Annotated in this window: 54 protein-coding genes (2 of these 54 cut by a window edge); 29 read left to right on the forward strand and 25 right to left on the reverse strand. The window is 41.9% G+C overall.

The features are described 5' to 3' along the window. Positions 1–974, reverse strand: partial view of a sensor histidine kinase gene (locus P1X15_RS17955; RefSeq protein ID WP_277339516.1) — the 5' portion only. 934 nt of this gene lie to the left of the window's left edge; the window shows 974 of its 1,908 coding nt (coding positions 1–974); it begins with the start codon at positions 972–974; its stop codon lies off the left edge, out of view. Positions 975–1,188: 214 nt separating this feature from the next. Between P1X15_RS17955 and P1X15_RS17960 the strand changes: the two genes are divergently transcribed. The 4 genes from P1X15_RS17960 (at position 1,189) to P1X15_RS17975 (ending at position 4,618) form a co-directional block, all read left to right on the forward strand. Next, entirely contained in the window at positions 1,189–1,515 is a 327-nt protein-coding gene (locus P1X15_RS17960) for a hypothetical protein (protein ID WP_277339517.1), read from the forward strand. Between the two features lie 399 nt (positions 1,516–1,914). Beyond that, complete coding sequence (locus tag P1X15_RS17965; RefSeq protein ID WP_277339518.1) at positions 1,915–2,907, forward strand: Gfo/Idh/MocA family protein; 993 nt, start codon at positions 1,915–1,917, stop codon at positions 2,905–2,907. A gap of 17 nt (positions 2,908–2,924) precedes the next feature. Continuing rightward, the gene (locus P1X15_RS17970; protein ID WP_277339519.1) at positions 2,925–3,803 is read left to right on the forward strand and encodes a LytTR family DNA-binding domain-containing protein; all 879 of its coding nucleotides are present in this window, start codon (positions 2,925–2,927) and stop codon (positions 3,801–3,803) included. A gap of 104 nt (positions 3,804–3,907) precedes the next feature. Beyond that, the gene (locus P1X15_RS17975) at positions 3,908–4,618 is read left to right on the forward strand and encodes a hypothetical protein (protein ID WP_277339520.1); all 711 of its coding nucleotides are present in this window, start codon (positions 3,908–3,910) and stop codon (positions 4,616–4,618) included. Here the strand turns inward: P1X15_RS17975 and P1X15_RS17980 are convergent. The 5 genes from P1X15_RS17980 to kdpB form a co-directional block, all read right to left on the reverse strand. Beyond that, a complete protein-coding gene (locus tag P1X15_RS17980; protein ID WP_277339521.1) occupies positions 4,615–6,312 on the reverse strand; it encodes an ATP-binding protein in 1,698 nt (565 codons plus the stop codon). The genes P1X15_RS17975 and P1X15_RS17980 overlap by 4 nt on opposite strands. Positions 6,313–6,316: 4 nt before the next feature. Next, positions 6,317–7,441 (reverse strand): sensor protein KdpD, encoded by a 1,125-nt coding sequence (locus P1X15_RS17985; protein ID WP_277339522.1) that lies wholly within the window; start codon positions 7,439–7,441, stop codon positions 6,317–6,319. A 12-nt stretch (positions 7,442–7,453) separates the two neighbouring features. After that, positions 7,454–8,530, reverse strand: a complete 1,077-nt coding sequence (locus P1X15_RS17990; RefSeq protein WP_277339523.1) for a porin — start codon at positions 8,528–8,530, stop codon at positions 7,454–7,456. Between the two features lie 77 nt (positions 8,531–8,607). Next, on the reverse strand, positions 8,608–9,168 hold the full coding sequence (locus P1X15_RS17995) for a K(+)-transporting ATPase subunit C (RefSeq protein WP_277339524.1): 561 nt from the start codon (positions 9,166–9,168) through the stop codon (positions 8,608–8,610). A 30-nt stretch (positions 9,169–9,198) separates the two neighbouring features. Next, positions 9,199–11,253, reverse strand: coding sequence for a potassium-transporting ATPase subunit KdpB (gene kdpB / locus P1X15_RS18000; protein WP_277339525.1), 2,055 nt, complete (start codon positions 11,251–11,253; stop codon positions 9,199–9,201). A gap of 32 nt (positions 11,254–11,285) precedes the next feature. Here kdpB and P1X15_RS18005 point away from each other — a divergent pair, with 32 nt between their 5' ends. Further along, positions 11,286–11,585, forward strand: coding sequence for a hypothetical protein (locus tag P1X15_RS18005; protein ID WP_277339526.1), 300 nt, complete (start codon positions 11,286–11,288; stop codon positions 11,583–11,585). Beyond that, positions 11,585–11,941 (forward strand): DUF6516 family protein, encoded by a 357-nt coding sequence (locus tag P1X15_RS18010; RefSeq protein WP_277339527.1) that lies wholly within the window; start codon positions 11,585–11,587, stop codon positions 11,939–11,941. Before P1X15_RS18005 ends, P1X15_RS18010 begins: the two co-directional genes overlap by 1 nt. On the opposite strand, the gene kdpA is transcribed toward P1X15_RS18010, so the two are convergent. The 8 genes from kdpA to P1X15_RS18045 form a co-directional block, all read right to left on the reverse strand. Beyond that, on the reverse strand, positions 11,931–13,622 hold the full coding sequence (kdpA, locus tag P1X15_RS18015; protein ID WP_277339528.1) for a potassium-transporting ATPase subunit KdpA: 1,692 nt from the start codon (positions 13,620–13,622) through the stop codon (positions 11,931–11,933). The two genes, P1X15_RS18010 and kdpA, sit on opposite strands and share 11 nt — an antisense overlap. A gap of 15 nt (positions 13,623–13,637) precedes the next feature. Continuing rightward, positions 13,638–13,718, reverse strand: coding sequence for a K(+)-transporting ATPase subunit F (kdpF, locus tag P1X15_RS32610; protein WP_084651003.1), 81 nt, complete (start codon positions 13,716–13,718; stop codon positions 13,638–13,640). Positions 13,719–13,986: 268 nt separating this feature from the next. Continuing rightward, positions 13,987–15,318: a sigma-54 dependent transcriptional regulator gene (locus P1X15_RS18020; protein ID WP_277339529.1), complete on the reverse strand. Its 1,332-nt coding sequence runs from the start codon at positions 15,316–15,318 to the stop codon at positions 13,987–13,989. Between the two features lie 306 nt (positions 15,319–15,624). Further along, positions 15,625–16,497, reverse strand: coding sequence for a UTP--glucose-1-phosphate uridylyltransferase GalU (gene galU, locus P1X15_RS18025; protein ID WP_277339530.1), 873 nt, complete (start codon positions 16,495–16,497; stop codon positions 15,625–15,627). A 15-nt stretch (positions 16,498–16,512) separates the two neighbouring features. After that, positions 16,513–16,923, reverse strand: coding sequence for a putative toxin-antitoxin system toxin component, PIN family (locus tag P1X15_RS18030; RefSeq protein WP_277339531.1), 411 nt, complete (start codon positions 16,921–16,923; stop codon positions 16,513–16,515). Further along, a complete protein-coding gene (locus tag P1X15_RS18035) occupies positions 16,920–17,150 on the reverse strand; it encodes a hypothetical protein (protein WP_277339532.1) in 231 nt (76 codons plus the stop codon). Before P1X15_RS18035 ends, P1X15_RS18030 begins: the two co-directional genes overlap by 4 nt. Before the next feature lie 44 nt (positions 17,151–17,194). Continuing rightward, on the reverse strand, positions 17,195–18,688 hold the full coding sequence (locus P1X15_RS18040; RefSeq protein ID WP_277339533.1) for a M28 family peptidase: 1,494 nt from the start codon (positions 18,686–18,688) through the stop codon (positions 17,195–17,197). Between the two features lie 12 nt (positions 18,689–18,700). Beyond that, entirely contained in the window at positions 18,701–19,636 is a 936-nt protein-coding gene (locus tag P1X15_RS18045; RefSeq protein ID WP_277339534.1) for a homoserine kinase, read from the reverse strand. A 95-nt stretch (positions 19,637–19,731) separates the two neighbouring features. Between P1X15_RS18045 and P1X15_RS18050 the strand changes: the two genes are divergently transcribed. The 5 genes from P1X15_RS18050 to P1X15_RS18070 all read left to right on the forward strand — a co-directional run bounded on the left by P1X15_RS18050 (position 19,732) and on the right by P1X15_RS18070 (position 23,326). Continuing rightward, positions 19,732–20,157, forward strand: coding sequence for an AHH domain-containing protein (locus tag P1X15_RS18050; RefSeq protein ID WP_277339535.1), 426 nt, complete (start codon positions 19,732–19,734; stop codon positions 20,155–20,157). 10 nt (positions 20,158–20,167) lie between these two features. Further along, positions 20,168–20,914, forward strand: coding sequence for a hypothetical protein (locus tag P1X15_RS18055; protein WP_277339536.1), 747 nt, complete (start codon positions 20,168–20,170; stop codon positions 20,912–20,914). 322 nt (positions 20,915–21,236) lie between these two features. Then, positions 21,237–21,647: a hypothetical protein gene (locus tag P1X15_RS18060; RefSeq protein WP_277339537.1), complete on the forward strand. Its 411-nt coding sequence runs from the start codon at positions 21,237–21,239 to the stop codon at positions 21,645–21,647. Between the two features lie 21 nt (positions 21,648–21,668). Further along, complete coding sequence (locus P1X15_RS18065; protein ID WP_277339538.1) at positions 21,669–22,121, forward strand: hypothetical protein; 453 nt, start codon at positions 21,669–21,671, stop codon at positions 22,119–22,121. Positions 22,122–22,216: 95 nt separating this feature from the next. Beyond that, on the forward strand, positions 22,217–23,326 hold the full coding sequence (locus tag P1X15_RS18070; RefSeq protein WP_277339539.1) for a two-component regulator propeller domain-containing protein: 1,110 nt from the start codon (positions 22,217–22,219) through the stop codon (positions 23,324–23,326). A gap of 416 nt (positions 23,327–23,742) precedes the next feature. Here P1X15_RS18070 and P1X15_RS18075 read toward each other — a convergent pair whose 3' ends face one another. Then, on the reverse strand, positions 23,743–24,651 hold the full coding sequence (locus P1X15_RS18075) for an alpha/beta hydrolase (protein ID WP_277339540.1): 909 nt from the start codon (positions 24,649–24,651) through the stop codon (positions 23,743–23,745). A 138-nt stretch (positions 24,652–24,789) separates the two neighbouring features. Here P1X15_RS18075 and folK point away from each other — a divergent pair, with 138 nt between their 5' ends. Together folK and P1X15_RS18085 are read left to right on the forward strand one after the other, a co-directional pair. Further along, entirely contained in the window at positions 24,790–25,278 is a 489-nt protein-coding gene (gene folK, locus P1X15_RS18080) for a 2-amino-4-hydroxy-6-hydroxymethyldihydropteridine diphosphokinase (RefSeq protein ID WP_277339541.1), read from the forward strand. Between the two features lie 120 nt (positions 25,279–25,398). Next, positions 25,399–26,772: an NAD(P)/FAD-dependent oxidoreductase gene (locus P1X15_RS18085; RefSeq protein ID WP_277339542.1), complete on the forward strand. Its 1,374-nt coding sequence runs from the start codon at positions 25,399–25,401 to the stop codon at positions 26,770–26,772. Here P1X15_RS18085 and P1X15_RS18090 read toward each other — a convergent pair. Then, on the reverse strand, positions 26,769–28,310 hold the full coding sequence (locus tag P1X15_RS18090) for a YifB family Mg chelatase-like AAA ATPase (protein ID WP_277339543.1): 1,542 nt from the start codon (positions 28,308–28,310) through the stop codon (positions 26,769–26,771). The two genes, P1X15_RS18085 and P1X15_RS18090, sit on opposite strands and share 4 nt — an antisense overlap. A 212-nt stretch (positions 28,311–28,522) precedes the next feature. Between P1X15_RS18090 and P1X15_RS18095 the strand changes: the two genes are divergently transcribed. From P1X15_RS18095 to P1X15_RS18110, 4 genes are all read left to right on the forward strand, one after another. Next, positions 28,523–28,996 carry a DUF4293 domain-containing protein gene (locus tag P1X15_RS18095; RefSeq protein WP_277339544.1) on the forward strand — a complete coding sequence of 158 codons (474 nt, stop codon included), beginning with the start codon at positions 28,523–28,525 and terminating at the stop codon, positions 28,994–28,996. Between the two features lie 334 nt (positions 28,997–29,330). Continuing rightward, positions 29,331–31,571 (forward strand): DNA helicase RecQ, encoded by a 2,241-nt coding sequence (gene recQ, locus P1X15_RS18100; RefSeq protein ID WP_277339545.1) that lies wholly within the window; start codon positions 29,331–29,333, stop codon positions 31,569–31,571. 91 nt (positions 31,572–31,662) lie between these two features. Next, positions 31,663–32,952 carry a phosphoribosylamine--glycine ligase gene (purD, locus tag P1X15_RS18105; RefSeq protein ID WP_277339546.1) on the forward strand — a complete coding sequence of 430 codons (1,290 nt, stop codon included), beginning with the start codon at positions 31,663–31,665 and terminating at the stop codon, positions 32,950–32,952. 61 nt (positions 32,953–33,013) lie between these two features. Continuing rightward, positions 33,014–34,456, forward strand: coding sequence for a regulatory iron-sulfur-containing complex subunit RicT (locus P1X15_RS18110; RefSeq protein ID WP_277339547.1), 1,443 nt, complete (start codon positions 33,014–33,016; stop codon positions 34,454–34,456). Between the two features lie 57 nt (positions 34,457–34,513). On the opposite strand, the gene P1X15_RS18115 is transcribed toward P1X15_RS18110, so the two are convergent. The 3 genes from P1X15_RS18115 to P1X15_RS18125 form a co-directional block, all read right to left on the reverse strand. Continuing rightward, positions 34,514–35,683, reverse strand: a complete 1,170-nt coding sequence (locus P1X15_RS18115) for a serine hydrolase (protein WP_277339548.1) — start codon at positions 35,681–35,683, stop codon at positions 34,514–34,516. An 18-nt stretch (positions 35,684–35,701) separates the two neighbouring features. Further along, positions 35,702–36,301 carry a hypothetical protein gene (locus P1X15_RS18120; RefSeq protein WP_277339549.1) on the reverse strand — a complete coding sequence of 200 codons (600 nt, stop codon included), beginning with the start codon at positions 36,299–36,301 and terminating at the stop codon, positions 35,702–35,704. An 80-nt stretch (positions 36,302–36,381) separates the two neighbouring features. Continuing rightward, complete coding sequence (locus P1X15_RS18125) at positions 36,382–37,578, reverse strand: AraC family transcriptional regulator (protein WP_277339550.1); 1,197 nt, start codon at positions 37,576–37,578, stop codon at positions 36,382–36,384. Positions 37,579–37,693: 115 nt separating this feature from the next. Here P1X15_RS18125 and P1X15_RS18130 point away from each other — a divergent pair, with 115 nt between their 5' ends. Further along, positions 37,694–38,116: a hypothetical protein gene (locus tag P1X15_RS18130; protein ID WP_277339551.1), complete on the forward strand. Its 423-nt coding sequence runs from the start codon at positions 37,694–37,696 to the stop codon at positions 38,114–38,116. A gap of 21 nt (positions 38,117–38,137) precedes the next feature. On the opposite strand, the gene P1X15_RS18135 is transcribed toward P1X15_RS18130, so the two are convergent. Next, complete coding sequence (locus P1X15_RS18135; protein ID WP_277339552.1) at positions 38,138–38,377, reverse strand: helix-turn-helix domain-containing protein; 240 nt, start codon at positions 38,375–38,377, stop codon at positions 38,138–38,140. A 525-nt stretch (positions 38,378–38,902) separates the two neighbouring features. Between P1X15_RS18135 and P1X15_RS18140 the strand changes: the two genes are divergently transcribed. The 5 genes from P1X15_RS18140 (at position 38,903) to P1X15_RS18160 (ending at position 44,963) form a co-directional block, all read left to right on the forward strand. Further along, the gene (locus tag P1X15_RS18140) at positions 38,903–40,324 is read left to right on the forward strand and encodes a glycosyltransferase (RefSeq protein WP_277339553.1); all 1,422 of its coding nucleotides are present in this window, start codon (positions 38,903–38,905) and stop codon (positions 40,322–40,324) included. 41 nt (positions 40,325–40,365) lie between these two features. Next, positions 40,366–42,036: a vitamin K epoxide reductase family protein gene (locus P1X15_RS18145; RefSeq protein ID WP_277339554.1), complete on the forward strand. Its 1,671-nt coding sequence runs from the start codon at positions 40,366–40,368 to the stop codon at positions 42,034–42,036. A gap of 50 nt (positions 42,037–42,086) precedes the next feature. Beyond that, complete coding sequence (locus tag P1X15_RS18150; RefSeq protein WP_277339555.1) at positions 42,087–42,311, forward strand: hypothetical protein; 225 nt, start codon at positions 42,087–42,089, stop codon at positions 42,309–42,311. A 69-nt stretch (positions 42,312–42,380) separates the two neighbouring features. Further along, positions 42,381–43,868, forward strand: a complete 1,488-nt coding sequence (locus P1X15_RS18155; RefSeq protein WP_277339556.1) for a TlpA disulfide reductase family protein — start codon at positions 42,381–42,383, stop codon at positions 43,866–43,868. A gap of 186 nt (positions 43,869–44,054) precedes the next feature. Then, positions 44,055–44,963 (forward strand): glycosyltransferase family 2 protein, encoded by a 909-nt coding sequence (locus tag P1X15_RS18160; protein ID WP_277339676.1) that lies wholly within the window; start codon positions 44,055–44,057, stop codon positions 44,961–44,963. Between the two features lie 50 nt (positions 44,964–45,013). Here P1X15_RS18160 and P1X15_RS32615 read toward each other — a convergent pair whose 3' ends face one another. Continuing rightward, the gene (locus P1X15_RS32615; protein WP_409049693.1) at positions 45,014–45,322 is read right to left on the reverse strand and encodes a DUF5615 family PIN-like protein; all 309 of its coding nucleotides are present in this window, start codon (positions 45,320–45,322) and stop codon (positions 45,014–45,016) included. After that, a complete protein-coding gene (locus tag P1X15_RS18165; RefSeq protein WP_277339557.1) occupies positions 45,319–45,552 on the reverse strand; it encodes a DUF433 domain-containing protein in 234 nt (77 codons plus the stop codon). The genes P1X15_RS32615 and P1X15_RS18165 overlap by 4 nt, the downstream gene beginning before the upstream one ends. Before the next feature lie 47 nt (positions 45,553–45,599). Here P1X15_RS18165 and P1X15_RS18170 point away from each other — a divergent pair, with 47 nt between their 5' ends. The 6 genes from P1X15_RS18170 (at position 45,600) to P1X15_RS18195 (ending at position 53,794) form a co-directional block, all read left to right on the forward strand. Further along, entirely contained in the window at positions 45,600–47,873 is a 2,274-nt protein-coding gene (locus tag P1X15_RS18170; protein WP_277339558.1) for a peptidase domain-containing ABC transporter, read from the forward strand. Positions 47,874–47,891: 18 nt separating this feature from the next. Further along, positions 47,892–49,256, forward strand: coding sequence for an HlyD family secretion protein (locus P1X15_RS18175; protein ID WP_277339559.1), 1,365 nt, complete (start codon positions 47,892–47,894; stop codon positions 49,254–49,256). Positions 49,257–49,418: 162 nt separating this feature from the next. Continuing rightward, complete coding sequence (locus tag P1X15_RS18180; protein ID WP_277339560.1) at positions 49,419–50,999, forward strand: TlpA disulfide reductase family protein; 1,581 nt, start codon at positions 49,419–49,421, stop codon at positions 50,997–50,999. A 253-nt stretch (positions 51,000–51,252) separates the two neighbouring features. Beyond that, a complete protein-coding gene (locus P1X15_RS18185) occupies positions 51,253–51,840 on the forward strand; it encodes a NifU family protein (protein ID WP_037328529.1) in 588 nt (195 codons plus the stop codon). Between the two features lie 119 nt (positions 51,841–51,959). After that, on the forward strand, positions 51,960–52,745 hold the full coding sequence (locus tag P1X15_RS18190; protein WP_277339561.1) for an N-acetylmuramoyl-L-alanine amidase: 786 nt from the start codon (positions 51,960–51,962) through the stop codon (positions 52,743–52,745). Positions 52,746–52,831: 86 nt separating this feature from the next. After that, positions 52,832–53,794, forward strand: coding sequence for an MlaD family protein (locus P1X15_RS18195; protein WP_277339562.1), 963 nt, complete (start codon positions 52,832–52,834; stop codon positions 53,792–53,794). Positions 53,795–53,870: 76 nt separating this feature from the next. Here P1X15_RS18195 and P1X15_RS18200 read toward each other — a convergent pair whose 3' ends face one another. The 3 genes from P1X15_RS18200 to P1X15_RS18210 all read right to left on the reverse strand — a co-directional run. Then, a complete protein-coding gene (locus P1X15_RS18200) occupies positions 53,871–54,530 on the reverse strand; it encodes a DedA family protein (RefSeq protein WP_028668519.1) in 660 nt (219 codons plus the stop codon). A 71-nt stretch (positions 54,531–54,601) separates the two neighbouring features. After that, on the reverse strand, positions 54,602–55,393 hold the full coding sequence (locus P1X15_RS18205) for a phosphosulfolactate synthase (protein ID WP_277339563.1): 792 nt from the start codon (positions 55,391–55,393) through the stop codon (positions 54,602–54,604). Between the two features lie 200 nt (positions 55,394–55,593). Next, on the reverse strand, positions 55,594–57,671 hold the 3' portion of the coding sequence (locus P1X15_RS18210; protein ID WP_277339564.1) for a thiamine pyrophosphate-dependent enzyme. It continues 331 nt past the right edge of the window; only the last 2,078 of its 2,409 coding nucleotides appear in the window; its start codon lies off the right edge, out of view — the gene reads right to left on this strand; the stop codon is at positions 55,594–55,596.

Below are 57,671 nucleotides of genomic sequence, written 5' to 3' on the forward strand. Positions count from 1 at the left end.
TTTTCTTGGGCTGCCCCCAAGGTTTGATAGGCATAGGGTTTGAGAGAGGCGTAGTTGTGTTGATTGGCTAGGTCAAGGGCTTTTTGGGCATAATGACGCGCTTTCCCGTAGTCGTTAAGGATCAAAAAAGCTTCTCCGAGGCTGTTGGTCACCGAGGCCACACCGCGTAAATGCTGGATTTCGGAAAAAAGCGCGTATGCTTTGCTCAAGTACGGCAAAGCCTTGCCTGCATGTCCTTTTTTGTTGTAATAGTCACCGATTTCTTCGTAAGTTCCTGCTAGAGAATGTTTGTTGTTGAGGGTACGTGCTACTTCAAGCTCTTTCTCAAACATATCCATTACGAGTTCGTCCTTTCCCCATTGTTGGTAGAGGCTATTGAGCATGCTATAAAGTCCCAAAAAATATTTTTTCTTGAGAGGCTCGTCGTCCATAGGGGTATTACGGAGCTGTTCTAGGGCAAGTTGGAAGTATGTTTCGGCTTTAGGGTAATTGGACGAATGAAAAAAACTCAAACCTAAATTTTGTTTAATCATCCATGATTTGGAGCAAGAAGGGCCTATCGACTGACAAATTTTGAGGGCTTCCATGGTCACTTCTAGCGATTTGCCATAGTCATGATTGCGACGGTATTTGATTTCGCGCCTTAGCAAGGCCGATATCATCATTTCTTTATCGTTTTGTTGAGAGGCAAGTTGGTAGAGTTGGTCATTGTAATTCATACTTGTGTCGAGGTCTCGATAGTCTCCTTCTAGATAAAGAGAACTAAGCAGATTCAACACTTTCATTTTTTGGTCAGAAGAGGCCTTATCAATCGTATTTTTAGAAGAAATAGCAAAAAGAAGCTCTTTTGCCACGGTCTTCAGACTGTCTTTGTAGGCACGATTGTGATTGCGCGTATGGTCGAGTCGTGGTATTTGAGCTAGTGTTTGACACAAAATCAAGCAAAAACTTCCTATTAAAAACCAGTTTTTCATACAAAAAAATCAAAAAGAGTAGGGTAAATGTACTGATTTTGTGCGATTTGAGCCTTCTAATTTAAGCTAAAATTACTTAACGGAAATAATTACGGTTGCTTTTATGGTATATTTTATCAAACTCCCACGTGTGTTGTTCTGAAGAGCAGCAAGTTTCGGGTTTTATGATTTAAGGGTGACCTAGATATTTGTGACTCACAAAGTAAAGGAAGTTATGCAAATCAAAAATTGTTTGTTGAGCGATACCCACGAAATCTTATCACTTTATGAGGCGGCAAGAAGTCTTCAAATGCAAAGAAAAATGGTAGTGTGGCCCTTTTTTGACAAGGCGTTTATTGAGAACGAAATAAACCAGCAACGCCAGTGGAAGATGGTGGTAGACGACATCATTGCCTGTAATTGGGTTATCTCATTTGAAGACAAAGAAATTTGGGGCGACAAAGAGCAAGGCGACTCAATTTATATTCACCGGATTTGTACCAATCCTAATTTTCGTGGAAACAGGTGTGTAGATAAAATAGTGGAATGGGCAAAAAAATAGGCAGTACAGTACGGAAAGTCGTTTGTACGATTAGATACTTTAGGAAACAACACCAAACTTATTAAGCATTATACCTCAGCAGGATTTGAATTTTTGGGAATGTTTCAATTGACTGATACCGCCAATCTTCCATTGCACTATCAAAATGAGCCAAACTGCTGTTTGTTTGAAATAAAAGTGTCTGATATTTAGGATAAATTGTACACTCGTGACTGATTCTGTATGGAGGTAAAGAAGTTCTCTTTAACCTTTTATAGAGTCATTAGGTGTACCACTTGGACAAAGGTAAATGAGTCTTTTACCACATAATACGCACCTTAGTGATTAATTCTGTCGATTATTTGGTATTTGTGCTTGGCTAAGTGTTTCTTTGTCAAAACTCAAAACCATAAAATTTACATGATACGCTGGGGAATCATTGGGCCGGGGCGCATTGCGCACAAATTTGCCCAAGACTTAATGCAAGTAGAAGGAGCCAAGCTTACGGCGGTAGCTTCACGCGATTTGGGAAGGGCGCAGTTGTTTGCCCGCGAGTACGGTGCTAGCTATACGTATGGGAGTTACGACGAAATCGTCAATTGTCCTGAGTTAGATGCCGTTTATATCGCTTCGCCGCACGTGGGTCATTTCGACCATACGCTTTTGTGCCTCAATGCCCGTATTCCGGTACTGTGCGAAAAACCCTTTGCTATGAATACCGCCCAAGTCAGCGAGATGATTCATGTGGCGCGTAGCCAAAATACCTTTTTGATGGAGGCACTTTGGACGCGTTTTTTGCCGACCACCCTCAAAACCCTCGAAATCATCCAATCAGGGGCGATTGGGAAAGTATTGGGGGTAAAAGCGGATTTTGGTTTTAAAGCTCCTTATGATGTTGACAAACGTACTTTCAACAAAAATCTGGGCGGCGGAGCTTTGCTTGATATTGGAATTTATCCTTTGTTTTTTTCCTATTTAGTACTGGGCAAACCTTCTAAAATCAAAGCGCAAGCTATTTTTGGAGAAACCAACGTGGACGAATCCACGGGCATGGTACTGACGTACGATGATGAGAAATTTGCCTTTTTAGACTGCACTTTCATGGCCCAAACCCCCTGCGAAGCTTTTGTGTTGGGAGAAAAAGGAAATATCAAAATTCATACACGCTGGCATGAAAGTAAGGCTATCACGGTTGAGTACAACGACGACACTACCGAAACCTTCACCTTTGAGCGTCCTACGTGGGGGTACCAATATGAGATAGAAGAAGTCAATGCGTGTTTGGCGGCTGGCAAGCTCGAAAGCGACGGCTGGTCGCTGACCGATAGTATGAATCTGATCTCCTTGCTCGATGCCGTACGCCAAGAAATTGGCCTTGTCTACAAAGATTTTGACAAAAAAGAGGAAGCATAAATAAGCAACCTTGACACATGCAGGGAATATCACGGCAAAAAGATTGGATAGCTCGTCTGGTTTGCATTCCTGCGGCAGCCTTTGTTGCCTCACATGTGGTATTTACAAAACTATGGCCTTGGAATATCGATTATCGATTTCCTTGGCCTTATTTTTTTACGGTGGGCACGGTCATGTTTTGCTGCTGGGAGGTCAATTGGCGGTTGTTTGAGTGGATGGATCGTCAATTACCCTTTTATGTAAACCCACTTCGCCGGATAACACGCCAAATCACCCTGAATGCCCTGGCTACGATGCTGACGTTTTTGGTTGTATTTCCTCTTGCCCAGCGAGTCTATCGTCAACAATGGCCGACTGTTTCGATTTTAATGACAGGAATGGTAGTTTGTGCTACGATTGCGACTCTTTTAAATGGAGCCTATATCGTTTTTTATTTGATGAAAACCATTTATTGGGAAAAACAAAGGGAAGAATCACCTGCTCAACTAGATTCAACTCAGAAACCATTGTCTTCTACTTTGATAAAGGTAAAACTCAATAAAGCACAACTGCTCTTGGAACCGAATGAGATTGCGTATTTTTATTCGACAGCGGGCGTAGTGTTGATGGTTAAGAGAGATGGAAGTAAGGTCACGACCGATTATGATTCATTAAATGAAATTGTACCTGACATCCCTGCCGATTATTTCTTTCCGCTTAGTCGTCAAATTGTAGCAGGTAGAGGTGCTATTAGGGCGTTGAAAAACGTCGAAAATCGTAAAATGTTGGTATCGCTCATACCAGCCCTGCACCAAACCCAAACCGTAGAGGAAGTAGTCGTAAGCCGCTACCGTAGTGCAGAGCTTCGGAAATGGCTCGAAAAAGCCCCCGCCCCTGACCATTCATCCTTTGAGTAGGTACTATTGGGCGGTATGCAGGCTAGGATTGTGGCTAAAAATTGTCAAAATCGATTTGTTTTGAAGAGCGGCTAAGTTGTCGCTTTTCACTTTATTAAAATACGATGAAGACTTTTTCTGCTTTTTTATTAAGCCCTATTCCTTCTTGGCTTTCTATTACGTTTGGCTTACTAGTGCTGCTGTTGGTAGGGGTAATGTTTCTTATTTTTCGTAAAGTATCTCCTAAAACTGCTTGGTGGTTTTTTGGGGGAAGTGTAGGATGGTTATTAGTGCTGTATTTACTAGCCCAAAATGGGTTTTTCTTGCATTTTACGACCATACCACCACGTTTTTTGGTAGCGATTCTTCCGCCTTTGGGTGGGATAGGATGGGTATTTGTAGATGCTGCTGGAAAACGTTGGATAGACATTCTACCATTGAAACCGTTGACATGGATTCATAGTATTCGGATAGTAGTAGAATGGCTGCTTTGGGAGCTCTATCTAGCGCATCAAATCCCCCAAATTATGACGTTTGAGGGTCGAAATTGGGATATTTTGGCTGGTATCACTGCCCCCGTGATGGTATGGATGATATTTGAAAGACGTAAATGGTCGCACAGAGTTTTGTTTTGGTGGAATATAGTTTCTTTAGGTTTACTGTTCAATATTATCCTTACGGCGATATTGTCATCCCCTTTGCCAATTCAACAATGGGGCTTTGAACAACCCAATGTGGGTATTCTCAAGCCTACATTTATTTGGTTGCCAGGTTTTGTGGTACCTGTCGTTTTGTTCTCGCATTTAGTAGCAATTCGACAACTTATGAAAGGCTAGGCGACGGGCAGTTGAAACCAAAAACGGCTTCCGCTTCCCAGTTCGCTTTCAACTCCGATACTTCCTCTTTGTGTTTCGATAAATTCTTTCGAGATAGCCAATCCTAGTCCTGTACCTGTTTTGGGTTGCCCTTGGGTAGGTACTTGAAAATATCGGTCAAAGATGCGTTGCTGATATTTTTCTTCAATGCCTTTGCCTTCGTCTTTTACCGAAATCTCTACCTTGTGCAAAGCTTCGTGCAGTCGTGCTTGGATTTGAATGGTAGAATGGTCGGGACTGTGACGTAGGGCATTGGAGAGGAAGTTCATCAGCACCCAAACGGTCTTATCAAGGTCTGCTTGTACCGCAGGGAGGGGAGGCGTAAGGTCAACTTGGAAGTGAATTTGTTTTTGTTCGGCCAAAAAACGAACGGCTTCTACGGCCATATTTATCATTTCTTGGGGTTGCACTGTTTTGAAATTGAGCTGAATGTTGCCGGTTTCTACCTGCGATAAGTCAAGCAGCTCGCCAGTGATTTTGAGTAATCTTTGGCTGTCTTCCAAAATTTGCGTCAACAGATGTTTTTGTTCGTCGTTGAGATTACCGATGCGTTGGTCTTGCAGAAGCCGTAAACTCATTTTGATGCTAGAAATGGGGGTTTTGAGCTCGTGCGAGATAGTCGCAATAAAGTTGGTTTTGGCTTGGTCGAGTTCGTGAAAAGGGGTAATATTTTTGAGAATTATGACTTTCCCGATGCGTTGGTCACCGTTTTTTACTTCCAATATTTCTTTGGTAAAATAGCTTTCGCGCTCATTGGCAAATATCTTAAGTGGTTTTGGCGAAGATTCATCATTGAGCAGCGTGCGGAGCAAATCATTTTTGAGAGCCAAGTCAGGAGCATAGCGACCAGGCACTTGGGAAGCATCTAAGCCAAGCATTTCGGAGCTTACCGAATTGATAAAAAGCAAGTGGTTGGTTTCGTCTAATCCGATGATAGCGTCGTTCATTTGATTAATAATCGTCTCGGTGCGACGTTTCTCAAAGAGCACTCTAGCCAAGCTACTATGTTCATATTCATCGAGTTTTTGAGCCATTTGATTGAAAGCCTTCGCCATTTCGCCCAATTCATCGGAGCGATTGGTTCCAAGACGCGACTCATAATTTCGCAGACTAATCTCTCGTAGCCCATCGGTGATTTGTTGGATAGGTTCAGAGATTGTTTTAGGAAAATTGATAATAAACGAAAACGCTACCAATGCGCATATCGTAGCGATGAGCACCATGTAAGAATATACACTATCGGCGGTCTTTTTGACTTGCTCATTTTTACGAATGATGGCTTGCATATTGATATCCGTGATTTGGCTTAGCTGTCGATGGATAAGTTGAAGACGGCTAGTGTCGCGGGTTTGTTTGAAGGCATTGAAATGCGCGCGCATTTCTTGGGTGATAGCGGCTTCCCCCACCTCCGTGAGATTTTGTTCTTGTTGACGGAGATTGTTTTCAAAAATGCGAAAATCTTCTTCGTTCCAGTTGTTGTTGTCAACAATATCGCGCATATGATGGGCGTATTCCAAAGAGATGTAGTTATCTTTCAGAATTCCTTGCGCTTCTTGCGAAAGTTTTTTGAGATACCATGCACTTAGGCCGCCCAATAGCAATATTACGGCAAACAAAAACGTAAGGGCTAAACGAAGTTTGGTTTTAAGTTTCATCGTATCAACTGATTACTACAAGGTCGATGTCGGTGTCTGATACTTTTTGTAAGAGCTTATAAAAGAGTGAGGTACGCGTCACTATCCTCCAAAAACTTCCGTGAGGCTTGCCTATACATACGGTAGTAATGTGGTGTTTTTGGGCGGTTTCAAAAATATTTTGTGCTACCTCGTTGCTTTTGACCCTTATTACTTCTGCGCCTAGCTCAGTGGCTAGTTTAAAGTTATTGATCAGGTGGCGTTGGGCGGCAAGGCCGATTTTGTCAGTATCTTCATGGGAAGTTTGTACATATAATACGTACCATTTTCCTTGATAATAACTTGCCAAACGCGCCGTTTTTCGCAAAATCTTTTTGGCGATTTCGTGGTTAGAACTGATACAAGCCAAAAAACGTTCGGGGCGCATACTGACATTTCTCGGCACCTCCGTTTCTACTTTTCGTTCTACCTGCGAAGCTACTTCTTTCAGCGCCAACTCGCGAAGTTGTAGGATTTTTTCGGCTTGAAAGAAATTTTTTAGGGCGGTTGCTACTTTCGATTTTTCATAGATTTTTCCTTCTTTGAGGCGAGTCACCAGCTCATCGGCAGTAAGGTCTATATTGACGACTTCATCGGCTTGTTGCAAAATACTATCCGGAATCGTTTCCTTAACTTCTATGCCCGTAATCTGAAATATTTCATGATTGAGGCTTTCGAGATGCTGAATATTGACCGCCGAAATCACGCTGATGCCTGCCGAGAGAAGGTCGAGTACATCTTGCCAGCGTTTTTCGTTTTTTGAGCCATGAATGTTGGTATGAGCTAGTTCGTCCACAATCACAACCTCTGGATGCAGATTGATGATTGTTTGTAAATCCATTTCAGAAAGCTCTTTGCCTCGATAAAAAACCGTTCGGAGGGCAATCATCGGCAAGCCTTCTATGAGAGCATGCGTTTCGGCACGACCGTGGGTTTCGATAAAACCAATCTTAATATCGACTCCATTGCGAAGCAAAGTATGGGCTTCTTGGAGCATTCGGTAAGTTTTGCCTACACCCGCACTCATACCGATATAGACTTTTAGTTTCCCTTGTTTCGACTTTTTGATTAAGTCAAGGAAATATTGGGCGTTTTGTTCGGGAGTAGGCATAAAGGTAGAAAATTAGAATGAAAGCGCGAGAGACGTAGTCAGGATGAAATCAGAAGGAGTATTTTTGCCTGCTTTCTCAAAAATGGCATCTTGGCTATCCAAACGTCGAGCTTCTACGCGCCACCAACAATTGGACAAAATAGTATAATCTATATTGACAGAATAGGCCAAAACTTGAAAACCATTCGGAGTGTTGGTAGAGATGACCAATCCTGTTTTGTCGGTATATTTTTCTAAACGGCCTGCCATGCTTATTTTGGGGGTCAATTGATATTTTAGAATCCCTGCCCAGCTGCTCCATGCGTCGTATTGGGAGGAGCCAACTTGACGTTGATCAATGCCGTAGTCAAAGTCGGCGGTAAGCCCCCATTTATCTGTAAGCTGAAAAATACCATAAAGATTATGAAAAAAACGATTGCGATTGGATGCGTCGGGCCGACCGCCCAAAAAAGTACTAGAATTTAAAGTCACTTTACTGCTAGGCTTGAAAGTGACCTGAGTGCCTATTGCCAATCGTGTATTGCCATCAGGACGACGGATTTGCTGCCAGCCATTCAGTACCAATCCTGATAAAAACCAGCGGCCGTTGTCGGAGGTATAGCCGATTTTGGCACCTGTTTCATAGTAGGGCGTATTGTCGGCCATGAGGCTACGAGTGAGAGTCCAGCAGTCTTTTGAAATCGCGCTTTCAAAACCAATGTGCGAGCTAAAAACCCCGGCATCTATCCATAGGTTTTTTGTTTTTGAAAGCTTGAAACCCACATTTGCTTCATAAATATGTCTTAAAGTAGCAGGTTCGGCGGCCAAATTTGCATTGGCGTATGTCCCTGCCATGAGTGCTAAGTTTCCGCGTACTTGCTCGGTACTATAAGATGCTTTTATAAAACCCAGATTGATATTGAATTCATTATGCCGATTGTGACTATATACAAACGAGGGGCGCTCATTAGTAGAAGGCTGATTGAAATCATAGCTGTAATAGGCTTCTATGTAGCCAATGACGGAGATTCGGGAAGTTGAATCGGTAGTCTGGGCAACTGAAGGTGAAATCAACAGAGCCATTATGACTGTTTTTAATAACTGATTCATGTAAACCTGATTTTTGAAATGGGGTACTTTTTAATGTTACTCTAAAGATTTTACTTGCTGATTGAAAGCCGTGTATGTTAGAGTTTATCTAGGGCAATGTTCAATGCCAATGTATTAATTTTTGTGGGGCCAAACAATCCCCAAAGTGGAGGCTCAGTGTGGGCTTTCACCAAGGCTTTGATTTTAGCTTCGGGTAGATTGCGTATTTTAGCAATTCGGGCTATTTGAATGTTGGCGGCTTGGGGAGATAGGTCTGGGTCTAGGCCACTACCGGAGGCGGTGATAAGTTCGGAAGGAATTTCTGACTGCTTTACGGCAGGATTGTGTACTAGAAATGTATCAATTCGGGCCTGAACTTGAGCCAGATATTCGGGATTCGAAGGGGCTTTGTTGGAGCCTCCTGAGCCAGCGGCGTTGTATTCTACTGCAGATGGGCGCGACCAAAAATATTTGTCTTCCGAAAATTTTTGACCCACTTTAGCAAAACCGACGATTTTTCCGTTGACAGAGACGGTCTCACCACGGCCTTTTGCGGGGGTAAACTGGGCAACCCCCCAAACAAGAAGAGGATAAATGACCACTAGAAGCACAAAGGTCGCAAGGGTCATCCAGAGGGCGGATACGAGGTATGTTTTCATTGGGAAATAATTAGAATGTATAAGTTGTGTTTATAACCAGACTCCTACGAGCAAATCAATCAGCTTGATGCCAAGAAAAGGAACAATAAGCCCACCTACCCCATAAAGGAGGAGATTGCGGCGTAGCAAGGCACTCGCACCGATAGGCTTATAGGCTACTCCTCTGAGTGCCAGAGGAATCAACAAAGGAATAATGATGGCATTGAAAATCACCGCCGACAAAATGGCACTTTGAGGGCTGCTAAGCTGCATGATATTGAGGGATTGCAAGGCCGGAATCGAAGTCACAAAGAGGGCAGGTACAATGGCAAAGTACTTGGCTACGTCGTTGGCGATAGAGAAGGTGGTAAGCGTACCACGGGTCATGAGGAGCTGTTTGCCGATTTCGACAATTTCAATCAGCTTGGTAGGGTCGTTGTCCAAATCTACCATGTTTCCGGCTTCTTTGGCCGCTTGCGTGCCACTGTTCATGGCTACACCTACGTCCGCTTGGGCAAGGGCAGGGGCATCGTTGGTGCCATCACCCATCATGGCCACAAGTTTGCCGTTGGCTTGTTCAGCTTTAATGTAGTTCATTTTGTCTTCGGGTTTGGCTTCTGCAATGAAATCATCTACCCCTGATACCGTGGCTATGTACTTGGCAGTGAGAGGGTTGTCGCCCGTTACCATCACGGTTTTGACGCCCATTTTCCGAAGCCTTTCAAAACGTTCTTGAATACCTGGTTTGATTACGTCTTGCAATTCAATCACGCCCAGTACTTTATCATTTTCCGAAACTACCAGTGGCGTGCCGCCATTGGTGGCAATTTCGCGCACTTTATCACTTGTATCTTTGGGAAAGGCGTTGCTAGCGCGCTCCACCATCATCCGAATCGCGTCTTGTGCCCCTTTACGGATTTTGATGTTTTTGGGTAAATTGACTCCCGAAGAGCGTGTTTCTGCCGTAAACTTTATCATTTCGGCATGGGCAGGCATGGTGGGTAGTTTGGTGCCTTTTTGTAGACCTAATTCAATGATAGACTTACCCTCGGGAGTTTCGTCGGCCAAAGAAGAATACATGGCTGCCAAGGTAAATTGCTCTTCAGTTACTCCTGCGGTAGGCCAAAAATGCGTCGCTTTGCGATTGCCTATGGTGATGGTACCTGTCTTATCGAGCAGGAGGGTATCAATGTCGCCCGCCGTTTCGACGGCTTTCCCTGATTTAGTGATGACATTGGCGCGTAAGGCTCTATCCATGCCTGCAATACCGATGGCCGAAAGAAGTCCACCAATCGTAGTAGGAATAAGACAAACAAAAAGGGCGATAAAAGCAGAAATCGCAATAGGCGTATTGGCATAATCAGCAAAAGGCTTGAGCGTGACGCACACGATTACAAAGATGAGCGTAAAGCCTGCCAACAAAATAGTGAGCGCAATTTCGTTGGGGGTTTTTTGGCGAGAAGCACCTTCCACTAAAGCGATCATTTTATCTAAAAAACTCTCGCCCGGCTGCGTAGTGACCTTGACTTTGATATGGTCAGAAAGAACTTTGGTACCACCTGTTACGGAAGATTTGTCGCCACCCGCTTCCCGAATCACGGGAGCAGATTCGCCGGTGATAGCCGACTCGTCGATGGTAGCCAATCCTTCGATGATTTCGCCATCGGAAGGGATAATGTCGCCTGCTTCACAGATAAAGATATCGCCTTTTTCGAGCTGAGACGAAGGCATGATTTGCAGCTCATTTACCCTCAATTGGCCTACAGCTCTGATTACCTTGGCGGGGGTGTCTTCGCGGGTTTTGCGAAGGCTATCAGCTTGGGCTTTGCCCCGAGCTTCGGCCAAAGCTTCGGCAAAATTGGCAAAGAGAAGAGTAAGTAAAAGAACCATAAAAATGGCGATATTGTACCCAAGGCTTCCTTGGGAAGTATCACCTCCAAAAGCGACTTGAAGGCACACAAAAAACATCACTACTGTGCCTATTTCGACCGTAAACATGACAGGGTTACGAAACATAGTAGCAGGATTTAGTTTGATAAACGACTCTATCATAGCCGTTTTGGTCATGTCCCACTGAAAGAGAGAAACCGATTGAGAACGTTTCATATTTTTTGTAATTTTGGAAAAACTTAAAAATTATGTCTCTTCAACAAACAGAAGCACTGGCTGCTACTATCCATGAGTTAGGGTATGACTCAGTTGAATCCTTTGCTTTGGTAAAAGCAAGAGAAGCACTTCAAGCAGAAATAAAACTCTATCAGCATGAAGTAGCTGAGTATGAAAGTAAGTATGGAATGGATTTTCAGACATTTCAAACTAATTTTGATATAATCTCAACCTTTGGGCTATTTGAAAAAGAAGATGACAGAATGGAGTGGAACGCGTGTTTAAAGGGAATCGAACTAGTGGAAAATAAGTTGAAAACGCTGAGCGAATAATGCCTTTACCAAATCTTAGTTCTTTTGAAAATATCATTACCGAATCCATTTTAATCAAAGAGTTAATCACTCCGCGGGTTGAGATTTTAAAATATAAAATTGAGCTAGTGAATGGGAGTATTTTATATGCCAAGGAAGTCAAAATAATTCCTGAAAATAAGATAGACTATGCTTATCAATGGCAACAACGAGACTCTAAGCTGCTTATTCGTTGGGACAATGCACACGACTATCCCAATTTGGATACTTCTCCTTTTCACAAACATGTAGGTGATGAAAGAAATGTATTATCTTCTTCTCCAATGACCATCGACAAAGTTTTGACTTATATTAATACTCACCTGGCTATAGTGTAAAAAACTCCGCCAAAGGCCCTAACGCAAGCGCTGGAAAAAATGACAAGGCTGCAATGATGAAAATCACCGCAAAAACCATAAAACCAAAAGTGGTAGTATCGGTTTTGAGCGTTCCTTCCGATTCGGGAATGTATTTTTTGTTAGCCAATATTCCTGCAATCGCCACGGGACCAATGATAGGCAAGTAGCGACTCAAAATCAGCACGATACCACAGGTGATATTCCAAAAAGGGTTGTTGTCGGCAAGGCCTTCAAATCCCGAACCATTGTTGGCCGAAGAAGAAGTGTATTCGTAGAGCATTTCCGAAAAGCCGTGGAAACTAGGGTTGTTGAGCCAACCTACGCTCGTATCTTTGGTAAATACGTAACTTGCCAATGCCGTAAAACACAAAATCAAGAATGTATGCAGCAGGGCTACCAACGTAGCAATTTTCATTTCTTTGGCTTCTATTTTTTTACCCAAAAATTCGGGTGTACGTCCTACCATCAGCCCTGAAATGAATACCGCAATGATGATAAATACATAAAAGTTCAGAAAACCTACCCCTACACCCCCGTAAAGGGCATTGATCATCATATCAATCATCTGCATCGCACCCGATAGGGGAGTCATGCTGTCGTGCATAGCATTGACGGAGCCATTGGAAGTAGTGGTGGTCGTAATGCCCCAAAACGCAGAAGCCGCTGCCCCAAAACGAATTTCTTTGCCTTCCATACTTCCAAGATTCTGATGAATTCCCATTTTAGTAAGGGCAGGATTGCCTTGCATTTCAAAATAAACCGACGTACTAAGAAGTAGTAAAAAACCACACGTCATGACGCCAAAAATCATCCAAGCGAGTTTTTTTCGATTGAGATAGAAGCCCAAGGCAAACACAAAAGCAATCGGAATAAGGATGATGAGGATGTTTTCGACGATATTGGTAAGATAGTTGGGATTTTCGAGAGGGTGGGCCGAATTGACCCCAAAATACCCACCACCGTTGGTTCCGGCTTGTTTGATAGCAATCATCGCTGCCGCAGGCCCGCGTGATACTTGTACCGAATCGCCTTGCAGCGTGGTGATAGAAGCCTTGCCTTCCCAGTTCATTGGAGTACCGTTGAGTACCAAAATAGTGGCTGATACAAGCGAAATAGGCAATAAAATTCGGGTGCAGGATTTTAAGAAGTAATCATAAAAATTACCAAGCTGAGTGGTTTGGTGCTCTTTCATGGCTTTAAAAACAATGGCTCCGGCTGCCATGCCTGTAGCGGCTGTCACAAATTGCATAAACATCAGCCCACTCAATTGGGATAGATACGTAACTCCGGTTTCGCCCGAATAATGTTGTAAGTTGCAGTTGACCAAAAATGAAATCGCTGTGTTGAAAGCCAAATCAGCACTCATAGAAGGGTTGCCGTCGGGGTTGAGGGGAAGCCATCCTTGATTCATCAAAATGAACATCATCCACAAAAACCAAATCAAATTGATGGTAAGAAGCGCAGTGAGGTGCTCTTGCCAAGTCATCTCCTTTTTGGGGTTGATGCGGCAAATTTTGTAGATTATTTTTTCGAGTGGCGACATGAAATCAAGCCAAGTAGATTGGCCTGAATATACCTTCGCTATGTATTTCCCTAAGGGAACTGCCAAAAGTACAGTAATGACGAAGATAAAAGCGATGCCTAAGATTTCTTCTAACATGATAGTGGTACAGATTTAAAACTTTTCGGGTTTGAGTAAGACATAAACCAAATAGCCTAAAACGGCCAGAGCGAGCACAAATAGGATAAGAAACATAGTTTTAGATTTTTTCAAAAAAGCGAATCGAACCAAAAAACAAGGCAAAACACCCAACACCTGTGAGCAAAAGAGAGAGGAGCATAATCATAATGAATACTGTTTTGGTGAATTGCTGATGAGAGATGCCAAAGCTATGCCACCAAAAAGAAAGAAAATGAAAGTACTTGTAAGACAAGATGTTGTGTGGGCTGAAGACCCGGAAGGTCATAAAAAAAGCCTTCCATTTTGGAAGACTAGGTTTTCATTTTGAAAAATTGACCAAAAATCACAATCCGTACTCCTCGATTTTACGATAAAGTGTCGTAAGACCAATACCTAGCAAACGGGCGGTTTCGGTTTTGTTGTGTTGAGTGTGAGCGAGCATCCATTGAATATGCCTTTTTTCTACTTCCGCCAAAGTAGCCACTCCTTGAATCGCATCCTCAAAACCAAATTGTAGTTCAAAGGGAAGTTCTTGCGGGGTTAGTTCGTTATTGTTGGCTAAGATGACGGCTCGTTCGATGATATTTTTGAGTTCGCGGATATTTCCTTTCCATTGATTTTGGCGGAGTTTATCCACAAAGCCTGTTGATAACTTAGGCATAGGGCGATTCATTTTGGCTGCATATATTTGAGCAAAATGTTGAGCTATCGCAGGAATGTCGTCGGGGCGTTGGCGAAGAGAGGGAAGGTTGATTTCAAAAACAGATAGTCGATAGTACAAATCTAAGCGAAAAAGACCTTTTTCGGCTTCGGCTTTGAGGTTGCGATTGGTGGCTGCTACAAAGCGTACATTGACTTGGGTGGGTTTGGTATCGCCTACTTTGTAAAAAGAATTGGTTTCCAGAACCCGCAAAAGTTTGGCTTGGAGTTCGAGCGTCATTTCGCCAATCTCATCCAAAAACAAAGTACCCCCGTGGGCTTCTTCCAACAATCCCTTTTTGTCTTTAAGCGCACCCGTAAAAGCACCAGCACGGTGGCCAAACAATTCGCTTTCTAAAATCTCACGGCTAAAAGCACTACAATTAAGAGCCACAAAAGATTTTTCGCGTCTTGGACTTTCTTGGTGAATCGCTTGAGCAAAAACTTCTTTGCCCGTGCCTGTTTCGCCCAACAACAAAACTGTAGTATCCGTAACCGCCACTTTTTGGGCCAAGTGGAGGGCTTCTTTGATTACTTGAGAAGAGCCAATGACACTTCCAAACCCAAACTTCTGGCTTACTTTTTCTTCAAGGCGCTTTACTTTTTGCTGGAGTTCGGCTTTTTCTACCGCACGCGCTACGAGTGGTACAATTCGGTCGTTGTCGTCGCCTTTAGTAAGGTAGTCAAAAGCCCCATTTTTGACTGCTTGTACGCCATCGGCGATAGTGCCATAGGCTGTCAGCAGGATGATTTCTAGGAGAGGAAACTGAGTTTTGATTTGTTGGGTAAGGGCTACACCGTGCGCGTCAGGTAGTTTTACGTCACACACTACCACTTGAATATCTTGCTTTTCTAAAATCTGAAAGGCCGAACGGGCGTCGCCAGCCTCATTGACGTGGTATCCTTCCAGTTCCAAGATGCGCTTTAGCAACCCGCGTAACTTAATTTCATCATCAATGAGGAGAAGGTTTGCCATGGAGCGTTTGTTATCGTGGGTAACTAAGCAAGATTAATTGATACACTAAGTGTTGTCTTCTAACCCTAGCCTTTAGACTAATAAGGATATAACGAGGGCTTTAGCCCTGATTTTTCGAGGATAAGGTCAAAAATCAGGGCTAAAGCCTGTTGGTTCTTGTCCCCCCTCTAAAGTCAAACCGCCGAAGCGGCATGGGGTTTGATAATGGTGGGGGTATGGTATCACAAAATCCTAATTAATTATGTCATTAAGTTTTTGATATTCAACACAGTTAACATTGCTTAGTTCGGATAACGATTAACATTATTATACGTCATATTCTGCCAATGTCTCTTTCAAAAACTTCAAGAAAGGAGCAGAAAACTCTTTGCGTTTGAGCGCAAACTTCACGGTGGTTTTCAAAAAATCAAGTTTATTGCCAATATCATGACGCTCTCCTTCGATACGGTGAGCGTAGATACTTTCGCGGCGGAGCAAGATTTGGAATGAATCTGTTAGCTGAATTTCGCCACCTTTTCCTTTGCCAGTTTGCTCAATAGCCGTAAAAATTTCGGGCGATAAAATATAGCGACCAGCGATTGCCAAATTAGAGGGCGCAGATTCGATTGAAGGCTTTTCGATGAGCGCATCTAGTTGCATGATTGTGTCGCTCAAAGCAGTACCCCCTACGATTCCGTAGCGATTTACTTTCTCACGTGGTACGGTTTCTACCGCAATCACCGTACTTTGGTATTGCTCATAGGTATCGATGAGTTGTTGAGTCACCGGAATCACCGAATCCATGATAGTGTCTCCTAGAAGTACAGCAAATGGCTCATTACCAACGTGTTGTTTGGCATAGTAAATAGCATCACCAAGACCATTGGTTTCGCGTTGCCGAACATAATGGATGTTGGCCATGTCTGACAAGCGGCGCATTTCATTCCAGAGAAGTTCGTCGTGTTTTTCTTCCAGCTTAGCTTCTAGCTCCACATTGCGGTCAAAATGGTCTTCAATGGCACGTTTGCCACGGCCAGTAATAATCAAAATATCTTCGATGCCCGAATCCACCGCTTCTTGCACTACGTACTGAATAGTGGGCGTGTCGATGATAGGGAGCATCTCTTTAGGTTGAGATTTGGTAGCAGGCAAGAAACGAGTACCTAGACCTGCTGCGGGTATAACGGCTTTACGAATCATGTGGGGAAAAGGGCACTAAGCCCAATTTATTATTGTCTTAAATTCTTTTGGTTTTACAACTTTAAGATTTGGGAAACTGATTTCTTTAAAAATATTAAAATGACGGTCATAACTAACTAAACAATATGCATTTGTGGATATTGCTAAATCTGAAAACTTATTGTCATCAGGGTCCTCACTAATGAGATTCCAACGAAATGCAGGTTCTGCTAAAATCACATTAGGAGCTGCTGTTAAGATATTTACTACCAGATTTGCGGTCTCTACTGAGTAAAATTCAGCTAGTTTTTCATGATATTCATTTAAAATTTCAGTGCTAACAACCCATTCAAAAACTTCCATTTTGAAGGCATCATAAATAAACCTTTCGAAATTGCTTTTTTTGAGTGTGGCGCATAGCATATTGGTATCAATAACTACTCTCATTTTATAGTAGCAGTCCTTTGGTTTTGATTACGCAGTTTATCAAAGTCTTGGTCAGTAATGTTTTTCTCTTTGACTACTTTTTCAATTTCATCATCCAACTCCTCTGTCAAAAATCTAACTAGAGCTCGTTTAATTTTGAGCGTTTGCTCTTCAGTCATAGGTCGCGAAAACATCCTAAGGAGGCTGATTTGAATTTCATTCAGGGGAATATTTTCAACAGTTTTCATAAGTGCAAATTGTATTTTAAGCAAAAATAACAAAATTCACTTGTTTATTTTCCATACAATGCTTTGGCAGCGGGCTCATATTTGTCGCCTGCTACCCAATAAGGCGTAATGGGCTTATTGGCAATAAGGCGGGCCGCATAGGCGAAAGATTGACAAAACTTGAGCAAATAATCGAAATCTACCGACTCTGGATTGTCAGCGGCTTGGTGATAATATTGGGCAATTTCGCCGTCGAAGCTTTTGAAACCTGGCGCAAAATCAGGAGCTGGAATGCCCTTGGCTGCTAAATTGACATTGTCGGAGCGGTCAAAAAGGTTTTGTTCGGGAGCAGGGTCGGCAAAAACACCAAGTCCGAAAGCTTTACAAGCAGCTTCGATTTCGGTATTGCAGTTGGTACGATTGAGTCCAATCACCGATACTATCGAACGGTCGCCTACGCCTGCGCCATCGCTGTTGAGATTGAATACGCATTGTTTGAGAGGTACAAGCGGGTGCTCTGAATAGTATTTACTTCCCAAAAGACCAACCTCCTCGGCGGTATATCCTATCAAAAGAATTGAGCGTTTAGTAGGTTTTAGCGTGAGGGTTTTGGCGGCGGTAAGCATAGCTACCGTACCGAAGGCATTGTCGCGCGCACCGTTGAAAATACTATCGGCAGCGGTGTAGGTATTGCCACCCTTTTTACCCATGCCCACGTGATCGAAGTGAGCACTTACCACAATGTACTCATTTTTGAGTACGGGATCGGTACCTTCTATCAATCCTACCACATTGTAAGACATTACATTTTGCTGGGCGCGACCACTAGTGCGGAAAGTGGCCGAAGTCGCCCCATTTTTAAACAAATCCACGTACTTTTTTTGTTGGCCATTGACCCAAATGTGAGGCGTACCGCTAGCAGCAGTGCCTAAGCTCAGTTTTTCGTTGCCAAAATAGCGCGACGCAAAACCCCACGGAATTTGGGCTGTAAACAATTCAATCAACAATGCCGCTCCTTTTTCAGTGGCGAGCTTGCGTTTTTCGTTGGAGGCCGCAAATATCTCTTGGGGTGTTTTGGATTCGGGCGTGCCTACTTGTGCTACTACGATTTTGCCTTTGACGTCTTTGGTGTAGTCGGCTGCTTGGCCGTATCCTACAAATACTACATCGGCGCTAAAATCGACAGCATCACTACCCAAAATCACAAATTCTTTTCCTACGTTTAAGGTATCACCGTTGGCAATCAATACTCCTTCTTTTGCCATTTTCTGAAGTACAAACGGCACCGGCTGCAAATAATCAGCTTGTCCTGTCACTGGCTTGACACCTAAAAAGCGAAACTGCTCGGCTAGATAACGTGCCGCTACCAGATTGCCCTGCTCGCCCGTACGACGGCCTTGCAGCTCGTCGGAGGCCAGAAAACGCATGTTTAGTTCAACTTCGGCTTTTTGAATCTGTGATTCAGGGAGCTTTTTGATAGATTGGGCAGCAGCCGACAAACTCACACAAGCGGCGATAAGAGTGGTAGCAAGAAGTGATTTTGGGGAGTATTTCAACATGATGAAGTGATTTTAGGCAGTTTCAAGGATTTTTGGGCCTTGCTGATTGATTTGTGAAACATAGCTTTTGGTCGTAATGCCCACGCTTCCAAAGGCTTCGCTCATGGCTTGTGCCACTCTGCTGGCGGTTTCTTGCCCACGACTCAAGGCAAACATGGATGGCCCTGCTCCAGAAATGCTACATCCCAATGCGCCGCTGTTGAGGGCGGCTTGTTTTACGTGATCAAATTCGGGAATGAGAATAGAACGAACAGGCTCAATGATGACATCGACCATCGAACGACTCACCAAATCATAATCTTCTTGCATCAATCCCGCTATGAGCCCTGCTACGTTGCCCATTTGAGAAATGGTATTTTTGAGAGATACCTCATTGCGCAAGATATAACGGGCGTCTTTGGTATTGACCTCTACATCGGGATGAACAAGGGTACAATACAGCTCGTCGGGGACTTTGACTTTGAAAACATCCAAAGGGGCGTAGCTCCTAATCACCACAAAACCTCCCAAAAGTGCCGGGCCTACGTTGTCGGCATGGGCGGCACCACAAGCGATACGCTCGCCTTCCATGGCAAAAGGAAGGAGCTGAGTTTGGGTAAGTGGGCGACCAAAAAGCTCATTGATGGCAAAAATCCCTACCACCGAACTCGCCGAGCTTGAGCCCATTCCGCTACCAAGCGGCATGTTTTTGTGAAGAATCACCTCTACGCCTTGGGTAGCACCAATATGCTCCAAAAATTTGAGCATTACGACCGTTACGGCATTGCGCTCAGGCTCCCGTGGAAGGCGACCGTCGTCACCGATAATGTCTTTGATAATGACCCCGGGCTGGTCGAGTTTACGCAGCTCCACGATGTCGCCAGGTTGGTCAAGCGCAAAACCAAAAATATCAAACCCACAAGCTACGTTGGCCACGGTAGCTGGGGCAAAAGCTTTGATGTAATTCATTTGTCAATCAATCAGATGAGAAGGCGGAATGATAATTTGACAAAAGTACATAAAAACCCTAAAAAACAGAATGACTTCAAAAGCCGTGCTGTGAAATGCAGAATGATGTAAAAGTAGAGGGCGAAGCCGATACTAAAGGTTGGTCGGATATGACTTTCGTAAATACAAGCGAAGCTCACCATATTATACCAGAAAGTATTCTGGGAACAAATACACGCCTAGCTGTTCTTATAGAGTGGGATAAAGGAAAAATTTTTAATTTTATCGGTGGTGACAATGGCTTGATGATGCTCCCCGTCCATAATGGAATAGGGCATCATTCAAATTCTCCTACCTATGCAGGACAGATTGATAATAAGATAAATGCTATAATGGCCAAATACGATTTAAAAAAAGAAGATGATAAGGGAAAAGCGTTAGAAGCTATTAAGAAATTTGTCGAAAATGTAAAAAAAGAAATCGTGGACGATTGTATTGAAAAAAATCGATCTTTAAACACCCTATCTATTAAGTCACAATAACTATTCTCTCATGAAATATTACAAATTCTCAGCCGCTAGTTGGCAAACTAAAGGGAAGAAAAGACGAGCCCATCCTTATGCCCAAACCGCTCCCGGCTCAATTGCGGCCCATACCTATCGCACCGGAAGATTCCCTGTCACTAGTTGGCCTCAGTTTGCTATGTTTGACAATCCCCCTGTGTTTGACCATTTTATTTTAAGAGATGTATTGATGCGCAATTATAGATACAACTGGGATTTACTCGATTTATATTACTTATCGCAGGAATTGACTGCGGTTATTGGCTATTTGGTATCGCCAAAATTGAAAAGTATTATGGAAAAGTTTGCTATTTATCAACCTTGTCAGTTTTACTCGGCTAAATTATTGTATAAAAACAATTTTTTAGACTACTACCTTTTTCAATTAGGGAGTCACTTACCGATAGATTACGCCCGCAGTAAATACAAAGTAAGGTATGAAGACAATCAAAAAGAGCCTGTAGAAGAACCCGCAAGCATACATGTAGGTAGTGAGATTGGAATATTAGATAGAGCCTCTTTTTTTGTAAAAATGGATGAATGCAGGGAAAGTAATCAAGAATTGCTTTTTTTCGAAAAAGTAATCAACGAATTACCGGACTTGGCTATGCTTGATGGCGAGGTTATTATCAGTAGTCCAATGAAAGAAGCCTTAGAGGAAGCCAATATTTCGGGTATTTGGTATGAGGAGTTCGGTGGTTTTACCGTTCATTTTCTTCCTCCCCCAACTGTATGATAGCCTCAATCTGTAGTCTTTTTCTCAAAAGTAAAAAAGACGAATTTGGATTTTTGACACATGATGCAAATAGGTTTTAAAATCAGCTACTGCAAATAGGTCTGTGGGACATAGAACATGGTGTAGAATTATTATCCTTCTTCTAGTAAGTGTAAAAACCATAACAGCTTCATTATCAAGTTATATATATTCGATAAAAGTCGAATAACAAACTTTTACATTTCGTTTACATTCTTTTACGGGAAAAATTTAGAAGATTTTGTGGGTGAAAATACCTTTGTCAACATCAAAGAAGTAAACACCTATAAACAACTTAAAAAGAATGAAAACACTGAAACGAATGTGGTGCGTGGCGGGCTTTGTAGGCGCGTCATTGGTAGGGCAAGCGCAGACAAAATTTTCGAATTGTTCGGCGGTTTTTATAGACAACAGGGTGGTGGTTGATGACTATTCTCCCACGGGAAAGTGTTCGCTGACGCAAGACGTGCAGGGGACACTTTCGGTGGCCGAAGCGACCTACGAAAACAACCAATGGCACCAAACAGCAGCGATTGACTTCATGGTGGCGATTCGGGACAAAAACAGTAAAACGTTGACGATGTTCTCGAAGGAGGTGTACCAAAAAGTGGACATCAAAAACGTGCTTTCAAAGTGCAACAAAGGAGACGCAATCGTGCTATTGACGTTAAAAGACTCCTACGCACTCCCTCACAACGAAATCGTAATTCACTAACTATTAAATCTCTTCACAATCATGAAAACGCTATCATTTATTGGACTTGCTGCCCTCGGTATTCTCATTTGTGTAGCGGCAACTACCGCTGTTCCAACCGCCGATTCAGCTAATGACGCTAAAATGACCGTGGCTTTGTTGTTAGACGGCCAGCCATTAGACCAAGCAGGGTTATCAACCGTCAGCAGTGGTATTTTGACCGTAAATTTGTTAGAGTCAGAGTCAAAAATGCCATTCCGTATTTACCTAAAACGCGGTGACCAAAAACTGAGTTTTGGAGGACAAACCAACGGAAAAGAGCAATACGAAGCTGAAATTGGTTTTTTGGTGTCACGGGCACGTTTTGGTGACGCGTTGGTAGTAGAAACCGTAGGAAATGTGGCCGAAAATCAAAAGCCTAAAGTGGTATTTACCAAGTACCTTTTTCCCCTTATTTTTAAGAAAGTGACGGCTCAAAATGGCGATGGCTGTTAGGCATTGAAATGGCCTACCCTAGGGTCTGACGGTAGTCAGACCCCTCAACTTCAGCAAATACTCAGTAGAAACAGAAAGTTCTTAACCAAAGGAAAATGACAAAACATGAAGTTCGGTGCCTTCTTTATTTTTTGTTTGTTATAAGCTTCTTGACAAGTTTTTGCAGCGGACAAGAGAAAAAGCAAAAGGATAGCCCCAAAATCATAAAGAACTTTAAGTCCGTGGGGTTGGCACCCGATTTTGACACGACCTTGGTCAGCCAATACATCCGAAGTATTTTTCAGGATTCAAAAGGGAATTTGTGGTTTGGTACCATAGGTGAAGGCGTCGTGAGGTACGATGAAAAAACCTTGACCTATTTTTCTAATCCCGACGGATTTTATAACCAAACCGTTTATGCCATCACTGAAGATAAAGAAGGCAATATGTGGTTTGGTACCGACCAAGGGGTGTATAGGTATGATCCCAGACGGGCGGTCGGAAAAACCTTTCGGAATTACAACCAAAAAGATGGCCTAAACCACGTTGATATTACTCGAAAAGGCATTCTTGTTGACAAATCGGGCACGGTTTGGGTAGGTACACACGGCGGCGTTTACCGATATGACCCTGTGGCCGATAGCGAAGGCCGAAAAAGTTTTTCCCTATTTAAAGAACTTCCTCCTATCAATGTGGCAGGCATCATGGAAGACAAAATCGGTAACATCTGGTTTGCGTCTTCTAATCAGGGGGTCTTTCGTTATGACCCTAAGCAGAAAGGTGATAACGCCATTACTCATGTAGCCGAAAAAGAACAATTGGGCGAGAACTACGCGGGAGGAATTGCCCAAGATAAAGCGGGCAATATGTGGTTTACCATGAAAAATGGCATTTGCAAATATGATCCCAAACAGACAGTGGGGCAAAGATTTACCGAATATACTCCAAAAGACGGCTTAGGCGGAACGGAGTTTTGGGGAATCATTATTGAACAATCGGGTATCATTTGGATTACCGCCCGAGGCAGCACGACGAGGTTTGACCCTTCCCTTCCTTTACCAAATCCAAAAGCTTTCACCGTTTTTACCCCTGTCGACGGCCTAAACTGTTGTGTTCAAAGCATGTTTCAGGATAAGTCAGGAAACATGTGGTGGGGAACAGGGCAAGGACTCTATCGCTTTGATGGCAAACGCTTTTATCAAGTGAAAAAGAACGGTCTTTGGTAGGATTTTACCTACTTATGAGTTTTGTCTACTAAAACGGTTTGAGGAGAAAGTCAATCTTGCGCTTCGTTGCACGGGGTATCGCCTTTTATTGGCAAGTGGCGATTCCACGTCTCGCATTACCGTGGTCAAAAAACAGCGGAGGTTACCTAATATATTACAACTAGTTACCGTCGTTGTTGCAAGAGCCTTTTAATCTTCATGGTGTCAAAATCAACTACGACGTAGCGGTCATAGACTGCCAAACCAACGAACTGCAATTGGGATATAATTTTATACCCTTAACAAGTACCACGACCTGACCTATCGCGAGGCCAAATTGCTCCATTTGTTTGTTGAAAATCAGAATCAACTCCTTGAACGTAAGTTTATTCTCAAAAGCGACCTGCAAATTATAACCCAGAATTATTCCTGGGTCTCTAAGGCGTAAATCCTGCCGTTTTCATCCAGTGTAAGCAGCGACCAAACCATTCGTCAAAAGCAGGGACTTTGAGATAGCCATGTTCGCCTTTCGAATAAATATGCAACTCACTCATTACCTTATTTTTTTGTAAAGCTTCATAAAAAAGCAAACTATTGGCTACAGGTACCACCGTATCGTCGCTGGCATGGGTAATGAAAGCCGGAGGCGTAGAAGGAGTGACTTGGGTTTCGTTAGAATAAAGTTTGATTTGCTCAGCCGAAGCGTCTTTTCCCAAGAGATTGGCACCAGAGCCTTTGTGACCGATGCCTTCCATAAAACTAATAACCGGATACACCAAAATCATGAAATCAGGACGTAGGCTAGTGCCTTCTGGATTGGGAAGAATCGTACGCCCGAAATGCGTCCCCGTCGTAGAAGCCAAATGCCCCCCTGCCGAAAAGCCCATAATGCCGATTTTTTGGGGATTAATGTTCCACTCATTGGCACGCTGACGGATTGTCTTGATAGCTTGCTGCGCATCTTGCAATGGCCCTATAGAAGGGTCAATCATGGTTTTGGGGCTAGGAAGGCGGTATTTGAGTACAAATGCCGCAATGCCTTGTTTTACAAATGCCTCGGCCACATCATATCCTTCTCTTTTGATGACGAGTACTCCATAGCCTCCCCCTGGACAAATAATCACCGCTGCGCCCGTAGCTTTTTCTTTAGGGGGCAAAAAAACGCTAAGCGTAGGTATTGCTACTTTAGATACTACCTGGTTGGGCGTTTTTGCTTCTTCGTTGGGAGCGTTGGTGGCGTTGGGAATAGCGGCGTTGTACAAAGGCATTTCTTGCTGTGCCACACAGCCAAGACTCCAAACAAATATTGTCAAAAAAAGAAAGATACTTCTATGAGATGTCATCATTGAGAGATATTTACTGTTTTTTTGAAAAAGCACCTAAGGCTCTTTTTCTGCTTATATTCTATCAAAAAAGTAAAAAAGACTTTATTTGTTTTTGAAGGTCGAAAACAGAATTATTAATAGTTTGCCTACCTTTGCGGGATGAATCAAAATCCCGTTTTTATATTATTGGGAGCCAATTTAGGAGACCGAAAGGGGACATTAGCACAAGCAAGGCGTTTGATCTCAGAGCAACTAGCCACTCAGATTGTCGCCTCATCTTTGTACGAAACAGCTCCTTGGGGTGTGACTGACCAACCCGCTTTTCTGAATCAAGTATTGAAAATAGAAACCCACCTTTCGGCACAAGAATTGTTGGAAAATACACTTAGTATCGAAAAAAAACTAGGTAGAGAACGGCGGCTTCGCTGGGGGGCAAGGGTCATAGATATTGATATTTTGTATTATGATGATCTGATTTCAGAGACAGAGACCTTGTCATTGCCTCATCCGCGTTTGCATGAGCGTCGGTTTACGCTTGTGCCTTTGGTAGAAATAGCTCCCAGTTTTGTTCATCCAGTTTTGAAAAAAACAAACCAAGAATTGTTGGAGGCTTGTACTGATGATAGCTCCGTAAACGTTTGTGAATAGAGATTTAGACTTTGGAAAAAGCTAAGTAGAAAGGTTATCCAATCCCTTAAAGAGGAATTTTTGGAGAAATTGACTGGATATTATTTTTTAACCCCGTTGTGGTTTAGCACTTAGAAAGTTATGCAACGTCGCGATTTTATCAAAAATACGCTCATTACAACTGGAGCAGTGGCACTGGGAAGCTGTCAAGACAAAATCCCTGATGCCAACCGCAAATATGAAGGGCAAATCGCCATAATTGGTGCAGGAGCGGCTGGATTGTATGCGGGGCAGTTGTTGGAAGAACAAGAAGCTAAATACACTATTTATGAAGCTTCCGACCAAATCGGCGGGCGAATCAGGTCACTGAAAGGTTTGGCAGATTTTGACCTTGAGCTTGGCGCAGAAGAAATCTACGGTTCTCCTTCGCAGTGGTATGATTGGGTAAAAGCAGCAGGAGCTACGCTGATTAAAAGTGATAGTGCCAATGATTTTTATCAAATAGGTTCTCAAATTCAGAATGAAGAACAACTGAAAACAAATACTAATTTTCAGGCGGCTATCTCCCTTGTAAGACAGGCTCTTAGCTATACAGGAGATGATATGACGTTGCTTCAATTTCTCAATGCTCGCTCGGTGCCCTCCGATGTACGATATGTGGTTGAATCCATTTTGGCTAACAAATATGGTACTTCTGCCGGTCGATTGAGCGTAAAGTCGATGGCCGAGCAATCAAATATCTGGAGTGCAGGTACCGATTTATATACCTCAACCAATCTTTCTTTAACGAATGTATTGACCGAAAAATTTAAGAATATACTTCCCAAAGTAATCTTAAATATGCCCATTCGGCGCATTGATTATAGCAACGAGCGAATCATGCTAGAAGACAGTCAAGCACAACGCCGATTTGTGGATAAAGTAATCATTACTGTTCCGCTAAGTATTTTACAGTCAGGAGATTTGCAACTTACCCCCGCTTTGCCCGAAACTCATACTAATGCCCTCAAAAACATCGGTATGGGAGCAGGAATGAAAGTGACGTTGATATTCAACAAGCGTTTTTGGGATGCCAATGCGAGCATGATTTATACAGCAGGAGTGGTGCCGCAGTTTAAGGTAAATTCGTATGGACGAGAGGGTAAATCTTTTGTATTGACAGCTACCATAATGGGCGAAAAAGCTGAGTTTTTGAGTACCCAATCGGCAACCGTCTTAGTACAGGCCATTCTCAAAGACTTGGATACGCTGTATGGTAAAGGAGCTGCTACTACTGCTTTGACCAACGTTCGCATTACTGATTGGACAAAAGAGCCTTATATCAAAGGGGCTTTTTCGTATCCTTTGGTTGGCGGCGGAGGCTTATTGACGCGGCAAGTCCTTTCTCAACCCGTAAAACGAAGGATATATTTTGCGGGCGAAGCTACTCACTATGGAGGCCATAGCGGGACTGTCCATGGCGCTATCGAATCAAGCCGTAGAGCCGTGGATGAGTTGTTGAGAGATGTGAGTTAGCCCGCCCAGTTTTCTCTATCCAAACTTCGGTACTGAATCGCCTCGGCTAGGTGCTCTATTTTAATATCGGGACTGGCGGCGAGGTCGGCGATAGTACGGGCTACTTTTAAGATACGGTCATAGGCACGTGCCGAAAGCCCGAGGCGTTCCATTGCTGTTTTTAGCAGAACTTTACCCGCAGGATTGATGTCACAAATCTCCTTTACCATCTGCGAAGGCATCATGGCATTACAATAAATCCCCGGATTTGATTTGAATCTTTCGGTCTGAATTTCGCGTGCTTTCATTACCCTTTCTCTAATAGCTACGCTACTTTCGGTTTTGCGAGTAGAGGCAATTTGGTCAAACGAAACGGGCGTTACTTCTACGTGCAGATCGATGCGGTCGAGGAGGGGGCCGCTGATTTTATTGAGATATCGCTGCACTGTACCCGGCGGACACACGCACTCTTTTTCGGGATGATTATAATACCCACAGGGGCAAGGGTTCATACTGGCAATGAGCATAAAATTGGCAGGGAATTCAATCGCCCATTTAGTGCGCGAAATTGTGACGCGACGCTCTTCTAAGGGTTGGCGCATTACTTCCAAAACAGTACGTTTGAATTCGGGTAGTTCGTCCAAAAACAATACGCCATTATGAGCCAAAGAGATTTCGCCAGGTTGTGGAAAAGTACCGCCACCTACCAAGGCGGCATCGCTTACCGTATGGTGAGGTGCCCGAAACGGGCGACGTGATATAAGAGCAGCCTTGGAGCCGAGCTTCCCGGCTACTGAATGGATTTTGGTAGTTTCGAGCGCTTCTTGAAGCGTAAGCGGCGGAAGAATGGAAGGCAAACGCTTGGCGAGCATGGTTTTTCCTGCACCAGGAGGCCCAATCATGATTACATTGTGCCCACCCGAAGCGGCGATTTCGAGCGCACGTTTGATGTTTTCTTGTCCTTGGACATGCTCAAAATCAGCTTCGTAGTCGTTGATAGTGCTAAAAAAAATATCACGCGTATCAATCGTAAGAGGCGTGATATCATGGGTGCCTTCAAAAAAATCGATGGCTTCTTTGAGCGTTTCGACAGGGATGACGTCGATGTTGTTGACAATAGCGGCTTCTTGCGCATTGGCTGCGGGCAACACAAATCCCTTATAGCCGAGCTTTCGGGCTTCGATAGCAATAGGAAGCACGCCTTTGATAGGTCTCAATTTCCCGTCAAGCGAAAGCTCGCCCATTATGATATATTCTTCCAATTTCTTTTGGGTGGATAGTTGCTCGGAGGCTTCTAAGACACACAAGGCGATGGCCAAATCATAAGCAGAACCTTCTTTGCGAATATCGGCTGGGGCAAGATTGACTACCACTTTTTGGCGTGGCATACGGTAATTAAAATACTTTAGGGAAGCTTCCACCCGCTGTTCACTTTCCTTGACGGCACTATCAGGTAGACCAACCATAAAAAAACGCATACCTTGTCCTACTGCCACTTCAATCGTAATAATAGTGGCATTGACACCATATACTGCACTACCAAAAGTTTTTGAAAGCATACTGATATATCAATTAGAAATCTTACTTAGTTTCGCAAAAATAGAGTAAATCCATTAAATTAATTCACTAGAGCCAAACCGTTTGTGGGGTAAGGCTCTTAAAATCTTCCCATAAAAGTGTATTCCAAAATCTGCTTCAAATGTTTACCTTTGTCGTCATTTTCTAAAATCAGAACCACATTCAATAATTCAAGAAATATCACTAAAACCTTATGTTACAGCGTATTCAGACACTTTTTTTGGCGATAGTCGTAGTGGGTATGGTTGGTATGATTTCACTCCCGATTTGGGAGAAAGTCGCCGTTGACGCCACTCAGTCAGTCCAACTTACCGCCCTTAGGCTTACCCATACCACCGGCAATAGTTCAATGATTACCCCCACTTGGTACCTAGCATTGTTAGGGGCACTCATTGCGGGGGTGGCATTATTTGCCATTTTTCAATACAAAAACCGTCTTCTTCAATCAGGATTGTGTGCTGTCAATTCAATCCTTATGACGATTATTATGGGTTTAGTAATGTATTTTATCTTTGGAAAAGCAAAAAATCTTTTTGGTGTATCGGCTTCAGGCGATTTTAGTTTTGGGTTTTACTCGCTTATAGTGGCCATGCTCGCCAACGTTTTAGCCAATCGTTTTATCCGCCGCGACGAAAAATTTGTGCGTTCGCAAGATAGAATGAGATAAATAAAATGGGATTTAACGAGATTTTTTAGCTCTCTATTTCTATTTGTTTTTCTGCTTTTATTTTGTCTCAATGTTTTGTTTATCAGGGTGTTTGGCGTATAATAAACACCCTCATTGAAAAAAAATGTTTTTTTTGATGATAAAAATTTGTTGTGTCAGTTTTGATAATTTTTACTAATTTCAAAGTTAGTTATGACTATTGACACTGATTCATTGGATTGGGAAAACGAATAGCCCCTAACTTGCATTTTTTTACTTTTTAACTCACTAAAAAAAATCTATACAATATCCTGTAAAACAGGTAGTTATAGGCTTAAAATTATAAGTCACGAGGATGATTCAGGTAGATACAGGCGTACAACAAACGCTTAAAGAAAGGCTAAAGGAAGTTTTTGGTTACAGTCAGTTTAGAGGAGAGCAGGAGGCTATCATCAATAGCGTCATGAGTGGTCATAATACTTTCGTGATTATGCCTACAGGTGCCGGGAAGTCTCTATGCTATCAGTTGCCAGCGATTACAAGCGAAGGCGTTGCAATTGTGATTTCGCCGTTGATAGCTTTGATGAAAAATCAAGTAGATCAACTAAATGCTTTTGGGATAAATGCCCAATTTCTTAACTCTACGCTCAATAAAGCAGAAATAAACAAAGTCAAAAAGGATGCGCTAGACAGTACCCTAAAGTTGCTATACATTGCACCCGAATCCCTGACTAAAGAAGAAAACTTGGATTTTTTACAGAAAACCAACATCTCTTTTGTGGCAGTGGATGAGGCGCACTGTATCTCCGAATGGGGCCATGATTTTCGTCCAGAGTACCGCCGTATTCGGGGTATTATTGACAATATTAACCCCAATCTGCCTTTAATTGCACTTACTGCTACGGCAACGCCCAAAGTACAACAAGATATAGTGAAAAACTTGCGGATGGAAGAAGCAGACTTGTTTAAGTCTTCTTTCAATCGTAAGAATCTATATTATGAAGTTCGTCCAAAGTTGGGGGATGTTAATAAGCAGCTTATTAAATACATCAAAAACAATAAAGGTAAATCGGGTATCATTTATTGCTTGAGCCGTAAAACGGTGGAGGAAGTGGCAAACTTGCTCAATGTCAATGATATAAAGGCATTGCCTTATCATGCTGGCTTGGATTCTACTACCCGCATGAACAACCAAGATGCGTTTTTGAACGAAGAAGCAGATGTAATCGTGGCTACGATTGCGTTTGGTATGGGAATCGACAAACCCGATGTGCGGTTTGTGATTCACTATGATGCGCCCAAGTCTCTCGAAGGATATTATCAAGAAACGGGCCGAGCAGGTAGAGACGGATTGGAAGGGAATTGTGTGATGTTTTATAGTATTGACGACATTCAAAAATTAGAAAAGTTCAATAAGGATAAGTCTGTTACTGAACGTGACAATGCCCGACATTTGCTCAGTGAAATGGTAGCTTACTCCAATTTGGGAGCTTGCCGCCGCCGTCAATTGTTGAGCTACTTTGGCGAATACATGGAGAAAGATTGTGGTTTTTGTGACAACTGTCTCAAACCTACCTCTAAAATCAAAGTACAAGATGAAGCGGTGCTGGTATTGAGAGCTATCAAACAAACCGACCAGCGTTTTGATGGAGATCACATTGCAGATTTGATTACGGCCACCGACAATATATATGTGACTAGCTACGAACACAACAAGCTAGATGTATACGGACTAGGGAAATATAAAGATGAAGAGGAGGGTGAAGAGTATGGCGTGGAGTATTGGCGTTCGTTGATTCGTCAGTTGGTGATTTTTGGCTATCTTCTCAAAGATTCTGAAAATTATGGCGTCTTGAAAATGAGCGAGAAAGGCTTAAAGTACATTGATGACCCATACCCAATCACCATATCAAAAGACCATACTTTCGACGAAAACGAAATACAAAAAGCCAGCGAAGACGAAGATGTGGCAGAGCTAGCTCCTTCGGGTGGCGGCAATGCTTACGACGACGCCTTACTGGGACTGCTCAAAGCACTTCGTAAAAAAATTGCGAAAGATAAAAACCTTCCGCCTTACGTAATCTTCCAAGATCCTTCTTTGGAAGAAATGGCAACTACCTACCCGACTACTACCCAAGAAATGGCCCAAATCAATGGTGTGGGCATGGGAAAAGTGCAGAAATTTGGACGGCCATTTATTGATTTAATTACGAAGTACGTTGAAGAAAACGAAATTGAAACGGCTAAAGACGTAGTCGTAAAATCGGCTGCCAATAAGTCAAAAGTTAAGATATTTATTATTCAACAGATTGACCGTAAAGTAGATTTAGATGAAATTGCCGAAGCCAAAGGGCTCGGTATGGATGAGTTGATAGAGGAGATAGAACACATCTGCTATTCTGGCACCAAATTGAATTTAGATTATTACATCAATCAAATAATGGATCGCGACCGTCAACATGATATATATGACTATTTCATGACGGCCGAAACAGATAGCATCAAGGTCGCCTTGGATGAATTGGCGAGCGAAGATGTCACAGAAGACGAACTTAGACTGATGCGTATCAAATTTTTGTCAGAAGTAGCAAACTAAGTAGAAAGTGGAAAGTTTGAAGTGAAAAACTCTAATTATTTTTTATTGTGAATCACTCAAAACGCTCAACTTGACACTTTACATCAAAAAGATGAATATTCTAATCCTCGGGTCGGGCGGGCGAGAGCACGCTTTTGCTTGGAAAATAGCCCAAAGCCCCCACTGTGATGAACTCTATGTAGCCCCTGGTAACGCCGGGACGGCTCAAGTTGCCACCAATTTGCCGATTAGTTATAATGACTTTGAAGCAGTGGCGAAGGCGATTGTCGCTCACAAAATTAAATTAGTAATCGTGGGGCCGGAAGAACCCCTCGTCAACGGAATCGTCAATTTTTTGAAAGCTCGTCCCGAACTAGCCCGTGTCAAAATTGTCGGCCCTGACCAATTAGGGGCACAGCTAGAAGGAAGTAAAGATTTCTCTAAAAACTTCATGCTTAAGTATGGCATTCCGACGGCTTCTTCGCGGACATTCACAGTCGAAAGTCTCGAAGAAGGACTTGCTTACTTAGACACTCATTCTTTGCCAGTAGTACTTAAAGCCGATGGATTGGCGGCCGGCAAAGGCGTGATTATTGCTGAAACTACGGCGGTCGCCAAAACCGCTCTCAACGATATGTTGGTAGAGGCTAAATTTGGAGCGGCTAGTAGTAAGGTGGTTATCGAGCAATTTTTGAGAGGTATTGAGCTTTCGGTATTTGTGCTTACTGACGGGCTCAATTATAAAATCTTGCCCGAAGCCAAAGACTACAAACGCATTGGAGAGCGTGATACCGGCCCCAATACAGGAGGTATGGGAGCCGTATCGCCAGTAGTCTTTGCGGATGAAAACTTCCTCAAAAAAGTAGAACAAAAAATTGTAAAACCTACTTTAAGAGGACTTCAAGAAGAAAAAATCCATTATGTAGGCTTTATATTTATTGGATTAATGAACGTCAAAGGCGAACCCTATGTGATAGAATACAATGCACGCATGGGTGACCCCGAAACGGAAGTAGTATTGCCTCGCATTCAGTCGGATTTGGTGACTTTGCTCTTGGCAGCGGCTGATCAAAAACTCATAGATAGCGATTTTGTAATATCAAATCAAACAGCCGTGACTACCGTCATCGTATCAGGAGGATATCCTGATGATTACGAAAAAGGCAAGAAAATTGCAGAGCTTGAAAGAATAGAAGATGTGACGGTGTTTCATGCTGGCACAACTACCAATGGCGATGGAGAGGTACTTACCAACGGAGGGCGAGTGCTGGCCTTAACCGCACTAGCCAACTCCCTCGAAGGAGCTGTAAATAAATCGCAAAAGGCGGCGGCTGCCGTTCAATTTGAGGGAAAATATTATCGTAAAGATATTGGTTTAGACTTGATTAGATACAACGATTAGTGGTTGGGAATGGTTAGGGAAAATCACTAACTGTTGACCACTATTCACTAACCATGAAACAATGAGCTGTAAATCGTGCTCAACTGGTGGTTGCGGAACGCGCGGACTGAACGGAAAAACCGCTGGTTGTAAAAATAACGGAGCCTGTTCTACAGGCGGTTGTAATAAGATGAACGTTTTCGACTGGCTAAGTGATATGGATATGCCATTCGGTAAACGATTTGATATAGTAGAAGTAAAATTTAAAGGAGGAAGAAAAGAATACTTTCGGAATGTCAATCAGTTAGATCTCCATACGGGCGATTATGTCGTTTGTGAAATGGCCTCAGGCTATCACATAGGAGCGGTGTCATTGCAAGGAGATTTGGTAAGGGTGCAGATGCTCAAGCGCAAAATCGCTGATGACGAAAACATCAAAAGTATTTATCGGGTTGCCACTTCCAGAGATTTGGAGAAGCACGAGCAGAGTATCGCTCGTGATCTTACTACCATGTATCGCGCACGCGAAATGGTGAAAGACCTGAAACTCAATATGAAACTCTCAGATGTGGAGTTTCAATCTGACAATACCAAAGCTACATTCTACTATTCTGCCGACGATCGTGTCGATTTTCGTGAATTGATTAAGGTATTGGCGGGTGAGTTCAAGGCCCGTATCGAAATGCGTCAAATCAGTCTTCGTCAAGAAGCCGGGCGCCTAGGCGGAATTGGTGCTTGTGGACGCGAGCTTTGCTGTTCTACTTGGCTTACAGAGTTTAAAAATATCACAACTTCTGCTGCTAGGTATCAAAATCTATCGCTTAATCCTACCAAGCTCTCGGGGCAATGTGGGCGTTTGAAGTGTTGCCTCAATTATGAGTTGGAAACCTACATCGATGCTCTGAAGGATATTCCACACGTGGATGCCCCCCTCAAAACCCAGAAAGGATTAGCTCATCTCCAAAAAACCGACATTTTTAAAAAAATAATGTGGTTTGGCTATGAAAACGACAGTACCACTTGGCATCCTATTACGCTTGAGCAGGTCAATAAAATTCTGAAATTAAACGCACAAGGTCAAAAACCTATTTCTCTTGACGTGCTTGATATTGAGGAGGTAGTGTTGGCAGTTCCTGCCATTGGAATTAATAGTGACTTGGCAAAAATGGATAAAAAATTCAGTAGCCGAGAACAAAGCCAAGGAGGAAATCGCAAAAACAAGAAGAAGAAAAGTGGCGGGAACAATCCTAATAACAGTGGGGGGAATCCCAACCCAAAAACAAATAATCCTGCTACACAAGTAGAGGGCAAAGCAAAAACAGAAGGTGGAAATTCTAACCCAAAAACAACTGCTCCTTCACAAGAGCCCAAAGCGAAGGCAGAAGGTGGAAATCCCAACCCAAAGACAAACCCTTCTTCTCCACAAGATACCAAAGCAAAAGTAGAAGGTGGAAATCCCAATCCATCTCCTAAAGGGAATCAGCAGCATCGGGGACGAAGAGAAAAGGGAGGAGATAAAAAATAACTTTTCTGAAACCTCGGCTACGTTTAGAACGTAGCCGAGGTTAAGGTTTAAAAAGCTTCAAAACGCCATTTTCAGCGTTTCTTTATCGTATAATACTTCATCCAACTTTTTGGAATAACTATTTAATAAAATAGCAATGCTCACTTTTTGGGCAGGAAAGTAATAGGCCACTCCGTTGAAGCAGTGCACATTTCCGCCGTGGCCGATTCCTTTTTTGCCATCAATATCCAGAAGAAAAAGGCCTAATCCGTAGTCTTTGATATAAGATAGATTTTCTGGAATATCGTCAATTTGGAGGTTTGTTGGGGTTTCCATCAGCGCAACTGAAGAAGGCTTGAGGAGTTGGTGAGTCTTAAGGGATTCCATAAAAATAGCTAAATCATAAGAATTAGATACCAATCCGCCATCGAGCATATCTTGACCACCTACGGCATAATAATCAAATTTTGTGAGGTCACGCATCATGCCATTGTTGAAAGAATCATAATATCCCCTTGAAAGGCTCGCAGGACGGGTAGAAGAAGCATAGGTATTTTGCAAGTGGAGGGGTTGAATGATTTTTTCGGTCACTACTTCATACGCACTTTTACCAGTAATGTTTTCAATAATCAAGGCCAAAATTAAGTAGTTGGTATTGGAATAACTCCACTGCGAACCTACCTCAAACAAAGCTTTTTTGTCAAAAATCGTTCGTAAATTTTCCTTAGCCGACTGGGCTTTTACCGACTGATTATGGATGTTGAGTACCCCACCGATGCCCAAATAATCTCTAATCCCCGACGTATGTTGCAGTAAGTGGCGAATAGTCGCTTTATCAAGATTGGAAATATGCTTAGTGTATTCGTCAGATAATAGGTATTTGCTGGCCAAATCATCGATGTGAAGTTTGCCTTCTTCTTGGAGTTTTAGGATAGTAGCGGCGCTAACGGTCTTGGATATACTTCCTATGCCAAGCGTATGGCAAGGGCTAAGATTGATATTATTTGGCAGGTCGGCTTTGCCGGCAGTAGTGCTCCAAATTCCCTCAGGGGTTTTGATAGTGATACTTACGCCCACAGCACCTGCTTGCATAAACTTATCGACGATACGTTGGTATTGAGCGGCGCGAGGATGGACTACATTAGCAAAGCTACAAGTAGCCTGCGGAATGGCTTTTTCAAGATTTTCTTGACATGCGGTAAGCAATAAAAATAAGATTGCTAGAGCTGATAGCTGAATGTTTTTCATGAGCTGTAGTAAGATGATTTAGGGGCGGAGATTGATTTTAAGACCTACACCCAAAAAAGTGTGAATTGAAAAAGGAATGATACGGTCGCCAAAAGGAGCCACCACCATGGTTTTGTAGTCGGTAGTAATGGCATAACGGTCAGAAAGTGAATACTCAAGTCCTAGACCTAATTTGATATTGGCTTGGGCTTTGCCGAAATGTGTAACACGTTGATATTCGCCATTTTTTAGTTCATATTTCTGTCCAGCCAATATGGCGTGTTTGTAACCCAGAGCCGTATGAAGATTGGTTTGGAGGCCAAAAGGTAAGCGATACCCTAATCGATAAGAAGCATCGAGCATGAGGGCATGTTCGAGAGATTGTTGGTAGTAATAATAAAAATCTACTCCCCACGCTTTTTGCCAATGCTTACCGGAGCGCACTCGTAAGTCGGTACCGACAGAAAAGGCTGGGTGAATAGGTAATTGGGTGAGTTTCCAAGAAGGCAGGCCGAGGGTTTCGTTGAAGAAAGAAACCCTTACGGTTTTTGGGGAAAATTGGGCGATTGTTTTTGGTCCATACAAGATAAAAACTACCAAAGACGCGCAACGAATGAGTTTTGTTTTGAAATGAATCATGAGCATTAAAGTTTGATTTCGCCACAAAAATCCCTTCAAATAACCTCCTATGCGCCCTTGCTTGTAAGATGAGACCTATTTTATGATATTTCCAGCGCCTGTTTCATAAATTCGGAAGGAGAAAGCTGAGTTGTTTTTTTAAAACAACGATTGAAAGACGATTTTGAATTAAAGCCACATTCATAGGCTAAAGCAAGAATTGTAAAACGTTTGTTTTCGGGTAAAATAGCCATTCTTTTAAATTCTGCTATTCGTAAATTATTGATGTAGTCATAAAAATGAACACCTTCTATGTCGTTGATGATTTGGGATAAATAATTGGGATGAATATCTAATTGACTAGCCAAATCAACGAGCGTTAGTTCGGGTTCTTTGAAAGTTTTTTGTTGCTCCATCAGGGCTGAGAGGCGTTTATGAAGCTCTTGAGCGCTTTCTTCATTAAGACCCGATTTGGCATATTTCTTTTTCTCAAGATTAGTTTCTTCATGAGATAATGGAACAACAAGCGGCGCATTTGACGCAATAGCCGCCGAATATTGATTCGTAAAAATTCCCACTTGTTTAATACCAAAATACCCCACACCTATTGCAAATACACTAGCCGAAGAAAATATCAACTGGTCGTCTTGATTTCCAATAATCAAAGCCCATATCAAGCCCATTGCATAAAAAAGAAACTGTAGCCAATGGAGGTTGATTTTATCTTGGTTAGAAAACTGATGTAGGATGCGTTTACGGTGTTTTTTGAGGAGCAAATTTGTACCTAAGACATAGAGAAGCCCCGAGCACGTGAGTAAGATATCGATGAGTTGGAGTTGGGTTTCAAAGCCTTTACCATTGTGTTTGAATACCTCAATCTTTTGGGCGGTGGTTAAAAACCAAAAAGGCAAATAGATACCAATGATTATGAGAGGTAAGACCAGGTGCCAAAGCCATTGTTTTTTTTGAAAATTTTCGGGGCGGGTCAGTGCTAGCGTATAGAGGTAGAGTAGAGGGCCATGCAAAAAAGGAAGGGGAAAGTTGATACCTAGGAAGATTGGATAATTATAGATAAATTGATCAATAAACCCATAATACGAAAATACATGAATGCCCACTACAATCATCCAAATACCCAAAATGAAGTCGGCAGTAGTGCGCCCTTTTTTGGTAAGGATGATAAGGGCTAGGAAGAAAGCTGTAAAAGTTCCGACGATATAAATCATAGCGTTTATCACTGTTTTATAGCTATGACAACTCACAAGCCCTAACCCCTGCCGACGTTCAAAACGTGACAACGTCGGCAGGGGTTAACGTCAGCACTAGCCCTAACCCTGCCGACGTTCAAACAACACGACAACGTCGGCAGGGGTTAACGTCAGCACTAGCCCTAACCCTGCCGACATTCCAAACGTGACAACGTCGGCAGGGGTTAACATCAGCACCAGCCCTAACCCTGCCGACGTTCAAAACGTGACAACGTCGGCAGGGGTTAACGTCAGCACCAGCCCTAACCCTGCCGACGTTCAAAACGTGACAACGTCGGCAGGGGTTAACGTCAGCACTAGCCCTAACCCTGCCGACATTCCAAACGTGACAACGTCGGCAGGGTTTAACATCAGCATTAGCCCTAACCCTGCCGACGTTCAAAACGTCCCAATGTCGGCAGGGTTTAACGTCAGCACTAGCCCTAACCCTGCCGACGTTCCAAATGTCCCAACGTCGGCAGGGTTGAACGTCAGCACTAGCCCTAACCCTGCCGACATTCCAAATGTCCCAACGTCGGCAGGGTTTAACATCAGCCTAACCCTAACCCTGCCGACGTTCAAAACGTGACAACGTCGGCAGGGTTCAAAGTCAACCCATTCCTAACCCTGCCGACGTTTTGAGCGTGGGCAGGGTTAAATATTTTATCAGCTCTTCTTTTTCAATTTCAAGTTTTTGAGCCAACGACCCAAGATGTTTGATTTTGGGAGTGTTGGTATCGCTTTCCCAATCGCAGTACGTACTTTGAGCTACATTGATAGACAGTGCTATCTCTTTTTGAGTAAGGCGTAGGTGAGTACGCCTATTTCGTAGAAATGTTCCTAATGTCATGCAAGCTTGAATGTTAAGTTTTAAATCATAAAATAAGCGTTTTGCATAACGTGTGAGCTAATATTCAATATCTAACGTAGAGTGTTGAGTAGAAAGTGAGAGAATCAATTTACGCTAAAAAACTATAAATTTTTTTTAGGTTTTACTACTAATATCTCAGATAGTAATTTGAGATAAACGGTTTTTGGACTGAATAAATATTTCTAATGTCATGAGCTGATAGAGTAATAAAGTGAAACAAATCCCCCTTGTTATTTAGGAGAGACCTAGTACTTAATTTTTTACCAACAATATGATTGGTGGTTTTAAACTCTTAACGACTCAAAGTAGGTATATTATAATATGTTAGCGGACAAACTAAAATACAAAGTATTGCATTTGCAATTTTTTTTTAAAAAACTTATTAAACGGTAAAAAGAAAAAAAATATCGGAAAAGCGATTGAGAATATCGGAAAACCGATATAATTTCTGAAAAAATTTATATTGGTTTGTGGCATACAATCCTAAGCCATCTAACCTCTCCGATGAAACCCCATTTACTTATTTTGCCCGCAAGTATCCGCAGCCATGTATTGCCATCGCTGTACGTGGCTGATAGGCTGTCGGAGGAGGAGGGGTATGAAGTATATTATGCTGTTACAAATGATGTATTGGCGGAGTTGGTCACTAAGAATGGCTATCAAGCTGTGAAAACCACGGGCTGGCGTGTAGGTTACGGCATGGAAGCCTCGTATTTAGCTGCTAAAAAGGAAAAGGTTTCGTACCGACGGCTGCTAAACGCTTACCGTACAAACGAGCTATATTGGGAACGAAAACGAGAATTGGATGCGCTGATTGAAGAGCTTCGTCCCACAACTATTTTGATAGATTTATTTGTTTGTACCGATTTTTGGGTATTATATCCACGCCGTTCAGAATTTAATATCGCCTTTTTTAATCCCATGCCCTCTACGTATCGGGTAGGAGAGTGGCCGATAGTGTCAAGCCCCGTAAATCCTCCCATGGGGGACTTAATACTCAGCGGAAGCAGCCACACGAGTCAGTCCAACGCCCAACAAGGGGAATTAAAGTTGGGGTGGAGAAAACGAAGGGACTTATTCCTTCAGTTTTTACGCAATCCCAGACAGGCATGGCTGCGTCAAGTGGTAGCCGGTCATCGCCAATTTTTGGAACAAATCGCTCCCTTTGCGCAAGATACGACTGTGACGCAGGTAGTTGCCAACGTGCCCGAATTGGTATTGGCGCCGTTGGAATTTGAATTTGCGCCTGAAATACGCAAACCAAATCAACATTATTTGGGGCTGTGTATGCGAGAGCATCGGCAAGACACTGAGCTTGACCCTGCTTTTGAAAAAGTGTGGGAATTAATTAAAGCTCAGAAAAAAAACGGAGAGCGCCTTGTTTATTGCAGTTTTGGTACCTTTTATGAAGGGGCTGACGCCATGCTGTTGCGTTTTGTGACTAACCTGCTAGAGGTGATTGCTGACTTACCGCAGGTACATTTGGTATGCTCGGTCAACAAATACGTCATAGAAACCCTCCGCGCCAGAAAGCTATTTACCAACTGTACCCACTTTTTTAGTCGCGTCCCGCAGCTGACAGTACTGGCCGAAGCCGACGTGTTTATCACTCATGCGGGATTTGGCTCTATCAAAGAAGCAATTTATTACGGAGTACCTATGCTGGCGTATCCCCTCGACCCTCACTACGACCAAAATGGCAACGCCGTCAAAATAGAGTATCATGGCTTGGGTCTACGCGGTGCTTTTGCGCACGAGCGACTTGGGGATTTGAAAAAGAAACTCGAACGATTGCTGGAAGAAAAAACATTTCACGAGAAAGTGAGGCAGTTTAGGGAAGTGATTGACGATGAATACAAGGAAGAGAAAATAAAAGAGACAGTGCAGAGCCTTCTTGTGGATAGGCATTCAGTCGTGTTAGCCTAAGATAGTTTAGACCCTTGCAGGGTGACAAAAATAGAAAGTCTATGAAACTAAATCCAACTGAGAAAAATGCCTTTGAAGCTACCAATATGCTCTTGTATTTGAGTAAGGTACGCATTACTGCGCGTAGTTTGCGCAATGCGCTGTGGCAACATCCCGATTTTCCAAGCCTAAGTGCACTGAGTGATGTATTGACCGATTTCAATGTGCCTAATATGGCTACGCGCCTTACACCTGACTGTTTGTCTGAAATACCGCTGCCGGCTTTGACACAATTGCAGGTGGATGGTGGAGTCTTTGTACCCGTGCGAAAAGTTGGCAGCACCGTAGAGTGGCTGCATACCCAACGTGGCTGGCAGAGCGACAATTATAACGATTTTGTACATAAATGGACGGGCGTTGCCTTATTAATAGAACCTAATGCTACTTCGGGTGAGCGTGAGTATGCCCAAAGCCGCCGCTGGGAATTAATTGCTTCTTTGCGTATTCCATTCATTGTGAGTGCGATAGTACTATGTTTAGGGGTAGTTCTGTGGAATTTAATTCAAAAATTTCCCTTGAATTCCCATCTCCCATATTACGGACTTTTAGCGACCAAATTGACAGGAACAATTGTGAGTGGGATGCTGGTTTGGTACGGTATTGATTCGCAGAACTCTTTTTTGCAGAAAGTATGCCAAATCAACCGTCGCAGCAATTGCCAAAACATTCTCCAATCGCCGGCCGCGAAACTAACCGAGTGGCTGAGTTGGAGTGAGGTGGGATTATTTTATTTTGCAGGGGGCTTGATTAGCCTATTAAATCCCGCCCTAACCTTCCCCTATAGGGATGGAATTTTACTATTCCTTTGGGGGCTGGGGGGCTTTGCATTGCCCTATACCTTTTGGTCTATTTATTACCAATGGCGAATAGCACGGGAGTGGTGTGTGTTGTGTTTTACGGTGCAGGTATTGCTCTGGCTAGAGTTTGGGTTGGGAATAGGAACCATTAGCGTTACAGATTTTTCTGATGAAGGGAAACTAGTGTTGATGAATAATTTTTCTCTGATTTCAGTACTATATCTATTAGGTACTTTTGCTATTGTACCTACATTTTGGGCGTTATTTAAAGGGCATTTGCAGAAATCCAATCGCTATGATTCCTTATTTCGAGAATTTCAAAAATTAAAATTTTCGCCTGAGTATATTCAGGGTTTGTTTAGAAATCAGCGTTTATTACCTCCTATTTTTGAAGGAATGGAAGTGATTCAATTAGGGAATCCGAATGCTGAAAATACGTTGATTATGGTTACTAATCCCACTTGCGCGGCTTGCCGGCGCAATCATTCAGAACTCAAAAAGTTACTTGAAATAAATGATACAGTGCAGGTAAAAATCATTTTGGCAGCAGGTTTTTCAGATGATGATATTGCAAGCAAAGTAGCGAGACAAATACTGAGTTTGCCTACCTATCAAATGGAAGAGGCACTACGTGAGTGGTTTGAAACAAATGAAAGATATTATAATGAATGGAGTAGGCAAACGAAGGGAGATTACGGGAAGGCGGCAGCTATTCAACAGCTGCAATTACATATTCGTTGGCTTGAATTAGCGGGAGTAATGACTGCTCCAACCACTTTTTTAAATGCAGTAGAGTTGCCTAAATTTTACCAAGTACAAGAGATACCCAGACTCTGTACTTATTATTCTACCATAGGAATTGGCCAATTCAGATAAATTAATTTTTAAACAATTTAACAATGGCTGTAAGCCGCTAAACAGAAACAATGAACAGATTATCAAATTTTGGAGATTTCGCTTTAACAAGAGCTGAAATGAAAAGAGTAACGGGAGGGTGTGCCTTATGGACTATTGATCATTATGGTCAAAGAGTAGAATCAAAAAACGTTTATACAATGGCGCAGGCTAAGGAAAAAGCTAGTAAGTTTGCACAAGAACACAATAAACGGTATGGCTGGTGCTGTAGTAGCTGTAAAGGTAGTAGTATTTAATTGATAATTTATGTTTTTACGGGAGTGGTTTTAATATTGTTCCCGTAAAAATTTTAATAAATATTTTATATGAAAAAAAATAATTTAGTGAATTTTAGTGTTTTGTTTATGCTGATTGTTTATGTGTATTATTCCAAATATATTCCACCTGTACAAGGTCAAATGTACTTATTGGAGGGGAGAAGTGATACAATTTCTATTTATAATAATATTAAAAAACATAACAGCATTAATTGGCAAGTTGTAGATGGGTATGAGGACGCTTCTACACGCTTAGAGTTTAATTCAGCAAGTTTAGATTTGAGCTTGAATCTTGTTTCTAAACTTCCAATTAAAGTATCGACAATTGATATTGATTCAACAAAGCCATTTTTTGAAAATGAATCTTGGGTGAGTTTTATATTATACCCTGGAGATAGACTTGAAGCTTATAAAGATATTGAAGGCTTTACAAGGCTCAGGTCGCTTAAGGATAGTGTAAGAACAAATGAATTGAATTTTACAGTTGATTTGAAACAGCATATAGGTGAAATTTCAGCCTTTAAGGGTGTGTTTTCTGTAAAAATTCCAGTAAATGAACAAGTGGATCTGTCAAAAAAAAGAGCAAAAAAAGTGTTTGATTATTTGAATATATATGATAGACGTAAAATGGTTAGTAAAGGTTTTAGAAGCTATGTTTATAATAATTTTAAATTTGATGTAATTCATTATATGATGAGAGATTATTTTTCTCCATTTATTATGGATAAATATAAAAAACCCTTCCCAGATAAGTTGATTTCTGTTTATGATACTTTAAATAAAGAATTTGATTGTAATGAATGTGTATTTATTGATAATTATAATATATCTGCACTGTTGTACGCTTATTTTTTGTGCTATAAAAAAGGTGTTAAAAACGATGTTTATAATTTATATAGTGTAGTTAAAGAAAATTTTAAAGATAAAACAAAAGATTATTTGTTATTTAGAGTTGTTAAAATGAAAATGGAGGAAGATATGCAAGAAAGTGGATTTAAATACATGTTGAATAACTTTTATAAAGACTGTAAAGATGAGAATTATGTTGCTTATATTAAACGTAATATGTCAGTAATGGAAAATGTGACGCCTTTACAAAAAAGCTTTATGTCTTCTGAATTGTTTGGAATGGAATCTAAAAAAATACTAATAAAGAATTTAATAGAATCTTCTAAAGATAAATTAACATATATTGACTTATGGGCGTCTTGGTGTTCGCCCTGTATTGCCGAAATGCCAATCTCTCATCAACTTCAGCAATTATATAAGGGTAAAAAAATAAACTTTATCTTTATCAGTTTAGATAAAAGCCGTGTGGCATGGGAAAATGGTATGATAAGAGCTAAACTTAATCAAAGTAAGGATAGCTATTTACTAATAAATGGAAGTAAATCTGCTTTTGCTAAACACTTCAAAATATCCTCTATTCCACGTTATATCCTCATCGGTAAAGACGGTAAAGTCATCAACGCCGATGCCCCTCGACCAAGTGATCCAAAAATTAGAGAATTGTTTGATGAATTGCTGAAAAAGTAGTATTCTATGCTTATTAGTCTCAAATATCATCTACTTACTTGGTACAATCAATTGCAAAATCATCGAAAGGTGAGTCGAGAAAAAACACATTATCAAGCATCAAAAAAGAAGAGTATATCAACAATTAGACGCGTTGATAATCAGATTATTCCAAAGAATTCAGACGAAATTAGGCTTTTTGCTATCATGCGTAATGAGTCGCTAAGGTTGCCATATTTTTTGGATTATTACAAAAACTTGGGTGTGAATAGATTTTTTTTGATAGATAATAATTCAACAGATAATTCCGTACAATTGGCTTTATCGGAGGAAAAGGTGCATGTATTTGAGACAAAAGATAATTATCAAAATCATTGGTTTTGGATGGAACATTTATTGGATACCTATGGCAAAGAACATTGGTGCGTAGTGGTGGATATTGATGAGTTGTTTTCCTATCCCTATTCAGAGCATCTTTCGTTGCAAGAACTTCGGGCGTTTTTAGAAAGTAGAAACGAAACAGCGATTCGTACATTTCTATTGGATATGTACTCAGATCAAAGCGTAGTGGCTGCATCGTATAGTCGTGGGGAAAATCCGTTGGAGATGCTTAATTATTTTGATAAGGATTATCGAAAGATTTCATTTTCGTTTCCGGATAGAAGTACGGGGAAGTCGTACACTTTTGAGATTTTCACGGGTGGGATGCGAGACCGGGTTTTTGGTAGGAGCAATCCGCCTTCTATTTTGTCTAAAGTCCCCTTTTTCAAAAATACCGAAGGTACTTACCTCTCACAAGGAATGCACGCCATCAACGGAGCTACCTTGAGTGATGTACAGGGGGTAGTGTTTCACACCAAGTTTTTATCAGATTTTATTACGGAGGTAGAGGAAGAGTGTCAGCGCGAGCAGCACTATGGCAACGCGTTTTACTACAAAATCTTTCACCAGAAGCTAAAAGAAACGCCTGATATTCAATTCTATCATGAAGGTTCGGTCAAGTTTGAAAATTTGCAGCAGTTAGTTGAATTAGGCTTAATGAAAACCACCCCCGAATTTGAAGCCTTTGCGCAGGCGGTTTTTATCAGGAAAAACAACATGGAATTTCTGTACTAATAGCATAAGAAACGAAGGCTACAATGGCCTTGTTCTGATTTTGTGAAGGGTTAGGGTAGTGAACTTGCCAAATAAATGGATAGACTGATCATATAAGATTTTGAGTAAGATATGTCGGATTTGTTTGGTCTCTGTAAAATGATAACGAAGCAGTAAAACGCTAATGTCTGGTGCGCAAATACCCATTTCCCGAAGTCTTTATCTTCGGTCAAAATAATTCGGGGTGGCTTTTTCGATAGTTCAATAATAGAGAAATCGGATGTACCGCGTTGCAGTTCATAAATGGAATAAACCTCAATACCTGATTGTCGAATAGATTCAATGAGTGAATGGTCAATATTTTCATCGGCTAAAATCATGCAACAGACAGCAATGAGTCTTCATTGCCCAGCACATCGGCAGCGTATTCAAGTACTGCCCGTATGTGTTCTTCGGTTAAGGAAGGATACATAGTTAATAGGTCTTTATGAGTGGCTCCTTGGGCGAGTTTTCTCAGTATGAGTTCCACCCTAAGTCTTGTGCCTTTTAAAATGGGCTTTCCAAGCATGATGCGATGGTCAGTTACAATATAGTTTGTATAGGTACTCATAGTAGTGAGTTTTTACAAAAATAACCAATTTTCTAAAAAAGTAGTTTATGCCTAAAGAATTCCCTCACTACCGCCAACTCGATGCCATGGATTGCGGGCCTACCTGTCTTCGGATGGTGGCTAAGTACTATGGGCAAAGCTACGCCGTGCAACCGTTGCGTGCAGCGGCGGAGATTGGGAAAGAGGGCGTCAATCTACTGGGCATTGCGCAAGCTGCCGAAAGCATTGGTTTCAAAACATTAGGTGTAAAAGTTACACTCCAAAAATTGTTGGAAGAAGCCCCGCTGCCGTGCATTGTCCACTGGGGGCAGAATCATTTTGTGGTGGTTACCCCCAACCCGCGCGGTGAGATTCGCGTTGCCGATCCCGCTACGGGTCTCATTGCTTATACCTATGAAGAATTTGAAAGCAAATGGGCTACAACCGTAGCCAATGGCGAAAAAGTAGGGGTGGCGCTATTGCTTGAGCCCACTCCTCAGTTTTATAGCCCGCTAGGTTCCGATAGCGGAAAAAACAATCTCACTTCAGGCGCTAGAGCGTTGGGTATTCGTTATTTTTTGGGATACCTATGGAAGTATAAGGATTTAGTGGGACAATTGGGGCTAGGGATGTTGGTAGGGAGCATTTTACAGTTGGTACTTCCATTTTTGACCCAATCGGTCGTAGATATAGGTATACAAACGCACAACCTTAATTTTATTACGCTTGTGTTGGCCGCGCAAGTAATGTTGTTTGTGGGGCGGATGTCCGTGGATTTTATTCGGTCGTGGGTATTATTGCACATTAGTACCCGTATCAATCTCAACATCCTATCCGATTTTTTGACCAAATTGCTCAAGTTGCCCCTATCTTTTTTTGATACCAAGCTTACGGGCGATATTCTGCAGCGCATCGGAGATCATCATCGTATTGAGCAGTTTCTGACAGGGACTTCACTACACACCTTGTTTTCGCTGTTCAATTTGCTTGTTTTTAGCGTTGTTTTGGTCTATTACAATCTCACTATTTTTGGGGTTTTCTTGTTAGGTAGTATTTTGTATTCTTTGTGGGTAGTGCTTTTTCTGCGTTATCGAAGGCAATTAGACCACAAACGTTTTGCATTGGCTTCCCAAAATCAGAGCAGCTTAATTCAACTTATCACTGGCGTACAAGAAATCAAATTGAACAATGCCGAGCATCTTAAACGTTGGCAGTGGGAGAATTTACAAGTACGGCAATTTCGCCTCAGTATGAGGGGATTGGCAGTAGGACAATATCAACAAGCAGGAGCCTTGTTTTTGAATGAAGGAAAAAATATGGCTATTACTTTTTTGGCGGCTACGGCCGTAGTCAATGGGCAACTTACCTTGGGTGGAATGATGGCCCTCCAATACATCATTGGCCAATTGAATAGCCCTGTGGAGCAGCTTGTGCAATTTATGCAGCAATGGCAAGATGCCCAAATGAGCTTAGAGCGATTAAATGAAATCCATGAGCTAGAAGACGAAGACCACTCTCTATCCTTGCTAAGACCTGATTTTACTGTGCATTCTCCCAAAGATGGATTGCATATCTCCTACCCACGCCAGCAAGGAGAAGGGTCGGGGGTGAGGTTAACAAATGTCTCCTTCACTTATCCCGGGGCAGGAAATGAGCCAGTGCTAAAAAACATAAATTTATGTATTCCAGAAGGAAAAGTGACGGCTATTGTGGGTAGTAGTGGAAGTGGAAAAACGACTTTACTCAAACTTTTGCTTAAATTTTATCATCCGCAAGTGGGTAGTATTACGTATCCTACCTCTCTGGGACGGTTCGACGGCTCGATTAGGGGGCTGCGGGCTATTTGTGGTACGGTACTTCAAGATGGGTTTATTTTTTCGGATACCATTGCCAACAATATTGCGGTGAGTGACGAAGTTCCTGATATTCCGAAGCTACTTCATGCCGTAAAGGTAGCTAATATCCAATCTTTTATTGAAGAGCTGCCTTTGGGTTACAATACCAAAATCGGTGCCGAAGGCAATGGCATCAGTCAAGGACAACGTCAGCGTTTGCTGATAGCTCGTGCCGTCTATAAAAACCCCGATTATTTGTTTTTTGATGAAGCTACTAATGCACTTGATGCCAACAATGAGCGGGCAATTATGCACAATTTGGAAGAATTTTTTCAAAACAAAACCGTGGTGGTAGTAGCACATCGGTTGAGTACGGTCAAAAACGCCGACCAGATTGTGGTGTTGGAGAAAGGGAAAATTGTGGAAATAGGCACTCATGGGGAGCTAGTGGTACAGAGAGGACGGTATTTTGAGTTGGTCAGCAATCAACTAGAGCTTGGGGTATAAGTGCATACACATCAACATATGAACAGTAAAACACCTATATCGCCCCAAGAATTAAAGGCCAATACGGGCGGGCGTCTAAATGGAGAAGTCCTGCCGTCGGGATTTGGGCAGGGTTTCATTGATTTACGTAGCTCTGAGGTAGATGAAGTTTTGAGCCAACCCCCGCCCTGGTTGATACGTTGGGGGATTACCGTTTTTTTTATGGTATTAATGATTCTACTGGCTGTAGGGTGGTTTGTCGAATACCCTGATTTAGTAAAAGCGCCTTTAAAAGTAGTGGCTACTGACTTTCCTAAAGCTGTCAACGCTAAATCCGAAGGGGTATTGATAAAACTATGGGCCAAAGACGGAATGAACGTAAAAAAAGGACAACACTTAGCTTATTTGGAAACAACTGCTAATATAGACGAGGTCTTAGGACTGGATACGGTAGTAAGTCAGTTAGTAAAAAACCAACGCTCCAATGACTTAGAGCGTATTCATGGAATTTCGATTCCGCTTTATTTTCAATTAGGAGAACTTCAAAAACCTTATCAGACTTTTCAGGATGCGTATATTCGTTCTAAAGCTTTGCTCAAAGGAGGAGCAGTAGAACAAAAACGCATAGCTCTCAACAACGATTTGACTCAGCTGGGATTGTTACGAGAAAACTTACAAACTCAACTTCAGAATTACCAGAAAGATTTTGAGCTTACTGAAGAAGATAACCGAATGAACCGCAAACTACATGAAGAAAAAGTAATTGCGGATGTGGAATTGAGACGTAGTCAAAGCCAATATATATCTAAAAAACAAACCTTGGATCAAGCACAGACGGCATTTAATAACAATGGAATGGCTCAAAATCAAAAAAATCAGGAATTGTTAGAATTAGAAAAAATGCGTGTCGAACAACTAAACGGCTTATTTCAGGCAATAAATACCCTCAAGAGTGATATAGAAGCTTGGAAGCAACGTTTTGTATCAATAGCACCTACAACAGGAAAAATATCATTTATAACACCCTTACAAGAAGGACAAACCATCAAAAGCGGCCAAGAGCTGTTTTATGTATTGCCTCCTCATAGTGGCAATGAAGGGCAAATGTACGTAGGACAGTATAATTTTGGTAAAGTAAAATCAGGCCAAGAAGTAATTGTAAAATTTGCGAGTTATCCTTATCAAGAGTTTGGGACAGTCAGAGGGCGTATTGCTTCTATTTCTGATATACCTAAGGATACGAGTTATTTAGTAAAAGTGACTTTTCCGAAAGGCTTGTTGACCTCCTCTCATAAAATCCTCCCTTTTCGCAATGGCATGACCGCAACGGGCGAAATCATCACCGAAGATTTAAAATTGATTGAACGACTTTTCTATGATTTTAGGAAGATATTGAAACGGTGATTTTTGTTTTAAATAACAAATGCCCTATTGAAGTAGCTTTTGCGTACTAATAAAATGTTTTTTTCGTTATCATAAAACTAGAAAGTGTACAGTTTTTCAAATGTAATATGTTATTTGAATACACTTTATCATGTTTTAATTTTTCCTAAACGCTATGCTTCTATGAACTGTTCGCTAATGTTTTTATTAATGAGTCTATTTGTTGATGTTACCTTCTCTTTTTTTTTTGAAAACACTAACCAACTTGAAAACCCACTTTTTTCTTCTTTTAATGTAAAACAAAATAGCGAAAATATTCATTTGGAAATGATCGACAAACCGTTCTACAACAATGTGTTGAAAACTAAAACGGGTAAAATTGCTTATGGCTCATCATATATCGAAATTTATGATAATTTAGAAAAAGAAGAATACCTATTTAGTGATTTGAAAGATAAGAAAAATATTTCATATTATCCTCAATCAGAGAGTGTTATAATGAGAAGGTATACTGGTTTTTTTGAATTTCAAGAATTTTTGGTACATAAAGGAGATTCTGTTATAATGAGTTTTGATATAAAAAAACCTATTGTAATTAAATACTCACGTTTTAAATATGCACCCCAAGATTTCAATGTGGAAAATATTTTAAATGATAATTGTTTCAATATACATACTTATGTAGGGAAAGCAACAAACCTTAGAATGTCATCGTTTAAATATTTTTTTGATGATCCCAAAGAGTCGGCTGCTCAACTAAAACGTAGCGGAAGCGACAAGGTAAAGGCCATAGAGCAACTTGAAGTGAAGGTTTGTAAAGATTTATTGCCCTCAACGACTTCTTTACAAAAGAAAACCCAAGTGATATTGGATTCATTACTTTTTAGTAAGCAAATATCTCAGCCTGTTTACGATTTTTATAAAAATAAATATGCTAATATTTTACTGAAACTCGAAATAATGACCGAATCGAAAGATTCAATAGCAATGGCTCGACAGATTAATAATGTATTTGACGATAAAGCTTATGTCGACGAATACTTTAATCAATGCCTTGAGAGCTTTCAAAAAGTAAACTATCAACCTAAAATAATTCCTTACGAACAGTCTAATATTAGAGACCATAGGGAAGGGTTCATATTAGTAAAAAACTCCAAATTGCTCAACTCAAAAGTAAAAGATCGACTGCTTTTTTTGAGTTTAGGGCAGGTAGATATTTGTTTTCGGGACGAAGTAGAAACCTATTTGAAAATATTTGTTGAGAATGCTTCAGATTCTTTTCTGGTAAAAAAAGCTAACCTAAGGTATCAAAAAGATGTCACGCCCGCCACTACGCCTTCCAACCTTCATTTGCTTGCCTTGGATCAAACGCAGGTGACAATCGAAGAGTTTGTTGCAGGTAAGAAAGGCAAAATATTATACATTGATTTTTGGGCTAGTTGGTGTGGCCCTTGTATTCAGGAAATGAAATACTCTCGGAGCTTAATAGACCAATACGCCGATAAAGGTTTAGAAGTGGTTTTCCTCTCTATGGATGATAGTTTTCAAAAATGGGAAAAAGCAGCTATCAAGCAGAGCATAAATAAAGGTAATTGTCTTAAAGTCCTCGACTCCAAAGGATCAAGCTTTATTCAGGAATATAAGATTACAACAATTCCGAGGTACATGATAATAGATAAGGATGGTAAAGTCGTCAATGCCAATGCCCCGCGCCCAAGCGACCCGAAAGTTAAGCAGGTATTGGACAGATTGGTGGAGAAATAAATAAGCGATTTGATGAATAGTTGGCTATGACAAGAAGCAACATGTTGAAAAAAGGCTTTGAACGGTTTTTGTTGGAAGAAAATATTCTTAACAATGCTCAGTTGTGACGGAAGTATATTTTAAACCGAATGGATTGAAACGTTAAATAGGCCGTCGTCAAACCAATTTCTAAAAACTTTTGTTTCAAAAGGGATAGCATCGCAAATATGCTATCTCTTTGTTTGAACCGATTATTCACTGCTACTATATTGTTATGCAACCTGTATTTGTCTATACCGAAGCGAGCCCAAATCCCAATTCTATGAAGTTTGTATTAAACTTTGAATTGGTACCACAAGGCCTATCTTTCGATTATCCTGATTTGGCTTCTACCCAAGAAGAAGGCAAATCGTCGCCGTTGGCGGGAGATTTGTTTCAGTTTCCCTATGTGCAACGGGTGTTTTTGGCATCCAATTTTGTGACCCTTACCAAAGACGACGCTACAGACTGGGGCGAGGTGATTTTGGATACTAAGCAATTTCTCAAAATTTATTTTGAAGAAAACCAACCCGTATTCGAGCAAAAAACCATTGATAAAAACACCACGATAGTAGATACCGACAGCGCTGCCGTGCGTCAAATCAAGACTATTTTGGACGATTATGTACGCCCTGCGGTAGAGTCGGATGGTGGAGCGATAGCGTTTCATTCTTTTGATGAAAATTCGGGTACCGTAAAAGTACTTTTGCAAGGCTCATGTAGTGGCTGTCCGTCGTCTACGCTTACCCTAAAAGCGGGCATTCAAAATCTACTCACACAGATGGTACCGCAGGTCAAAGAAGTAGTAGCTGAGGGGGTTTAAAGTTTAACATAGTGCAATATTTAACGTATTTTTGAGTTTCTTTGTGAGAAATTTGAAAATACGTTTTTTTGTAAGTACCATTTTCTACTGTTTTTGGAATACCTAATTTTGGACAAGTTATGTTAAATTCCTTCAAACCCTTACTGATTTTAGGCTGGATCGCTGCTTGTAGTTTCGCTTTCAAATCTGACGAAGATGGCGGTATCAATGTGGTAGTAATCGATGCGGGGCACGGTGGTAAAGATATTGGTACACGGGGCCGAATTTCGAAAGAGAAAGATGTTGTCTTAGATTTGACAATGAAATTAGCGCGTAAAATCAAAACCGAAATGCCCGAGGTAAAAGTGATTTTGACGCGTGCTACCGACAAGTTTGTAGATTTGAGCGAGCGTTCCAATATCGCCAATCGCCGCAAGGCAGATTTGTTTATTTCGATTCATTGTAATTCACTTCCCAAAAATAAAGTAAGCCCAGCAGGTACGGAGACGTTTGTGATGGGGTTGCACAAAAGTGATGAAAACTTTGAAGTAGCGAAGCGTGAAAACGCCGTTATTTTGCTAGAAAAAGACTACGAAGAGCGATATAAGGGCTTTAACCCCAATTCGCCGTTGGCCTATATCATGCTTGCCAATCGGCAAAATGCGTATATCGCAAGTAGTCTCAACTTTGCAGGAAAAATCGAACGTCAGTTTCAAAAATATGCCGATCGTAATAGCAGAGGTGTAAAGCAGGCGGGTTTTATGGTGCTTTGGCAAACAGCTATGCCGAGTGTATTGGTAGAGGCTGGTTTTTTGAGTCATGCCGAAGAAGAAAGATATCTAAATTCGGATGAAGGGCAAGACCAAATAACTGAATCTATTTTTCGGGCTTTTAAACAATACAAAGAAGAAGTAGAGTCCAATTAGCTTACAATTTATATTCCAAAAACAGAGAGCGAAAAATATGTGCATGTCCTCTCATCTCTGGTTTTTGAAAAACCATTTATTTATCCATGAAAATATCTAAAGAAGCAAAAGTAGGAATATTAGCAGTGGTGGCCATGTCAATGTTGTATTTTGGCTTCAATTTCCTGAAAGGTTCCGACTTATTTTCAAGTACAAACAAATATTACGTTGTTTATAATGATATTGGTTCGTTGCAGCCTTCCAATGCCATCAAACTCAATGGCGTACCCGTAGGGCAAGTCAAGGCGGTTGAACTTTTGCAGGGACAAGACAATAAGGTACTCGTAACGCTTGATATCAACAAAAATATCATACTCACCAAAGGGACTAGAGCATTGCTTACCTCTGAATTGCTGGGAGGAAGTGCGTTGGCATTGCAGATTAAGGTAGGAAGTTCTCAACTCCAAGAGGGCGATACCTTGGTTGCGGATGCCGAAAAAGGAATACAATCTTTGTTGCAAGAACAAGCTTTGCCGGTAGTAAAAAACGCTGATTCCCTTATCATAAGTCTCAATCGTATCATCAATCAATTTGATAAAACGGGCTACGCTCTTACCAAACTTCTCGAAACTACCGACCAAACGGCACAGGGTATCAATGGATTGGTGGCGCAAAATCGCCAAGCCATAAGCGCTTCTTTGGCCAATGTCAATGCGCTTTCGGCCGCCTTGATAGAAACCGAAAAAGGTATCAAGCCTATTTTAGCTAACCTCCAAACGACGACCGATTCCCTAAAATCGCTTCGGTTGGGGCAAACCCTCGCTCAAGCCAATGCGGCGGTGGCATCTTTGCAAAAATCTCTTACGGCCTTGGAGCAAGGTCAAGGAACAGCCGGGAAGTTGCTAAAAGATGATGCTTTGTACCAAAATCTTAATCGTACCATCGTAAGTGTCAACAAATTAATGACCAATTTTCGTCAATATCCCAAGCGCTATGTCAATGTGTCGGTATTTGGTAAAAAAGACAAAGGTCCCGCAGATAGTCCCGCAGATACTACTTTGAAGTATTGAAATGAGAAGGTGAAAACATAAAAAAAGCCGTCGTGAAGATATTCGCGACGGCTTTTTTTATGGATGATATAAGATACTATACAGTGGTTTTTTCGGCAGAGAAGAATTTAGCTTTTACAAATTGCCAAATCATCGGTAAAACGGAAAGACCAATAATGCCAAAAATTACCAATTCAAAGTTTTGCTTTACGATAGGTAAATTTCCAAAGAAATATCCCAACATCGTAAGTGAAGGAACCCACAAGAGAGCGCCAACGATACAAAATACGATATATTTAGAATAAGTCATGCTACCTGCGCCTGCTACAAAAGGAGCAATAGTGCGGACAATCGGAATAAAACGAGCCATAATGACGGTTTTGCCGCCGTGCTTGGCATAAAATTGTTCGGTTTGTTCAAGATATTCTCTTTTGAAAAATAAAATTCGTTCGCGTTTTTTGATGGTGCCGCCCAAAAATTTACCTACAAAATAATTGACGTTGTCGCCCATCAATGCCGCTACAATGAGCAAAGGAATCACAAACCAGGGGTTGAGGGCGCCCGTAGAGGCGGCTAATGCTCCCGTGGCAAACAGAAGAGAATCGCCCGGAAGCAAAGGCATAATAACAAGGCCTGTTTCGGTAAAGACAATCAAAAATAAAATCAGGTAAGTGAGCGTGCCATAATCATTGATGATCTGAGCGAGATGTTTGTCAAGGTGTAAAAAAAAGTCTAAAATCTGAGTGAGGATTTCCATTTGTTTGTGATTTAGTCCACAACTGTATCTGATTTAAGTGGCTGTGAAACGGGGTGAAAAATAAATAAATGTTACTTCGTCAATTTCCAGCGTTTGCGGGTTTTATCGTTGAGGAAATGAGCAAATGTATCTCCTCTAAGCCCCAAGCGGATAGTCTCGAGAGGGATGATTTCGTGAGGAGCAATATTACCAAGGTTTACATTGGCACCCAATAGTTTTACAAACCACACTTGTTGGGTTTTTTGAGGAGCTTCCCATATGATATCTTTTGAGGGTACTTGGGTTAAAATTTCTTCTACCAACCCTTGGCGCACTTCTCCACTTGACCGAAACAACCCCACGTTTCCAGATTCACGGGCTTCGCCGATTACCTTCCAAGCACCTGCTTCTAGCTCGGCTTTCATGAGTTGAATCCATTTGTAAGGAGGAATAATCTTGGTTTCATCTTTAGAACCAACCTCCGATAATACTTTTACTTGTTCCGATAAAATCTTGATAAAATCACATTTGATTTCGGCGGCCATATCTACCGAGCCATCCGAAACTTCGGCGTATTCAAGTTGGTACTCATCCAATAAGCGGCGGTAGTCTTCAAATTGATTTCGTACCACAAAAGCTTCAAAAAGAGTGCCTCCAAAATAGACCGGAATACCGGCGTTTTTGTACACTGCAATTTTATCTTTGAGGTTTGGAGTAACGAAAGAAGTGGCCCAGCCTAGTTTTACAATATCGATATGAGGAGCCGCAATATCAAGCATATCCTCTATCTGCCGGATACTTAGACCTTTGTCCATTACCATTGTCAGACCATATTGGCGTGGTTTGGTGGTACGGTCTGGAACTTGTGATAGTTTAAAATTCATACTTGTTGGTTAGGTATGTCTTTGACAATGAACCGCAAAATTAGCGATTCAAACCACAACCTAATAAATCAAACCAGAAAATAACCTGATTTTAGTCAAATTGTTATAAAAAACCCGCGAATATCATCGCGGGCTAAAAGGAAGGGAAGGGAGTCAGTGAAGTTTAGACCAAAAAACGTTGTTGGAATTCGACCTATAGACTATAGATACATAGGGAAATTCTCCGGTGCAGTCTCATGAATGAGAGCATAAACTTCTTCAACGACATCTTCTACATTCGGTTTTGAAAAATAATCGCCATCGGAGCTATAGGCTGGTCGGTGAGGTTTGGCGGAGATACATTTAGGAGGCGAATCTAACCAATGATACGCTTTTTGGTGGTCAATTACTTGCTGCATCATATAGCCGGTACCACCTCCGGGCATATCTTCATCGGCAAAGATGACTCGATTGGTTTTCTTGATAGAATCCAAAATTCGGTGATCTATGTCGAAAGGAAGTAAAGTTTGAATATCGATGACTTCTACCTCAATCCCCATTTGCGAAAGCTCTTCGGCGGCCTCCATCACAATTCGGCACATAGAGCCATAAGTAACAATCGTGACATCTGCACCTGTACGTAAAATTTCGGGTTGTCCGAGAGGAGCACAAAATTCGCCGAGGTTATCGGGGAGTCTTTCTTTCATGCGGTAGCTGTTGAGAGGCTCTACTATCAGAGCAGGGTCATCGCCACGCATAAGAGTGTTGTACATCGCTGCCGCTTGAGTAAAGTTTCGAGGTACACACACGTGCAGCCCCCGAAGGCTATGAATCACCGTGGCCATAGGTGAGCCTGAATGCCATATGCCTTCTAAGCGATGCCCACGAGTACGGACGATAAGGGGGGCTTTTTGGCCACCTTTGGTACGATATTGGAGCGATGCTAGGTCGTCGGTGAGCGTAGCAAGGGCATAATAAATATAGTCAAAGTATTGGATTTCGACGATAGGCCGCAACCCTCTGATCGCAAGCCCTATGCCCTGCCCGATGATGGTTGTTTCTCTAATGCCGGTATCTGTAATGCGCAATTCACCAAATTTTTCTTGTAAACCAGCCATGCCTTGATTTACATCCCCAATTTTTCCGACATCTTCGCCCAGAGCTACAATACGAGGATCAGTGGCAAATAGCGCTTCAAAATTACCTCTTATTACTTCGCGGCCGTCAACAATAGGGGAATTGTCAGTATAGATAGGAGCTATAGGCGTGATTTTGAGGGGAGAGGCAGAAGATTCACTATAAAGATGAGAACTGAAACGGTCGTTATTGACTTCTTTGTTTTTAGTGAGCCATGTAGTCAGAGCGTCTTTGGCTGGGATGTTTTCAGTTCGAAGTACACGAAGGGCTTTTCTAACGGCGGCTGTACTGTGGCGGTGAAGTGGTATAAATTCGCGGTTGAGTTCGTCAATTAATTCGAGTAAATCATTTTTAAATTTACTTACTTCGGCCGCATTTTTTAGGAGGTCACTTACTTCTATTCGTTCGCTAGAGGTGGCGTAGGAGAAGGCGTTCCATGCGGCATTTCGCTCTAGGCGAATATGTTGTTTGGCTTCATCTTCTATTTCCTCTAGTTCTTCGTGGGTAGCGTAGCCGTTGTCTATAATCCAATCTTTAAATTTTAGATTACAGTCCCATTCTTTTTCCCATTCCAGTCGTTCGTTGGATTTGTATCTGGTATGAGTGCCTGAAGAGGAGTGACCTTGTGGCTGACTTACTTCTTGTACATGTACCAATACGGGCACATGTTCTTTTCGGCATATCTCTGCGGCTTTGCTATAGGCTTCGATAAGGGCGATGTAGTCCCAAGCTTTTACCGTAATAATCTCAATTCCTTCCTCGTCTTTGTTACGTTGCAGGCCTTCAAGGGCTTTTGATATACTTGCTTTTGTGGTTTGGTATTTGACAGGAACTGAAATTCCATATCCGTCATCCCACACCGACATCAGAAGCGGCACTTGTAGCACTCCAGCCGCATTCATTGTTTCCCAAAACATCCCCTGCGAAGTAGAAGCGTCTCCAATGGTAGCAAAAACTATTTCGTTGCCATTGTAAGAAAAATCGGTCATGGAGGCTAGTTGCTCATTATGACGATACAATTTAGAGGCATACGCTAAGCCTACTGAGCGGGGGATTTGACCCGCCGTAGGAGCAAGGTCATTGATATGATTGTAGGTGGAGGTTTGGGGTTTCCAATTTCCTTCGTCGTCTATGTAGCGAGTGGTATAGTGATTGTTCATGG

It is taken from the genome of Runella sp. MFBS21, from assembly GCF_029433105.1.
In the GTDB taxonomy this organism is placed as follows: domain Bacteria; phylum Bacteroidota; class Bacteroidia; order Cytophagales; family Spirosomataceae; genus Runella.

Excerpts from the sequence above, each read along its gene's own strand:
- P1X15_RS17960 (WP_277339517.1), top strand. The coding sequence starts at position 1,189 with ATGCAAATCAAAAATTGTTTGTTGAGCGATACCCACGAAATCTTATCA.
- P1X15_RS17965 (WP_277339518.1), top strand. The coding sequence starts at position 1,915 with ATGATACGCTGGGGAATCATTGGGCCGGGGCGCATTGCGCACAAATTT.
- P1X15_RS17970 (WP_277339519.1), top strand. The coding sequence starts at position 2,925 with ATGCAGGGAATATCACGGCAAAAAGATTGGATAGCTCGTCTGGTTTGC.
- P1X15_RS17975 (WP_277339520.1), top strand. The coding sequence starts at position 3,908 with ATGAAGACTTTTTCTGCTTTTTTATTAAGCCCTATTCCTTCTTGGCTT.
- P1X15_RS17980 (WP_277339521.1), bottom strand. The coding sequence starts at position 6,312 with ATGAAACTTAAAACCAAACTTCGTTTAGCCCTTACGTTTTTGTTTGCC.
- P1X15_RS17985 (WP_277339522.1), bottom strand. The coding sequence starts at position 7,441 with ATGCCTACTCCCGAACAAAACGCCCAATATTTCCTTGACTTAATCAAA.
- P1X15_RS17990 (WP_277339523.1), bottom strand. The coding sequence starts at position 8,530 with ATGAATCAGTTATTAAAAACAGTCATAATGGCTCTGTTGATTTCACCT.
- P1X15_RS17995 (WP_277339524.1), bottom strand. The coding sequence starts at position 9,168 with ATGAAAACATACCTCGTATCCGCCCTCTGGATGACCCTTGCGACCTTT.
- kdpB (WP_277339525.1), bottom strand. The coding sequence starts at position 11,253 with ATGAAACGTTCTCAATCGGTTTCTCTCTTTCAGTGGGACATGACCAAA.
- P1X15_RS18005 (WP_277339526.1), top strand. The coding sequence starts at position 11,286 with ATGTCTCTTCAACAAACAGAAGCACTGGCTGCTACTATCCATGAGTTA.
- P1X15_RS18010 (WP_277339527.1), top strand. The coding sequence starts at position 11,585 with ATGCCTTTACCAAATCTTAGTTCTTTTGAAAATATCATTACCGAATCC.
- kdpA (WP_277339528.1), bottom strand. The coding sequence starts at position 13,622 with ATGTTAGAAGAAATCTTAGGCATCGCTTTTATCTTCGTCATTACTGTA.
- kdpF (WP_084651003.1), bottom strand. The coding sequence starts at position 13,718 with ATGTTTCTTATCCTATTTGTGCTCGCTCTGGCCGTTTTAGGCTATTTG.
- P1X15_RS18020 (WP_277339529.1), bottom strand. The coding sequence starts at position 15,318 with ATGGCAAACCTTCTCCTCATTGATGATGAAATTAAGTTACGCGGGTTG.
- galU (WP_277339530.1), bottom strand. The coding sequence starts at position 16,497 with ATGATTCGTAAAGCCGTTATACCCGCAGCAGGTCTAGGTACTCGTTTC.
- P1X15_RS18030 (WP_277339531.1), bottom strand. The coding sequence starts at position 16,923 with ATGAGAGTAGTTATTGATACCAATATGCTATGCGCCACACTCAAAAAA.
- P1X15_RS18035 (WP_277339532.1), bottom strand. The coding sequence starts at position 17,150 with ATGAAAACTGTTGAAAATATTCCCCTGAATGAAATTCAAATCAGCCTC.
- P1X15_RS18040 (WP_277339533.1), bottom strand. The coding sequence starts at position 18,688 with ATGTTGAAATACTCCCCAAAATCACTTCTTGCTACCACTCTTATCGCC.
- P1X15_RS18045 (WP_277339534.1), bottom strand. The coding sequence starts at position 19,636 with ATGAATTACATCAAAGCTTTTGCCCCAGCTACCGTGGCCAACGTAGCT.
- P1X15_RS18050 (WP_277339535.1), top strand. The coding sequence starts at position 19,732 with ATGCAGAATGATGTAAAAGTAGAGGGCGAAGCCGATACTAAAGGTTGG.
- P1X15_RS18055 (WP_277339536.1), top strand. The coding sequence starts at position 20,168 with ATGAAATATTACAAATTCTCAGCCGCTAGTTGGCAAACTAAAGGGAAG.
- P1X15_RS18060 (WP_277339537.1), top strand. The coding sequence starts at position 21,237 with ATGAAAACACTGAAACGAATGTGGTGCGTGGCGGGCTTTGTAGGCGCG.
- P1X15_RS18065 (WP_277339538.1), top strand. The coding sequence starts at position 21,669 with ATGAAAACGCTATCATTTATTGGACTTGCTGCCCTCGGTATTCTCATT.
- P1X15_RS18070 (WP_277339539.1), top strand. The coding sequence starts at position 22,217 with ATGACAAAACATGAAGTTCGGTGCCTTCTTTATTTTTTGTTTGTTATA.
- P1X15_RS18075 (WP_277339540.1), bottom strand. The coding sequence starts at position 24,651 with ATGATGACATCTCATAGAAGTATCTTTCTTTTTTTGACAATATTTGTT.
- folK (WP_277339541.1), top strand. The coding sequence starts at position 24,790 with ATGAATCAAAATCCCGTTTTTATATTATTGGGAGCCAATTTAGGAGAC.
- P1X15_RS18085 (WP_277339542.1), top strand. The coding sequence starts at position 25,399 with ATGCAACGTCGCGATTTTATCAAAAATACGCTCATTACAACTGGAGCA.
- P1X15_RS18090 (WP_277339543.1), bottom strand. The coding sequence starts at position 28,310 with ATGCTTTCAAAAACTTTTGGTAGTGCAGTATATGGTGTCAATGCCACT.
- P1X15_RS18095 (WP_277339544.1), top strand. The coding sequence starts at position 28,523 with ATGTTACAGCGTATTCAGACACTTTTTTTGGCGATAGTCGTAGTGGGT.
- recQ (WP_277339545.1), top strand. The coding sequence starts at position 29,331 with ATGATTCAGGTAGATACAGGCGTACAACAAACGCTTAAAGAAAGGCTA.
- purD (WP_277339546.1), top strand. The coding sequence starts at position 31,663 with ATGAATATTCTAATCCTCGGGTCGGGCGGGCGAGAGCACGCTTTTGCT.
- P1X15_RS18110 (WP_277339547.1), top strand. The coding sequence starts at position 33,014 with ATGAGCTGTAAATCGTGCTCAACTGGTGGTTGCGGAACGCGCGGACTG.
- P1X15_RS18115 (WP_277339548.1), bottom strand. The coding sequence starts at position 35,683 with ATGAAAAACATTCAGCTATCAGCTCTAGCAATCTTATTTTTATTGCTT.
- P1X15_RS18120 (WP_277339549.1), bottom strand. The coding sequence starts at position 36,301 with ATGATTCATTTCAAAACAAAACTCATTCGTTGCGCGTCTTTGGTAGTT.
- P1X15_RS18135 (WP_277339552.1), bottom strand. The coding sequence starts at position 38,377 with ATGACATTAGGAACATTTCTACGAAATAGGCGTACTCACCTACGCCTT.
- P1X15_RS18140 (WP_277339553.1), top strand. The coding sequence starts at position 38,903 with ATGAAACCCCATTTACTTATTTTGCCCGCAAGTATCCGCAGCCATGTA.
- P1X15_RS18145 (WP_277339554.1), top strand. The coding sequence starts at position 40,366 with ATGAAACTAAATCCAACTGAGAAAAATGCCTTTGAAGCTACCAATATG.
- P1X15_RS18150 (WP_277339555.1), top strand. The coding sequence starts at position 42,087 with ATGAACAGATTATCAAATTTTGGAGATTTCGCTTTAACAAGAGCTGAA.
- P1X15_RS18155 (WP_277339556.1), top strand. The coding sequence starts at position 42,381 with ATGAAAAAAAATAATTTAGTGAATTTTAGTGTTTTGTTTATGCTGATT.
- P1X15_RS18160 (WP_277339676.1), top strand. The coding sequence starts at position 44,055 with ATGCGTAATGAGTCGCTAAGGTTGCCATATTTTTTGGATTATTACAAA.
- P1X15_RS32615 (WP_409049693.1), bottom strand. The coding sequence starts at position 45,322 with ATGATTTTAGCCGATGAAAATATTGACCATTCACTCATTGAATCTATT.
- P1X15_RS18165 (WP_277339557.1), bottom strand. The coding sequence starts at position 45,552 with ATGAGTACCTATACAAACTATATTGTAACTGACCATCGCATCATGCTT.
- P1X15_RS18170 (WP_277339558.1), top strand. The coding sequence starts at position 45,600 with ATGCCTAAAGAATTCCCTCACTACCGCCAACTCGATGCCATGGATTGC.
- P1X15_RS18175 (WP_277339559.1), top strand. The coding sequence starts at position 47,892 with ATGAACAGTAAAACACCTATATCGCCCCAAGAATTAAAGGCCAATACG.
- P1X15_RS18180 (WP_277339560.1), top strand. The coding sequence starts at position 49,419 with ATGAACTGTTCGCTAATGTTTTTATTAATGAGTCTATTTGTTGATGTT.
- P1X15_RS18185 (WP_037328529.1), top strand. The coding sequence starts at position 51,253 with ATGCAACCTGTATTTGTCTATACCGAAGCGAGCCCAAATCCCAATTCT.
- P1X15_RS18190 (WP_277339561.1), top strand. The coding sequence starts at position 51,960 with ATGTTAAATTCCTTCAAACCCTTACTGATTTTAGGCTGGATCGCTGCT.
- P1X15_RS18195 (WP_277339562.1), top strand. The coding sequence starts at position 52,832 with ATGAAAATATCTAAAGAAGCAAAAGTAGGAATATTAGCAGTGGTGGCC.
- P1X15_RS18200 (WP_028668519.1), bottom strand. The coding sequence starts at position 54,530 with ATGGAAATCCTCACTCAGATTTTAGACTTTTTTTTACACCTTGACAAA.
- P1X15_RS18205 (WP_277339563.1), bottom strand. The coding sequence starts at position 55,393 with ATGAATTTTAAACTATCACAAGTTCCAGACCGTACCACCAAACCACGC.